Annotated in this window: 48 protein-coding genes and 2 pseudogenes (1 of these 50 running past the window's edge); 8 read left to right on the forward strand and 42 right to left on the reverse strand. The window is 71.0% G+C overall.

Annotation, left to right across the window (positions count from 1 at the left end; genetic code table 11):
* Positions 1–120: 120 nt before the first annotated feature.
* From V6V89_RS16665 to V6V89_RS16690, 6 genes are all read right to left on the reverse strand, one after another.
* Positions 121–345, reverse strand: a complete 225-nt coding sequence (locus V6V89_RS16665; protein ID WP_334620038.1) for a hypothetical protein — start codon at positions 343–345, stop codon at positions 121–123.
* 73 nt (positions 346–418) lie between these two features.
* Positions 419–2,431, reverse strand: coding sequence for a M6 family metalloprotease domain-containing protein (locus V6V89_RS16670; RefSeq protein WP_334620039.1), 2,013 nt, complete (start codon positions 2,429–2,431; stop codon positions 419–421).
* A gap of 16 nt (positions 2,432–2,447) precedes the next feature.
* Positions 2,448–3,446, reverse strand: coding sequence for a proline racemase family protein (locus tag V6V89_RS16675; RefSeq protein ID WP_334620040.1), 999 nt, complete (start codon positions 3,444–3,446; stop codon positions 2,448–2,450).
* Entirely contained in the window at positions 3,436–4,740 is a 1,305-nt protein-coding gene (locus tag V6V89_RS16680; RefSeq protein WP_334620041.1) for an FAD/NAD(P)-dependent oxidoreductase, read from the reverse strand. Before V6V89_RS16680 ends, V6V89_RS16675 begins: the two co-directional genes overlap by 11 nt.
* 213 nt (positions 4,741–4,953) lie before the next feature.
* On the reverse strand, positions 4,954–7,212 hold the full coding sequence (locus V6V89_RS16685; RefSeq protein ID WP_334620042.1) for an MMPL family transporter: 2,259 nt from the start codon (positions 7,210–7,212) through the stop codon (positions 4,954–4,956).
* A gap of 144 nt (positions 7,213–7,356) precedes the next feature.
* The gene (locus V6V89_RS16690) at positions 7,357–8,454 is read right to left on the reverse strand and encodes an NAD(P)/FAD-dependent oxidoreductase (RefSeq protein WP_334620043.1); all 1,098 of its coding nucleotides are present in this window, start codon (positions 8,452–8,454) and stop codon (positions 7,357–7,359) included.
* Positions 8,455–8,501: 47 nt separating this feature from the next.
* Here V6V89_RS16690 and V6V89_RS16695 point away from each other — a divergent pair, with 47 nt between their 5' ends.
* Entirely contained in the window at positions 8,502–9,710 is a 1,209-nt protein-coding gene (locus V6V89_RS16695) for a PucR family transcriptional regulator (RefSeq protein WP_334620044.1), read from the forward strand.
* Here V6V89_RS16695 and V6V89_RS16700 read toward each other — a convergent pair.
* Both V6V89_RS16700 and V6V89_RS16705 read right to left on the reverse strand, forming a co-directional pair.
* On the reverse strand, positions 9,703–10,545 hold the full coding sequence (locus V6V89_RS16700) for a hypothetical protein (protein ID WP_334620045.1): 843 nt from the start codon (positions 10,543–10,545) through the stop codon (positions 9,703–9,705). The genes V6V89_RS16695 and V6V89_RS16700 overlap by 8 nt on opposite strands.
* 60 nt (positions 10,546–10,605) lie before the next feature.
* Complete coding sequence (locus tag V6V89_RS16705; protein ID WP_334620046.1) at positions 10,606–10,935, reverse strand: hypothetical protein; 330 nt, start codon at positions 10,933–10,935, stop codon at positions 10,606–10,608.
* A gap of 55 nt (positions 10,936–10,990) precedes the next feature.
* Here V6V89_RS16705 and V6V89_RS16710 point away from each other — a divergent pair, with 55 nt between their 5' ends.
* Positions 10,991–11,848: a hypothetical protein gene (locus tag V6V89_RS16710; RefSeq protein ID WP_334620047.1), complete on the forward strand. Its 858-nt coding sequence runs from the start codon at positions 10,991–10,993 to the stop codon at positions 11,846–11,848.
* On the opposite strand, the gene V6V89_RS16715 is transcribed toward V6V89_RS16710, so the two are convergent.
* The 24 genes from V6V89_RS16715 to V6V89_RS16830 all read right to left on the reverse strand — a co-directional run bounded on the left by V6V89_RS16715 (position 11,845) and on the right by V6V89_RS16830 (position 41,031).
* Positions 11,845–12,747 carry a DUF559 domain-containing protein gene (locus V6V89_RS16715; RefSeq protein ID WP_334620048.1) on the reverse strand — a complete coding sequence of 301 codons (903 nt, stop codon included), beginning with the start codon at positions 12,745–12,747 and terminating at the stop codon, positions 11,845–11,847. The genes V6V89_RS16710 and V6V89_RS16715 overlap by 4 nt on opposite strands.
* Positions 12,748–12,864: 117 nt before the next feature.
* Positions 12,865–13,665 (reverse strand): sulfotransferase family protein, encoded by an 801-nt coding sequence (locus tag V6V89_RS16720; protein ID WP_334620049.1) that lies wholly within the window; start codon positions 13,663–13,665, stop codon positions 12,865–12,867.
* A 23-nt stretch (positions 13,666–13,688) separates the two neighbouring features.
* The gene (locus V6V89_RS16725) at positions 13,689–15,143 is read right to left on the reverse strand and encodes a flippase (RefSeq protein WP_334620050.1); all 1,455 of its coding nucleotides are present in this window, start codon (positions 15,141–15,143) and stop codon (positions 13,689–13,691) included.
* Between the two features lie 102 nt (positions 15,144–15,245).
* Positions 15,246–16,199, reverse strand: coding sequence for a Wzz/FepE/Etk N-terminal domain-containing protein (locus tag V6V89_RS16730; protein WP_334620051.1), 954 nt, complete (start codon positions 16,197–16,199; stop codon positions 15,246–15,248).
* Complete coding sequence (locus V6V89_RS16735) at positions 16,199–17,608, reverse strand: O-antigen ligase family protein (RefSeq protein ID WP_334620052.1); 1,410 nt, start codon at positions 17,606–17,608, stop codon at positions 16,199–16,201. The genes V6V89_RS16730 and V6V89_RS16735 overlap by 1 nt, the downstream gene beginning before the upstream one ends.
* 90 nt (positions 17,609–17,698) lie before the next feature.
* Complete coding sequence (locus V6V89_RS16740) at positions 17,699–18,922, reverse strand: glycosyltransferase family 4 protein (protein ID WP_334620053.1); 1,224 nt, start codon at positions 18,920–18,922, stop codon at positions 17,699–17,701.
* Positions 18,923–18,994: 72 nt separating this feature from the next.
* Positions 18,995–20,065, reverse strand: a complete 1,071-nt coding sequence (locus tag V6V89_RS16745; RefSeq protein WP_334620054.1) for a polyprenyl synthetase family protein — start codon at positions 20,063–20,065, stop codon at positions 18,995–18,997.
* Between the two features lie 154 nt (positions 20,066–20,219).
* Positions 20,220–21,599: an alkaline phosphatase family protein gene (locus tag V6V89_RS16750; RefSeq protein ID WP_334620055.1), complete on the reverse strand. Its 1,380-nt coding sequence runs from the start codon at positions 21,597–21,599 to the stop codon at positions 20,220–20,222.
* The gene (gene eboE / locus V6V89_RS16755) at positions 21,596–22,684 is read right to left on the reverse strand and encodes a metabolite traffic protein EboE (protein WP_334620056.1); all 1,089 of its coding nucleotides are present in this window, start codon (positions 22,682–22,684) and stop codon (positions 21,596–21,598) included. Before eboE ends, V6V89_RS16750 begins: the two co-directional genes overlap by 4 nt.
* On the reverse strand, positions 22,684–23,535 hold the full coding sequence (locus V6V89_RS16760; RefSeq protein ID WP_334620057.1) for a TatD family hydrolase: 852 nt from the start codon (positions 23,533–23,535) through the stop codon (positions 22,684–22,686). Before V6V89_RS16760 ends, eboE begins: the two co-directional genes overlap by 1 nt.
* On the reverse strand, positions 23,535–24,059 hold the full coding sequence (locus V6V89_RS16765; RefSeq protein ID WP_442935158.1) for an EboA domain-containing protein: 525 nt from the start codon (positions 24,057–24,059) through the stop codon (positions 23,535–23,537). The genes V6V89_RS16760 and V6V89_RS16765 overlap by 1 nt, the downstream gene beginning before the upstream one ends.
* A gap of 49 nt (positions 24,060–24,108) precedes the next feature.
* Complete coding sequence (locus V6V89_RS16770) at positions 24,109–25,008, reverse strand: sugar phosphate isomerase/epimerase family protein (protein WP_334620059.1); 900 nt, start codon at positions 25,006–25,008, stop codon at positions 24,109–24,111.
* Positions 25,005–25,961, reverse strand: a complete 957-nt coding sequence (locus V6V89_RS16775) for an SCO3242 family prenyltransferase (RefSeq protein ID WP_334620060.1) — start codon at positions 25,959–25,961, stop codon at positions 25,005–25,007. The genes V6V89_RS16770 and V6V89_RS16775 overlap by 4 nt, the downstream gene beginning before the upstream one ends.
* On the reverse strand, positions 25,954–27,111 hold the full coding sequence (locus V6V89_RS16780; RefSeq protein ID WP_334620061.1) for an inositol-3-phosphate synthase: 1,158 nt from the start codon (positions 27,109–27,111) through the stop codon (positions 25,954–25,956). Before V6V89_RS16780 ends, V6V89_RS16775 begins: the two co-directional genes overlap by 8 nt.
* 188 nt (positions 27,112–27,299) lie before the next feature.
* Complete coding sequence (locus V6V89_RS16785) at positions 27,300–30,593, reverse strand: ThuA domain-containing protein (protein WP_334620062.1); 3,294 nt, start codon at positions 30,591–30,593, stop codon at positions 27,300–27,302.
* 194 nt (positions 30,594–30,787) lie between these two features.
* Positions 30,788–31,981: a Gfo/Idh/MocA family protein gene (locus V6V89_RS16790; protein ID WP_334620063.1), complete on the reverse strand. Its 1,194-nt coding sequence runs from the start codon at positions 31,979–31,981 to the stop codon at positions 30,788–30,790.
* Position 31,982: 1 nt separating this feature from the next.
* Positions 31,983–33,038 (reverse strand): substrate-binding domain-containing protein, encoded by a 1,056-nt coding sequence (locus V6V89_RS16795; RefSeq protein ID WP_334620064.1) that lies wholly within the window; start codon positions 33,036–33,038, stop codon positions 31,983–31,985.
* Between the two features lie 78 nt (positions 33,039–33,116).
* Positions 33,117–34,157, reverse strand: a complete 1,041-nt coding sequence (locus V6V89_RS16800; protein ID WP_334620065.1) for an ABC transporter permease — start codon at positions 34,155–34,157, stop codon at positions 33,117–33,119.
* A 263-nt stretch (positions 34,158–34,420) separates the two neighbouring features.
* Complete coding sequence (locus V6V89_RS16805; protein ID WP_334620066.1) at positions 34,421–35,947, reverse strand: sugar ABC transporter ATP-binding protein; 1,527 nt, start codon at positions 35,945–35,947, stop codon at positions 34,421–34,423.
* A complete protein-coding gene (locus V6V89_RS16810) occupies positions 35,944–37,122 on the reverse strand; it encodes an ROK family protein (RefSeq protein WP_334620067.1) in 1,179 nt (392 codons plus the stop codon). Before V6V89_RS16810 ends, V6V89_RS16805 begins: the two co-directional genes overlap by 4 nt.
* A 144-nt stretch (positions 37,123–37,266) precedes the next feature.
* The gene (locus tag V6V89_RS16815) at positions 37,267–38,349 is read right to left on the reverse strand and encodes a sugar phosphate isomerase/epimerase family protein (protein WP_334620068.1); all 1,083 of its coding nucleotides are present in this window, start codon (positions 38,347–38,349) and stop codon (positions 37,267–37,269) included.
* Between the two features lie 219 nt (positions 38,350–38,568).
* Positions 38,569–39,351 (reverse strand): ABC transporter permease, encoded by a 783-nt coding sequence (locus V6V89_RS16820; protein WP_334620069.1) that lies wholly within the window; start codon positions 39,349–39,351, stop codon positions 38,569–38,571.
* The gene (locus V6V89_RS16825; protein WP_334620070.1) at positions 39,351–40,100 is read right to left on the reverse strand and encodes an ABC transporter permease; all 750 of its coding nucleotides are present in this window, start codon (positions 40,098–40,100) and stop codon (positions 39,351–39,353) included. Before V6V89_RS16825 ends, V6V89_RS16820 begins: the two co-directional genes overlap by 1 nt.
* Before the next feature lies 1 nt (position 40,101).
* Positions 40,102–41,031, reverse strand: coding sequence for an ABC transporter ATP-binding protein (locus V6V89_RS16830; protein WP_334620071.1), 930 nt, complete (start codon positions 41,029–41,031; stop codon positions 40,102–40,104).
* Between the two features lie 110 nt (positions 41,032–41,141).
* Here V6V89_RS16830 and V6V89_RS16835 point away from each other — a divergent pair, with 110 nt between their 5' ends.
* On the forward strand, positions 41,142–42,323 hold the full coding sequence (locus tag V6V89_RS16835; protein WP_334620072.1) for an ROK family transcriptional regulator: 1,182 nt from the start codon (positions 41,142–41,144) through the stop codon (positions 42,321–42,323).
* 121 nt (positions 42,324–42,444) lie between these two features.
* Here V6V89_RS16835 and V6V89_RS16840 read toward each other — a convergent pair whose 3' ends face one another.
* Positions 42,445–42,954, reverse strand: coding sequence for a hypothetical protein (locus V6V89_RS16840; protein WP_334620073.1), 510 nt, complete (start codon positions 42,952–42,954; stop codon positions 42,445–42,447).
* Positions 42,954–44,813 carry a DNA primase gene (gene dnaG / locus V6V89_RS16845; RefSeq protein ID WP_334620074.1) on the reverse strand — a complete coding sequence of 620 codons (1,860 nt, stop codon included), beginning with the start codon at positions 44,811–44,813 and terminating at the stop codon, positions 42,954–42,956. Before dnaG ends, V6V89_RS16840 begins: the two co-directional genes overlap by 1 nt.
* Positions 44,814–44,947: 134 nt before the next feature.
* Here dnaG and V6V89_RS16850 point away from each other — a divergent pair, with 134 nt between their 5' ends.
* The 4 genes and pseudogenes from V6V89_RS16850 to V6V89_RS16865 form a co-directional block, all read left to right on the forward strand.
* The gene (locus tag V6V89_RS16850; RefSeq protein ID WP_334620075.1) at positions 44,948–45,538 is read left to right on the forward strand and encodes a DUF4956 domain-containing protein; all 591 of its coding nucleotides are present in this window, start codon (positions 44,948–44,950) and stop codon (positions 45,536–45,538) included.
* Positions 45,535–46,323 (forward strand): polyphosphate polymerase domain-containing protein, encoded by a 789-nt coding sequence (locus V6V89_RS16855; RefSeq protein ID WP_334620076.1) that lies wholly within the window; start codon positions 45,535–45,537, stop codon positions 46,321–46,323. The genes V6V89_RS16850 and V6V89_RS16855 overlap by 4 nt, the downstream gene beginning before the upstream one ends.
* Positions 46,324–46,462: 139 nt before the next feature.
* Positions 46,463–47,911 (forward strand): annotated as a pseudogene (locus V6V89_RS16860) (CotH kinase family protein); the annotation flags it as partial.
* A 33-nt stretch (positions 47,912–47,944) separates the two neighbouring features.
* Positions 47,945–48,322 (forward strand): annotated as a pseudogene (locus V6V89_RS16865) (cellulose binding domain-containing protein); the annotation flags it as partial.
* 7 nt (positions 48,323–48,329) lie between these two features.
* On the opposite strand, the gene V6V89_RS16870 reads toward V6V89_RS16865, so the two are convergent.
* The 3 genes from V6V89_RS16870 to V6V89_RS16880 form a co-directional block, all read right to left on the reverse strand.
* Entirely contained in the window at positions 48,330–48,848 is a 519-nt protein-coding gene (locus tag V6V89_RS16870; RefSeq protein WP_334620077.1) for a DUF1707 and FHA domain-containing protein, read from the reverse strand.
* A gap of 40 nt (positions 48,849–48,888) precedes the next feature.
* Positions 48,889–51,072 carry a DUF6055 domain-containing protein gene (locus tag V6V89_RS16875; RefSeq protein WP_334620078.1) on the reverse strand — a complete coding sequence of 728 codons (2,184 nt, stop codon included), beginning with the start codon at positions 51,070–51,072 and terminating at the stop codon, positions 48,889–48,891.
* A 116-nt stretch (positions 51,073–51,188) separates the two neighbouring features.
* On the reverse strand, positions 51,189–51,479 hold the full coding sequence (locus V6V89_RS16880; protein ID WP_334620079.1) for a metal-sensitive transcriptional regulator: 291 nt from the start codon (positions 51,477–51,479) through the stop codon (positions 51,189–51,191).
* 87 nt (positions 51,480–51,566) lie between these two features.
* On the opposite strand from V6V89_RS16880, the gene V6V89_RS16885 reads away from it, so the two are divergent.
* The gene (locus V6V89_RS16885; protein WP_334620080.1) at positions 51,567–51,776 is read left to right on the forward strand and encodes a heavy-metal-associated domain-containing protein; all 210 of its coding nucleotides are present in this window, start codon (positions 51,567–51,569) and stop codon (positions 51,774–51,776) included.
* Positions 51,777–51,954: 178 nt separating this feature from the next.
* On the opposite strand, the gene V6V89_RS16890 is transcribed toward V6V89_RS16885, so the two are convergent.
* From V6V89_RS16890 to V6V89_RS16910, 5 genes are all read right to left on the reverse strand, one after another.
* Positions 51,955–54,129, reverse strand: a complete 2,175-nt coding sequence (locus V6V89_RS16890) for an AMP-binding protein (RefSeq protein WP_334620081.1) — start codon at positions 54,127–54,129, stop codon at positions 51,955–51,957.
* Positions 54,126–55,016 carry a beta-ketoacyl synthase N-terminal-like domain-containing protein gene (locus tag V6V89_RS16895; protein WP_334620082.1) on the reverse strand — a complete coding sequence of 297 codons (891 nt, stop codon included), beginning with the start codon at positions 55,014–55,016 and terminating at the stop codon, positions 54,126–54,128. Before V6V89_RS16895 ends, V6V89_RS16890 begins: the two co-directional genes overlap by 4 nt.
* Positions 55,009–56,214, reverse strand: a complete 1,206-nt coding sequence (locus V6V89_RS16900) for a beta-ketoacyl-[acyl-carrier-protein] synthase family protein (protein ID WP_334620083.1) — start codon at positions 56,212–56,214, stop codon at positions 55,009–55,011. The genes V6V89_RS16895 and V6V89_RS16900 overlap by 8 nt, the downstream gene beginning before the upstream one ends.
* Positions 56,204–56,455, reverse strand: coding sequence for an acyl carrier protein (locus tag V6V89_RS16905; protein ID WP_334620084.1), 252 nt, complete (start codon positions 56,453–56,455; stop codon positions 56,204–56,206). The genes V6V89_RS16900 and V6V89_RS16905 overlap by 11 nt, the downstream gene beginning before the upstream one ends.
* A 928-nt stretch (positions 56,456–57,383) precedes the next feature.
* Positions 57,384–57,671, reverse strand: partial view of a hypothetical protein gene (locus V6V89_RS16910; RefSeq protein WP_334620085.1) — the end only. 498 nt of this gene lie beyond the right edge of the window; 288 of the gene's 786 nt are visible here — the last part of the coding sequence; its start codon lies beyond the right edge, outside the window; it ends in the stop codon at positions 57,384–57,386.

Below are 57,671 nucleotides of genomic sequence, written 5' to 3' on the forward strand. Positions count from 1 at the left end.
GCGGCGTGGGCTGGTGACGGTTCGCACCGTCCGCCGATGATGCAGCGGGCCAACCAGATCCCGGCGTTCGACTCGGTTCGGGTCAACGTCCAGTAGGGACAGGCGGCACAGGCTGAGCGCCTACAGGTCGTCGAACGGGTGCGCGTACGCGAACGCGCCGCGGATCGACGGCCGGTAGGCGCTCAGCGTTCGTGCCTGGAAGTACGCTCCCCACTCGGCCGTCGGCGGCGTGACTCCGTACTCCGCCGCCGGCCTGAACCCGAAGCGCGGGTAGTACTCGGTGTGGCCGAGAAGCACCACGAGCGGCTCTTCCAGGGCCTCGGCGGCACCGAGCACGGCGTGCATCAGCGCCGAGCCGGCGCTTCCGCCACGAGCGAGAGCGCCGGCAGCCAGGCGTCGGGCGGGACGCCGGGTATTTTCAGCCCTTCTCGACCCGGCACTGCCGGGTCATCGTCTTGGTCGGGTCGCTCTCCGACGTGGCGGTGAGCTTGACGAAGCCGGTACCCGCGGCTTCGGCGGTCGCCCCGACGGATACGTGGACCTTCGTGCTCTGGCCGAACCGGGCGGTGGTGATTTCGTGCGGCAGCCAGGCCCGGTACCCAACGCCGGCCACCTGCGCCGACAGCCGGTACACGTCAGCCTTGGCGTATGTGGACACGTCGGTCGGGTGCGGCACCTCGCCCATCCCCCAGAACTGGCCGGTGTTGGTCAGCTCGAACGTGCACGTCGCGCCGTTGCGGGTCGGGCGACCGGCGGTCACCTCGCCCGCCGACAGCTTGAGGCCGCGCGTCTGCGGGTCGCCGCTGCGGTCGAGCGGCCGGATCGCCACCGTGTACCGCAGGATGCCGTTCGCCTCGCGGGCCGCGTTGAGCACGTAGAAGTGCAGCCCGTTCGCCTCGTCGACGTACTCGTAGTCGCTGCCCGAATCGGTGCCGGAGTGGAACAGGGCGTCGGAGAGCTGCCGGTAGTCGCCCATGGTGATCATCACCGGCGTGCCGTCCGGCTTGCGGTAGTCGACCATGTCGATGTCTTCCGGGTGCGAGTCGACGACCCACACGAACGGCGGGCTGTCCGCGTTCTTCGTCTTGCTGAGCAGCACGCCCCGGTCCGGCGTGAACGAATCCGCCCCCATCCGGTCGACCACCTCGACCGTGTAGTTGTCGTAGTTGCCGCCGTCGCACAGCGGATCGGCCGCCACGGTGCAGGTCGGCGAGTGGTCCTGGTCCATCGCGACGTTGACGCCCGCCAAACCCTGCCCCGCGTACGCGGACCGCGCGGTCACCGTGGCGACGACGAGCCCGGAACTGGCCAGCGCCTCCCGCGACACCTTGAGCACCTGGTCAGGTGCGACCAGTCCGATCTTCATCTTGTCGCGCAGCATGTGTTGTGCGCCCAGCGAGCCGCCCTCGACCGCCGGGATCTTCCACCGGGTGTGCGGGCCACCGGGCCCGTTGAACGTGCCGCGCGACAGCATCCCCCAGATCCCCGAGTACGCCCGGCGCACCGGCACGGCGTACGGGTTGTTGTAGTTGTCGCCGATGCCCAGCAGGTGGCTCAGCTCGTGCGCGTACACGCTCATGCCCGAGCTTTCGGCCTGCGTGGACGAGTTGCCGCTGGCGTTGGGCCAGATGCTGGCCGCCGACTGCCACGACGTCCACTCCACGTACCTGGTGCGGGACCAGTTGTTCATCGCCGGGTCGGGCGGTCCCCACGGGTCGGGCACGTCTTCCTTGGCGTTGAACCTCATCATCCCGAACTCTTGCCAGGTCGACGACTCGTCCTGGCCCGCGCCGAGGTAGAAGATCTGCTCGTACTGGTCGATGACGTCCTGCCCGACGGCGGCGCGCCACGCGGCGAGCGCGTCGGTGCGGATGTTTCGGTTGCAGGTCTCGCCGGTCGGGCACATGCCGGGGTTCATGTCGTTGGTGATTCCATAGTGGTACGACTTGTTCGGCAGCGTGTACGGGCCGAACCCGGTCAGTTCGACGCCGTACCGGCCACCGGAGTCCTCCATCCAGTAGTCGTGGAGGGTGCGGCCGTGGTTGAGCGCGTTCGGGGTGTTGAGCAGATCGGTGTAGTGCTTTGCGACCTGGTCGTTGGGGATGTTCGCGGCGCTGGGCTGGGGGTTGCCGAAGATGGTCGATCCCGCCGGCTGGGTCACCACGAACGGCTGGTCGGGATAGTCCACCAACACCAGCGCGATCTTGAAGTTGCGCACCGAGCCGCGCACCGTCGGGTCGTTCCAATTACGCCCCGGTACCGCCGTGTAGTCGTCCCAGGTCATGTCGTCGGGGTTCTGCCACTCCTGCGGGTCCACCGGCTTGAAGGCGCCCGCGTAGCTGGCCGCCTCGGCCGGAGTTACCGCGACGGCGGCGGGCCCTAACAGGCCCACCGCCGCTGTCGCCACCACCGTCAGTCTTCGCAGCCGCATGACTACACCTCTCTGGTTAGAGCAGGAAACCTTCCGGGAAGGGGTCTTCCGGGTCCAGTAGGTACTGCGCGGTCGCGGTGATCCAGGCTCGGCCGGTCACCGTCGGCACGACGGCCGGCCGGCCGTCCACTGTGGTCTCGGCGATGAGCCGGCCGGTGAACCGGGTGCCGAGGACGGATTCGTTGACGAAGGGGGTGTCGAGGCCGAGCCGGCCGCGCGCGTGCAACTGCGCCATCCGCGCCGACGTACCCGTGCCGCACGGCGACCGGTCAACCCAGCCGGGGTGTATGACGACCGCGTTGCGCGAGTCGGCGCCGTCCTGCCCGGGTGCGACCACCTGGACATGTCGGCATCCAGAAATCGCCGGGTTGCCCGGGTGCCCCGGCAGCGCCTGCTCGTTGATCGCATCCATGATCCGCAGCCCGCGCCGGATCAGCTCCGGCACCGTCGACGGCGTGACCGGCAGGTCGAGCTCCGAAGCCTCCACGATGGCGTAGAAGTTGCCGCCGAATGCCATGTCGTACCGCACGGTCCCGCCGGCGTCGACCTTCTGGTCGGCGGCCAGCAGGAAGGAGTCGACGTTGCGGATGGTGACCGAGCGCGCCCGGCCGCCGTCGACCGCCACCTCGGCGGTCACCAGACCAGCCGGGGTATCCAGCGCGATAGTGGTGATCGGCTCGACCACCGGCACCATGCCGGTCTCGACCAGCACGGTGGCGACGCCGATCGTGCCGTGCCCGCACATCGGCAGGCATCCGGACACCTCGACGAAGAGCACGCCGTAGTCGGCGTCCGGTCGGGTGGGCGGTTGCAGGATCGCGCCGGACATCGCCGAGTGCCCGCGCGGCTCGAACATCAACAGCCGGCGCAGTCCGTCGCGGTCCCGCTCGAAGAGCTGCTTGCGTTCGAGCATTGTCGCGCCCGGCAGCACGCCGACACCGCCGGTAACCACCCGGGTCGGCATCCCCTCCGTGTGCGAGTCCACCGCGTGCAGGACAAGCCGGCTACGCAACATCACCACCACCTTCCGCGAGCGTGCCCAGCGGTATCGGGAAAACGAACGGGCGCCACGCGAACGCCACCGGGTCCGGCGCCTGTCCGGTCTCGGCCCGCAGCAGGGCGAGCGCCGTCCGGCCGCACATCCGGCCCTGGCACATCCCCATGCCGACCCGCGTCAGCAGCTTCAGCGCCCGCACGTCGTCGATGCCGTACCGCAGCACGTCGGCGCGCGCCCGCCCCACCGTGACCCGCTCGCAGCGGCACAGGACGGTGTCGTCCGGCGGCACCGCGTCCGGTGCTGGGTACACGGTGTGCAGGGCGTCGGCGAACCGGAGCCGGCGGGCGCGGCGGCGCCGGTGCGGTGCGCTCGCGGCGGTGAGCGCCCGGTCGTCGATCAGTCCGATGTGGTGGGCCGCCGTGAGGCCCGCGATGGCGCCTTCGGCCATGGCGAGCGCGGCACCGCCGACGCCGGTCGCCTCGCCAGCCACCAGTACGGCCGGCACGCTGGAGCGCTGCGCGTCGTCGACGGTCACCACGAGGCTGCCGTCGCGCGGGTCGACGCGGGTGTCGCAGCCCAGCGCGACCGCCAGCTCGACCGACGGGGTGAAGCCGTGCCCCACGCACACCGCGTCGGCCTCGACCCAGCGGTCCATGGGAGTCACCAGCGCGCGCAGTCCGTCTCCGCGCCGTTCGACCCTCGTGACCCGCTGTCCCTGCCACAGCGCGGTGCCGCGCAGGTACCTGGCGGCCTCGACCAGCCGGCCGGGCGAGCCCGCGATCGCAAGGGGATGCCGGAACCAGCGCGACAGGCGGGACGCCTCGACGACCGCGACCACCTCGGCGCCGACCGCGCGGAGGCTGGCCGCGACGGCCAGCAGGAAAGGTCCGGTGCCGGCTACCAACACCCGCCGTCCTATGGGGACACCACGCTCCTTGGCCAGCGCCTGCGCGCCGCCCGCGGTGACCACGCCCGGCAGGTCCCAGCCGGGAAACGGCACCACCCGGTCGTACCCGCCGGTCGCGAGCACCACCGCTCCTGGCCGCAGGACCCGGTCACCGACGCGCAGCGACAGGTCGGGCCCCGCGGACCAGACCTCGTGCCGCTGGAGGAAGGTGATGCGCTGGTGGGCACCCGCCCGGTCGACGAGCGGGTGCCCGACGGCAGCTCGAAGGTACTGGCCACCTGGCTGGGCGTCGAGGTCGACGACCGCGACCGCGGCACCGGCGTCCGCGGCGCTGATCGCCGCCGCGAGACCCCCGGGCCCGGCGCCGACCACCACGACGTCCGGCTCCGGGAGCCGGGCTTCCACCAAATCAGCAGGCGGCGGCACGCAGGTTCGAGGGTTCTGCGGGTCGGCGCACGCGAAGCACACACCCATCCCGCAGAACCACGGCCCTGGAGCCGGCGCCGCCTGGACTGCCCGCCCACCTCCCCGACCACGGCCCGACGAAGTCGGTGCGCGGCGCGAGGGAAGGCGGCGCCTTTCAGGACCAAGGGCCAACCAGCTCCTCATGGCGCCACGCTAGGGAGCGCGCAGCGCCGCGTCTTCCGACGACTGTCGAAACGGGGCCGCCGCGACACCGACATCCGGTCGCCCCTCGACGTGCAGTTGCGGCAGGGAGCGGTCCAGTCGCGCCGGCAGCCACCAGTTGGCCCGGCCGAGCAGGTGCATGACCGCGGGCACGAGCAGCATCCGGACGACGGTCGCGTCGATGAGGATCGCCACGGCCATGCCGAACCCGAGCACCTTCACCGCGACGTCCGAGATGGGCACGAACGCCGCGAACACCGCGATCATGATGGCGGCGGCCGCCGTGATGACCCGGCCGGTGCCCGCGAGCCCGGCCAGCACCGCGCGCCCGTTGTCACCGGTCTTCACCCACGTCTCGCGCATCCGGCTGAGGAGGAAGACCTCGTAGTCCATCGAGAGCCCGAACAGGATCGCGAACATGATCACCGGGATGAAGCCGGCCATCGGCGTCGGAGTGTCGATGCCGATCAGCTGGCCCGCCCAGCCGCCCTCCAGCACGAAGGCCGTCACGCCGTACGCCGCCGCGACCGAGAGCAGGTTCATCAGCGCCGCGGTCAGCGGGATGAGCAGGCTGCGGAACGACACCAACAGCAGCAGCATCGACAGCAGCACGACACCGCCGATGAGCAGCGGGAGCCGCTTGGCGATGTTGACGTTGGAGTCGATCGCCGAGGCGGTCACCCCGCCCACGTGCGCCCGCGCCCCGGTGTCCGGGATGACGTCGTCGCGGATCGCGCGCACCAGGTTTTCGGTGGCGGTCTCCTGCGGGCCGGCGGTCGGCACGACCATCAGCATCGCCGTGTCGCCCGCGGGGTTGAGCCGCGGCGGCGTCACGGCGGCGACGCCGGGCGTGGCGGCCAGGTCGCCGGCGAGGCGGGACAGTAGCGGCCCGGCATCCACACCGGACACGTCGGTCACGACCAGCAGCGGTCCGTTGGCGCCCGGCCCGAACCCGTCGGCCACCATCTCGTACGCGCGGCGGTTGGAGGTTCCCTCGGCGTCGTTGCCGGCGTCGGGGAATCCGATGTGGACATTGAGGAACGGCGCCGCCAGCAGGAGCAGCAGCGCGGTGCCGGTCAGCGCCGCCAGCACGCGGTGCCGTTCCACGAGCCGGCTCCACCACGTCCAGCCGCGCGCCGGCACCAGGTGCCCGTCGACGACCGTGGCCCCGGTGCGCCGACCGAGTGGCAGCCGCAGCCGGTCGACCCACCGGCCGAGGTAGCCCAGCAGCGCCGGGAACAGTGTCAGCGCAGCGGCCACCACCACGAACACGGCCACCATCGTCACCGCGGCGGCGCCGCTCATGAACGACAGACCCATCGCGAACAACCCGAGCATGCTCACCATGACGGTGGCGCCGGCGACCAGTACCGACCGGCCGGCGGTCTCCAGCGTGGCGACGGTCGCAGCCTCCGGCTCCAGCCCGGCGGCGCGCCACTCCCGGAATCGGGTCACCATCAACAGCGCGTAGTCGATCCCCAGCGCGATGCCGAGCATCGAGCCCAGCACGGGCGACCAGTCGGGTACGTCCATCAGCCGGGCGACGGCGCCGACGAGCGCGCCGCTCACCGCGAGCCCGGCGAGGGCCACGCCGATCGGAAGCCCCGCCGCCACCACCGAGCCGAACGTGATGAGCAGGATGACGGCAGCCGCCAGCAGGCCGATGCCCTCCGAGCCGACCTCACTGGCATCGGCGAGCTGGATCGCCTGTCCGCCGAGCGCGACGTCGAGGCCCGGCCGGGCGGCCTCGTCGGCGGCCGCCAGCAGGCGCTCGGTATCCGGGACGGGCATGTCGGCCGGGTTCGCGACGTCGAGGTTCAGGCGGGCGAGCAGCGTACGGCCGTCGGCGGACACCGCGCCGGGAGTCGCGTACGGGTCCTCGACGGCGGCCACGTGCGGCAGCCCGGTCAGCTCGCCGAGGAGCGCGGTCACCTCGCCGCGTACGCCGGGATCGGTGACCGGGCCGTCGGCGCGCACCACCACGTCGACGGTGTCGCCCGCGCGGGCCGGGAAGCGCTCGGCCAGCAGGTCCTGGGCAGCCTTCGAGTCGGAGCCCGGCGCGGAGTAGTCGGCGGCGAAGTCGCCACCGAAAGCGGCGGACACGCCGAAGGCGATAGCGAACGCGGCCAGCCACGCCAGCAGTACCCGCCCGCGCAGGCGGTATGCGAGCCCGGCGAGGCGGCCCAGTGGGCCTGGTCGGGCCCGGACCTCCCGCTGGGGATCGTCCAGTCGGGGCATGGTTACGGTCATCGGGTTCTCCCTGTTCAAACGGCGACGACCCGATGCTTCCGGCCCGCGCGCGGTGCGTCGTCGGGCGGCGAGCGCGATCGGGTACGCCGGGAGGCGTGACCGCGGATGCCGGGTGTACGCGTCCCGGCGTAGGACAGGTAAGCGTCAGAAGCGCGCCGGGTCGAACGGCGCCAGGTCGAGGGCTGGCGGTTCCCCGGCGATCGACTGTGCGATCAGGTGACCGGTCGCTGGGGCGAGGCCGATCCCAGCGCCCTCGTGCCCGTGCGCGTGCAGCAGGCCAGGCACCCGCGGATCGGGGCCGATCACGGGCAGGTGGTCCGGTGCGAAGGGACGGTAGCCGCAGTACACCCGGATCGCTCGCACGGTAGCGAGCGCGGGAAACAGCGTGACCGCGCCCCGGGCGAGCGCGCTGACCGCGTCGTGGCTGAGCGCCGGGTCAAAGCCGACGAGTTCCCGGGTCGCCCCGATCAGCACGGTGCCGGCCGGAGTGCCCTCGACGACCGTGGACGTCTGCAGGCTGGCCGCGTCCGAGGCGACGTTGTCGAGGTACTCGGCGGAGTACACCTTGTGCCGGATCAGCCGCCCGACCGGCTCGGTCACGAGCACGAACCCGCGGCGAGGCGCCACCGGCAGCGTCGCGCCGAACGAGCCTGCCCAGGCGCCGGCGGCGTTGACGACCCACCGTGCCGCGACGGGACCGGATGGCGTGTCGACCCCATCGGGACCCACCGCCAGGGCGGGCGTACGGAGCAGTACGCGAGCGCCCAGATCCCGCGCGGCGGCCAGCATGGCGGCGGCGGCCCTGGCCGGCTGCACCTGCATGTCCTGCGGGTAGTAAACCCCGCCCGCGACGTCGGGTGAGATGGCCGGCTCGCGTTCGCGGACGGCGGCGGCGTCCAGGTCCTCGGTGAGCACCCCGGCGGCGGCCTGCGCGCGGGCGGCGGCCGACAAGGCCGCGAGCCCCGCGCCGTTCCGCGTGACGATGAGGCCGCCCTTGGCCTCCAGCTCGATGTCGCCGAGCGCCGGCGCCCACTCGCACCAGAGCCGCAGGCTCAGCAGCGCGAGGTCGAGCTCGGGGCCGGGCGGCTTGTCGGAGACCAGCAGGTTGCCCTCGCCGGACCCGGTGGTGCCGGCGACCAGCCCGCCCCGCTCCAGCACGACGACCGACAGGCCGCGCCGGGCACAGGCGAGCGCGCAGGCGGCGCCGACGATCCCCGCGCCCACCACCGCCACGTCGACCATGCCCGCAACGCTTGCGCGGCGGGCCGGGATCCGTCAAGGGTAGGACGATGCATGGGGAGCTCCAGCGCACCGTCGACGCCGTCGCCGCCCGGGTGGGGCGACCGGCGCTGATCGAAGACCGCCGGCAACGCGTGGTCGCCTACAGCGAGCACGCCGAACCGATGGACGCCGTCCGGCGGGGCTCGATCCTGCGCCGGCACACCACGCCGGAGGTGATGACCTGGTTCCGGCGGGCAGGCATCCTGGAGGCCCGCAAGCCGGTGCGCACGCCCGCCTGCCCCGAGCTCGACCTGCTGCCCCGGATCTGTCTGCCGGTGCGCCACGACGACCTGCTGCTCGGCTTCGTGTGGTTCATCGACGCGGACGGGTCGATGACCGACGACGAGGTCGACGCGGCGCTCGACGCGATGTCCGACCTGTCGCTGGCGCTGTACCGGGAGAACCTTCTCGGCGAGCTGACCGCCGAGCGCGAGTCGGAGGCCGCCCGCTCGCTGCTCGTCGACCAGGGCGGCGAGCGCGCCGCGCACGCGCTTTTGGAAGAGGGCGTGATCAGCGCGGACGGTCCGACCACCGCCCTTGTCGGCCACCTCGTCACCGCGCCGGGCGAGGCGCCCGACGAGGTCGCGCGCATCGCGCTGGAGCAGGCTCTGGTACTGACGCGGCGCTGGCTCGGTCCGAAAGGCGCGCTCCACTTCCCCCGCCACGACCATGGGGTACTGGTGTTGTGCGGCTCGCGGAACGCCGGGCGGCCCTCGCCGGAGGCGACCGCGGCCCATCTCGACGAGGCGCTGCGCGCCGCCACCCGTGGCCTGCCCTCGGTGGTGCGCACCGCCGTGGGTGTGGGCACGACGTACCCGGCGCTGGCCGACGCGGCGCGCACCTACGACGAGGCGCTGCACGCCAGCCGGGTCGCCGCGCGCCTGCCCGCCCTCGGCCGGGTGGTGACGTGGTCCAGTCTCGGCATCTACCGCGTACTGTCCAGAATGGACAGCACGACGTCCGTCCACCCTGGACTTGAGCGGCTCATGCCCGACGAGGCCAGCCAGGTGCTCCTTTCGACCCTGGAGACATATCTGGACCTCGCCGGCAACGCGCACGCCACCGCCGAGCGCCTGCGATTGCACCGCACCACGCTGTACTACCGCCTCCAGCGCGTCGAGCAGCTCGCCGGCACCGACCTGCGCGACGGCGGCGAGCGCCTGTGCCTGCACCTCGCGCTCAAGCTGGCCCGGCTCACGGGCGCCTGGCCTAGGTGAGCGCGGGGCGCGGGATCGGCACCGTGTCGATCGCTGGGATGGCCACGGTGTCGGCGCTCCACGCGACGGCGGGGCGCGGCGTACGGCTCGGCAGGCGCCACGACCGTTGCGCCTTCGCCCGCTCACGCAGCTCCACCTGACGCACGCGCAGCGCCGCCTCGGCCGCCTCTTCGCTCAGGCTGCGCTGGGCCGCCATCGCCACCTCGGTCGCCTGCCACGCCGAACGCTCCACACTCGAGAGTGTGGCGCAGGCGCGGCGCAGCCGTTCCCGCCGCAGCAGGCAGAACTTGGTGTCCTGCTGGAAGGGGTGCGCGTACGGATCCCAGCCCTCGCGGTGCGCCAGGATGTCGCCGTACTCCACGGCCGTCAGGTCGCCCCGGCGGAGTGCGAGCGTCGCCATCCGCTCCAGGTACCGCCGGCGCGCCGCCCGCTCGCCCGGCATGGACGGTGTATCCGGCGTCGTGAATGCCTCGGCCCGCATGGCCCGCTGCGCCGCCGTGACCGCCTCGTCGTACGCCCGCCAGGTCGCTTCCTGTGTGCGGAGCACAGCGGCCCACGCAGCTCTCCGGCGCTCCGCCATCACAGCGGCGCGATCGGCGGCGACGGCCACCTCGTCGGCGTACCGGCGCAGCTCGGCCTTGGTGGTTTTCGGGACGCGCCGCGCGGCGGCCGCCCGCTGCGCTCGGCGCACCTTTCGCTCCCGGCGCTGCTCGCGCGTCGGGATGGACATCAGGACGAACGGCAGCGCCGCCACGGAAATGAGCAGCAGCCAGATGAAAACAGCGCCGCGGAAGTCGGACTCGAAGATGTGGACAGCCGTCTGGAAGGGGTCCATGAGATACACCTCACCCAAGGTGGAGGGGTCGAGAGGGATGACGAGAGGGCGAGTGGGCCGTCAGCGCGGCGGCGCGCGCACGCCGACCAGTGACCGGTCGGCACTGTGTGCGGCGGCGATGCCCCTGTCAGGCGTGACGGCCGGCCCGCTCTCGGTGGCCGGCTCCGCCGGCGCCTCCGGCTCCTCGACGAGCGACACGGCCGTCTGGCCGGCCCCGTCGGTCGTATGCGCCGCCGTGTAGGCATGCGGGGACGCGGGTGCGGCGCTCTCCGCCACGGGCTGCCAGGTCCAGGCGCCCACGACGATCGCCAGGATCGCGATCCCGCGCAGCAGCCGCAGCCACCGGCGCAGACCTCGCGGGCCTCGCAGGGTGGGCGCGGCGGCGAACATTCACCTACGTTATCGCAACCGGGAACCGCCCGCTCGGAGCCACCGTCTCATGGTCATGACCATCGCTCGCACCGTCCGCGCCACCACCGCAGCCGCGCTGCTGGCGCTCGCCGCGGCCTGCGCACAGAATTCCGGTGGCGCTGCCCCGGAGCCAGCCGCGGATCAGCTCGACCCCAATGACGTCGCGCTCCGCGTGGAATACACCGGCGGTTTCCTGACTCCCGCGATGCTCGCCGGCCGGCTTCCCATCGTGACCGTGTACGGCGACGGCCGCGTCATCAGCCAGGGCCCACAGATCGCCATCTATCCCGGCCCGGCGCTGCCCAACGTCGAGGTACGCCGTGTCGAGGCGGCCACCGTGACGCAGCTCATCGACAAGGCGGTCGCGGCCGGCGTCGGCAAGACCGCCGACTTCGGCCAGCCGGGCGTCGCCGACGCGCCGACGACCCGGTTCATCGTGCTGACCGACGGCGGGCACGTAACCACCGAGGTGTACGCGCTGGCCGAGGCCGGCGAGTCCAACGACCTCACCGAGCAGCAGAACACCGCCCGCGCCAAGTTCCGCGACCTGTTCACCGAGCTGACCAGCGTGCCCGAAAAGTCCGGCACGGCCCAGCCGTACGAGCCGACCGCGCTCGCGGCGTACGCCTCACCGTGGGTAGCTCCCGACGCGGCGCTCGGCGAGCAGCCCGAGGTTGCCTGGCCCGGCCCGGCACTGCCCGGCGTGTCGCTCGGCGAGCAGCTCAGCACCGGCTGCGTGACCGTGACCGGCGACGGAGTGCAGAAAACGCTGGCGGCGGCCGCCAAGGCAAACGCGGCGACCCCGTGGACGTCAGCCGGCAAGCGCTGGACCGTCATCCTCCGCCCCCTGCTCCCCGACGAGTCCGACTGCGCCAAGGTAGCCACCCGCTAACGAGTCTCCAAGATCGCCCGGATCTCCCGTCGTACCGCCGCGGTGTCGTTGCGCAGCCTCTGGTGGGAGAACCGGACGACCAGGATGCCGGCGGTCGCGAGGAGCGCGTCGCGCCGGAGGTCCGCGTCGCGCTGCGCTGGTGAGCCGTGCGAGGCTGCACCGTCCAGCTCAAAGTCGACCCGCTGCGCCTCGGCGTACACGTCGAGGTAGTACGTGCGACCGCCCACCTGGACACGGACCTGCCGCTGAAATGGCGGCAGGTCCGAGCCGGTGAACACGTGGTCGTGCCCCCATACCTCCAGCACGCTTCGACAGCCCGACACCAGCCGATCAAGCAGCCCATGGCAAGCCGCGCGATCGGCGAATCTGGGAGCGAGCGCCAGCGCCTCCGCCAGCCGTTCCGGCGTCGTAAGCCGGTCGTTCACGGCACGGATCATCGATGCACACCTGTCCGCCTCCGGCAGCAGCGGCCACGCATCCACAAGAGACCGCTCCAGCCGAGTGACCGGCAGGCCCTCACGCGCCACCACATGCGGCGGCCCGATCTTGAAACCCGCGCGGCGGTGGACGACGACCAGCCGGCCGGGTCGCAGCCGGACATCGACCGGCACGGTCACGTGTATCGGCTCAGCCGGCTCGCTCTCGTGGAGCCGCCACACGTCCAACGCCGTGGTGTGGCTGAGCGCTCCCCGCCCGTCGATGTACCGCAGCGCGGCCTCCCGTCGGGTCCGCGTCTCATCCGCGAGCGCGGTGTCGGCGTACACGCCAGGCAGCAGCCGACGAAGCTCTCCGGCGCGGCGCGCGGACTCTAACGTCCAGGGCGGCACAACCTGGCACGCTTCGGTGCGCGTCACCACGCCGCGGTAGCACTCCAGCAACGCCCGCAGCTCAGCATTCACCTCGCCGAGCCTCGCCGCTCTAGCGGCGCGACGGGAGGGGGTGTGGATAACCCTCCAAGGTCAAAGTCCCAGGACACACCAGAAACACGGCGTGTCAAACCGAAAACGGGACTTTGATCAAGCGGGCCAGGGGTCTGGCCAGCCTAGGAGCTCGGCCAACCTTGCGTTGTGGGGGACGAAGTAGGCGCGCAGTGAGTCGCGGACCTCGCGGGGTGGGGCGCCCCACTCGACGCGGCGGGTGTGTTGGGCGAAGCGGGGCGGCAGGTACGGCTCCAGGTCGAGGAAGCGCAGGATCTCGGCGTACGTCGTGGCGGGGTCGGCGTAGAAGTCTTCGCTACGCACGACGTGGATGCGGGACCGGGGCACGTGCCGGAACCAGCGTTCCAGCTGCTCCGCGTACCGCCCCCGGGCCGCGTACGAGAACCGGCGCAGCACGGCGTGCGCGGCGCGGCTGTCAGGCCCGGCGCGCAGCGCCCACGCCAGCCGGTCATGCTCGGCGGCCAGCGCGTCACCGAACGACAGCGGCTCGGCCCCGTAGGAACGCGTGTGCAGGTAGTGGGAGTAGGCGCGCTCGACCGGGTCGCGCAGCAACGCGATGAACCGGGCCTGCGGCAGCGTCACCGCGGCACGCTCGGCGGCCCGCGGGTGGAAAAGGTAGTACGGGCTGGCTTCGAACGACTGACGCCCGGCCATCGACGCCGGGAAGTGCCCGCGGTACCACCGCTCGCCGCGCCCGTAGTGGATGCTGAAGAACTGGATCTCTTTGCCGCTGGCGGGGCGCACCTGCGGGTGCTCGGCGAGGTAGTGGTGCAGCGAGGTGGTGCCGCAGCGCTGGCCGCCGATGATCAGGAAGTCGGGCAGCGCGCCGGGCGCGACGGCTCGCGCCCAGGCCCGGGTGCTGCGCACCGCCCGGCGCATGCCATCCAAAGTGGTCCGTCGGCTCACGCGGCGGCCCGCGCAGCTCGCACGGATCGGAGCACCATGGTGTCCTCCTTGGACAGGCCGAGAGCGAGCACCACGCCGGCATAGACGGCGATAATCGTAGTGAGCCCTCCGGCCAGCTGGAAAGAGCCAGGCAGGAGCCAGCGTGCGGCCAGCGCCGCGGCGAACGCCGCCGCTCCGGCGAGCAGGCCCTTGACCATGCCCTCGCTGACCGGCAGCGCGCGCACCAGCACCCACACCTGGGTGACCCGCGCCAGATTGACGGCGATCAGCGAGGCGCTCCACGCGACGGCGGCGCCGATGACGCCGTACGCGGGGATGAGCCACAGGTTGAGCGCCACGTTGAGCACGAGCGCTCCGACGTTGTCGACCATGTTGAGCCAGACCTTGCCGGACATGTTGAGCAGGGTGCCGCAGGGCCCGGTGGCGGCGTTGACAAGCTGTCCGACGGCGAGCACGACGGTGACGGTCGCGCCGGTGGCGAACGTGCCGCCGAAGAAGCGCAACAGGTCGGCCGGGAACACGATCAGTGCCACGAACGCGGGCAACGACAGCCGCACCACCCACCCGGTGGCCGCCGCGTAGATCCGGCGCACCTCCGGCAGCTTGCCCTGGCGGTACAGGTATGCGATGTAGGGGCCGAACGCCGCGTTGATGGGCGCGAGCACGAAGATGGCGAGGGTCACGAGCCGGGTGGCGACGTTGTAGACGCCGATGTCGCCGTTGCCGAATGCGCCGAGCAGCAGGGTGTCGAGCCAGATCAGGCCGGTCGAGGCGAGTGACGAGGCCCAGCTGACGGTGGAGAAGCGAAACAGCTCGCCCGGCCGGTACGCGGCAGGGGCGGGAGACACCCGCCGCATCAGTCGCGCCAAGGCACCGAGCGCGAGCAGGGCCGCCGACCAGGAGGCGATCACCACGGCCCACAGCGCTCCGGTGAGGCCGAAGCCGGCGGCCAGCGCCAGCCCGGTGAGGGCGAGGCGGGAGGCGGGTTCGTAGACCTGCCCGATGACGGTGAACGGGCGCTGGGTGCGCCAGCCGCGGGTGGCGGCCAGGGCGGCTTCGCACACGGTCGACGCGGGCAGCGCCACCGCCACCAGTCGCAGCCCGGTGACCAGCGACGGGTCGTGCAGGGCGTCTGCGAGCACCGGGGCGAGCGCGAAGAGGCCGACGGCGATCACGGCCGCCCCCGCGAGGCTTATGGTGAGGCCGAGCCGCACGGTGCCGCGTACCCCGGCCGGGTCGTCGTCGGCGAGGTGCACCGCGACGAACCGGGTCAGCCCGGCCCGGAACCCGGAGAGCGACAGCAACCCGAGCAGCGCCAGCACCGCATAGCACTGGGCGTACCGGCCGACGTCGCCACTGCCCAGCACCCGGGCCAGCAGCAGCATGACGGCGAACAGCGCCGCCTGCCCGCAGATGGCGCCGGCGAGGTTGAGCACGCCGCCACGGGCCATGCCGCGCACATGGCGATCGGCGGAAGCCGTCTCGGTACTCAAACCCGGCTCACAGTGCCACCGGGTTCGTTCGGTCCAGGCGCCGCCGCGCCACCTCCTCGCTCACGCCTGTGCCGGGACCAGTGGGGGGCGGCGGGACGCGAACTCGAGGACGATCGCGAGGAGCACCGCCAGCAGGAGCCCGGCGCCGGCCGCGGGCAGCACGCTCATCGCGAGGGCGCGTACCCGGGACACCTGGCTGACCTCGCCGACGCTGGTGACCTGCGTCGGGTCGGCTGCCTGCGCCTGCGCCCGCGCACCCTGAAGGCCCTGCCGTGCCTGCGACAGCGCGCTGGTCGCCGCGTCCCGCTGGGCCAGCAACGCCTGGTAGTCGGGCAGCTTCGGCCCCAGCTCGTCGAGGCGCTTCTGTGCGGCGTCGATCGCCGACTTCGCCGCGGTGGCGCCGCGGGTGTTGCCGACCGCCTCCATGGAGAGCTTCTGCTGCTTGAGATCGGCCATCTCGGTGAGCGTGGCCTGGTACAGCTTGTCGGGCTGGGAGACCTTGTTGGCCTTCTCCCAGTCGGCGATCGCCTTGGTCGCCTCGGTCACGTCGGCGCTCGCCGCGCGCGCCTGCTCGGTGGCGATGTTGACCTGTGACGAGAAGAGAAAGTCCAACGCCCGCTTGGCCGTCGCGGTCAGCACAGGGTCCACAGTGGAGCGCTTGGTCGCCGTGTAGGTCAACGTGAGCTGGCTGCTCGCGCCCACCTGAGTGACAGCCAGCCCGTCCCGCAGCGTGCCGGTGGCCACGCCGGTCTCGGCGGCCACCTCGTCGAGCACCCGGGGCGACGTGGCGGCGGCCTTGAAGGCGGCCACGAACTGGCTGGCTCCCTGGGTGCCCGTGTACTGCTGCGCGGCCGCACCGCCGACGAGCGCGGGCGCGGCCACGTAACAGGTCGCGGTATAGCGCTGCGGCGACAGGAAGACGAACGCCCCGACGGCTACCGCCGCGAGCAGGGGCACGCCCAGCAGCACCCACAGCCGCCGGCGGGCCACCCGAAGGTAATCAACGATCTCCACTATCTATCGCTCCCCAAAACGACACCGCGCGCCACGGCCGATGCGGCCGCCGCGAACGCCACGAAATACCAGAGGGTGACCACATTGGATATGACGTTCGACGCGGCGCTCACCGCGACGAACGCGACCGCGCACCCGGCGAACCCGACCGCGATCCCGCGCGCCAGCGTGCCCGGCGGCGCCCGCCGCAGCGCCAGCGCCGCGGTGTGCAGGCACATCAACAGCATCGCCAGGTACGCCAGCAGCCCGAGCACGCCCGTCTCGACGTATGCCCGCAGGATGTCGTTGTGCGGCTTCTTGGCTTCCTCTGTCGCGCGCTGGGTCATGTTGGGCCCGATGCCGGTGACCGGATTCTGGTTCGCCAGCGAGACGATCTCCGACCAGTACGCCATCCGCCAGGCCAGCGTGTTGCCCGTCGGGTCGCCGCCCACATCGCGCACGGCGGACAGCTGCGCGAACCGCTCCCCCACGGCCGGCACGAGCGCGATGGCCGCGACCGCCGCCACGCACAGCACCGCCAGCAGCCGCGCGCTGCGGTGCAGCAGGGCCACGACGAGCAGCCCGAGGGCGGTGCCGATGATGGCGCCGCGCGTGTTGGTCAGCACCAGAAAGCCCAGCGACACCACGAGCAGCGCGCCCAGCGCCACCCGCGCCCGCCCGCCGAGGAACCGGTACACGCCGAAGCCGAACACCACCAGGAACATCAGGTACCGGCCGAACGTCGTGGACTGGCTGAACGGCCCGCTGATCCGGACGAAGCTGCCCTTCACCTCCGACGGCGGCGAGCCCAGCAGCGACGCCACGATCGTGTATCCGAGCGCCAGCGCCAGCGACGCGTACACCGCGAGCAGCACCCGCCGCACCGCGCGGTCGTCGGGCAGGAGCTGCTCTAGTACCAGGAACATCGCCACGACGGTCAGCACCCGCAGCACGTCGAGCGCGCTGCTGAGCGGCCGCGCCGAACCGAGCGCGCTGACCGCGCCGGTCGCGCCGACCAGCAGCAGCGCGACGCCGAGCGGCGAGGAGTTCAGCCGTCCCCGGGCCCGGGCCTGCGCCGCGAGCCACAGCCCGGCCGTGACCAGGAACAGCACGCCGACCAGCGTCGACGGGTCGAGGACCCGCACCGAACCGCCGTCGCCGCCCGTGCCGGCGGTCGGCCCACTCAGCTTGAACAGGTCGACGCACGACCTGACCGCGAGCATCAGCAGGACATATGCCCCGAATCGGGTCACAGCCAGCACGGCCACCAGCACGCCGGCGGCCACCGCGAGCGGCAGCACGACGCGCAACCGCTGGCCGCCGTCCATGGCAAGACCAGCGACGACCGCGGTCGCGGCAGCCAGTAACGCCGCAGTTACGGTCAGCGCCGTCCCGGCCGGTCGAGGCCGGCCCTGCACGAGTACGGTCACGTCCCTTTGCCTAGCCTGTGATTTCCTCGCTCTGCTGGTAAGTCGCGGCCGCCCAGTCGGCCGGCCCAGTAGAGTCGGCTCAATGTAGCGTCATCGGCGAGCCAGGTCGAGGTAGAGGCGCTCCAGTTCCCGGGCGGCAGCGTCCCAGCTGTATTCACCCAGCACCCGCTCGGCGAGTTCCTTCGCGCCGCGCCGCTCGGCGGCCGGGTCGGCCAGCGCCCGCTCCAGCGCGCGCACGAGGTCGTCCTCGTCGCCATCGCGAAACAGCCGCCGCCCGTGCCCGTCGCGCTCCAGCACCTCGACGTGCGGCGAGATGTCACTCGCCACGGTCGGCACGCCATACGACGCCGCCTCCAGCAGCGTCAGCGGCAGGCCCTCGACGCGCGACGGCTGCACGAACACGGCCGCGTGCGAGTAGAGCTCAGCGAGCAGGTCGCCGTACGCGAAACCGGTGAAGACCACGCGGGGGTCGCCCGCCGCGGTCGCCTTCAGCTCCGCGACGAATTCATCGGTGTACGAGGATCCGCCCACCACGGCCAACCGATGGTCACCCGGCAATCGGCGAAACGCACGGATCAGCATGTCAGCGGCCTTCTCCGGCACCAACCGCCCGACCAGCAGCGCGTACCGCCCCGGCGTCAGGCCGAACCGCTCGACGATCTGATCCGGCGGCACGTGCACCGGCGGGTTGACCCCGTTGGGCTGGTACCGCGTGAGCCGGCCGAACCGGTCGGCGTAGTGGGCGGCGAGCCCTCGCGACACCGCGACCCGGGCGTCCGGCACGTACCCGCTCAACCAGTACGCGGTGCCGAGCACCGCCTTGGCGACCCGGCTCCACTTGGCCCGGTGGTTGTCGAGCCCATGCACGGTCAGCACCACCTTGGCGCGAGACAGCGCGCGGGGCAGCGGTGCGACCAGGCCGGGCCCTAGCCCGTGGTAGTGCACGATGTCGGGGCGCGACCGGATCGCGGCCAGCGAAGAGGCGGCGCTGTGCACGATCGCGTCAAGGTGCTTGCTCGCCACCGTGCGTACCCGTCGCAGGTGCACGCCCCGGTACAGCGGCTCTGCGACCTCGCCGTAGCTGTCACGGCAGTACACGGTGACCCGGTGGCCGAAGGCGGCGAGGCGGCTCGCCACCTCCTCGACATGCCGCTCCACCCCGCCGTACGTGGCGGGCATACCCTTCTGACCAATCATCGCGACGTGCAGCGGACGCCAGCCGGTGCGCTGCGGCGTCCGCTGTCGCGGCACGACAACTTGGGCTTGTTGATCGACGTGGTCAACTACCGTATCGACCTGGTCGTTCGCGGCCATAGACGTCCTCCCCGAGGCGCGACAGTAGATGATCTCCTGGTCGCGACACCAGACCTATGGACAACTTTCCTATTACGAGTTTCGATCAACCGTTTGAGTAGCGAGAGCTGCCAAGGCTTCCTGAGCATCGGTAGAAAGGGGTGCGCACTCCAGAGCAGACAGTGCGGCTTCGGCCCGTACACGGATCATCTGCTCTATGCGATCGAGCGCGCCCGTGTCGACGATGATCGCACGCAGCTCCTCCGCCCCACTCGCGTCCAGGCTCGGGTTGCCGAAGAGGTCGCGCAGCCGGGCGACCTGCGCACGGTCGGCGCGGCTGCGCGCGAGCGCCATCATCACGGTCGGCTTGCCCTCCCGGAGGTCGTCCAGGACGGACTTGCCGGTGACCGCCGGGTCGCCGAAGACGCCGAGTACGTCGTCGCGCAGCTGGAACGCGTCACCGAGCGGGTCGCCGAACTCGGCGTACGCGGCGAGCAGGGCGGGCTCCGCGCCCGCCAGCCCGCCACCGATCTGTAGCGGCCGGGTCACCGTGTACCGCGCCGCCTTCATCCGGATCACGGTGAGCGCGCTGGCCACCGAGCCGTCGCCGACGCCGGAGACCAGGTCCAGGTACTGCCCGGCGATCACCTCGGTGCGCATGTGCGCGAAAACGGCGTACCCGGACCGCAGCTGGCCGGCGGGCAGGCCACACTCCTGGAACATCTGGTCGGCCCACGCCGCGCACAGGTCGCCGCAGAGCAGCGCCGTGTTGCGGCCGAAGAGGGCAGGGTCGCCGCGCCACGCCGACCGGGTGTGCAGCTCGGCGAAGACCCGGTGCACAGAGGGCTCGCCGCGCCGGCGGTCGCTGCCGTCGATGATGTCGTCGTGGATCAGCGCGAACGCGTGAAACAGCTCCAGCGCGGCGGCCGCGGCGACCACGCCGTCGCTGTCCGGTGCCCCCGCACCCCGCCAGCCCCAGTAGCAGAACATCGGCCGCAGCCGCTTGCCACCGGCCAGTACGAACCGGCGAAGCGTGGCCAGCACACCGCGCGGCGCACCATCTGGCCACTGTGGATCCTGCCGGTCGATGAAGCCCGCGAGCACCGCGTCGAACCGCTCACGCAGCTCCCGCACGTCTGTTTCCCGGGCCGCTTCGATGGTCATGCGCCGCCTCCCGCAGCCGCCACAAAGCGGAAGGAGCGCAGCGACTGGAGCGACTGGCGGCTACAGGGAGGCACAAAAGGCGCATGACCCGCGCGAGCGGAGCGAGCGCCAGTTAGCAGGGTCATGCGCCGCCTCCCGCAGCCGCCACAAACAGTCATATCCCCGCCAGGCCCAGCAGGAACTCCTTTACCTCGGTGGCCGCTAGGGCGTCGCGGGCGGCGGCCGGGTCGGAGCAGAGCAGCACCGGCGCGTCGTCGGGATCGTCGGGCAGCCGGCCGTGCGAGCCGCGCACCGCCCGCGCGCCGGCGTCGAGCCCGACCACGTTCATCAGGTACCGCATGCCCAGCTTCTTGCGAGCCAGGGCGACCGCCGCGCGCTTCTTCGCGGCGCCCGGCGCGGCCGGGTCGAACAACAGCTCCGCCGGGTCGTACCCGGGCTTGCGGTGGATCTCGACGAGCCGGGCAAAGTCCGGTGCCCTACCGTCGTCGAGCCAGTAGTAGTAGGTGAACCAGGCGTCCGGCTCGGCCACCAGCACCAGCTCGCCGGAGCGCGGGTGGTCCAGCCCATGTGCGGCCTTGCCCTGCTCGTCGAGCACGTCGGCCACCCCGGGAAGCGCCGCGCACAGCTTCGCTACCTGCGGCACGTCGGCGGGGTCCTTCACGTACAGGTGCGCGATCTGGTGATCGGCGACCGCGAACGCGCGGGACGTCCTCGGGTCCAGGTACTCCATACCGTCCTGTGTGTATACCCGCAGCAGCGCTTCGGCGCGCAGCATCCGGTTGACGTCGACCGGGCGGCGCGCCGGCGTGATGCCGTACTCGGACAGCACGACCACCGTGGCGCCCCGTCGGGCGGCCGCGTCGAGCAGAGGTGCCAGCACCTTGTCGAGCTCGCGGGCCGCCGTGACCGCTTGCGGTGCCGCGGGACCGAAGCGTTGCAGGTCGTAGTCGAGGTGCGGCACGTACACGAGGGTCAGGTCGGGGTCGTGCACCTCCATGACTCGCTCGGCGGCTCGGCAGATCCACCGCGACGACGGCAGACCGGCACCCGGGCCCCAGTACGTGAAGAGCGGGAACGGTCCGAGCACATCGGTCAGCTCGTCGTGCAGCTCGGGCGGGTACGTGTAGCAGTCCGGCTCCTTGCGCCCGTCCGCGTAGTAGATGGGCCTGGGCGTGACCGTCCAGTCGACGTCGGCGCCCATGGCGTACCACCAGCAGATGTTGGCTACCGTGTAGCCCGGCTCCGCCCGGCGCGCGGCTTCCCACACCTTCTCGCCGCCGACGAGCGCGTTGTGCTGCCGCCACAGCAGCACCTCGCCCAGCTCGCGGAAGTACCAGCCGTTGCCGACGATGCCGTGCTCGGCGGGCAGCGCCCCGGTCAGGAACGTGGACTGCACGGTGCAGGTGACCGCCGGCAGCACCGTACCGAGCGGTGCTTGAAAACCCTTACTGGCAACCGACCGCAGCCTCGGCATGTGCCGCAGCAGTTTCGGCGTGAGCCCCACGACGTCGACGACGACCAGTTTCGTTGTCATGAGGCGACCTCCGTCCGTAGTTCGTTACGTGCGAACGCGAGCTCGGATGCGATGCCCGCGGCGACGTCCGCCTCCGTGCGCGGGCGAGCCCCCTCGGGTAGCACGCCCCAGGTGTAGGTCTCCACGTCGAAGTGGTCGCAGGCGTCCCGGCGGATCAGTTCCCGCAGCGCCGCGCGTAGTACCGGCACGGTGGAGGTGAGCGGCGCGGCCAGGTCGGTGTGCAGCGGCACGTGGTAGTGCACCCGCCAAGGGCCGGGCAGCCGCGCGTCGAGCGCCTCGTCGAGGTCGTCCGCCGCCGCCCCGGCCGGGGAGCGCGTCTGGTGCAGGAAGCGCGGTTCCGCGTACCGCCGGAGCACGCCCGCCGCGCCGACCGGATCGGCGGCCTCCAGCGCGGCGGACACCTGCACCTTCACCACCGGCAGCCCGGCGGCGGCCAGCCGGTCGAGCGCCTCGGCCGGGTCTTCCCACGCGCACGCGAGATGCGCGAGGTCGAGGCAGACGCCCAGCCAATCGGTGTCCACACCGGACAGCGCTTCGGCCGCCTGTGCCGTGGTCTCCACGACGCAGCCGGGCTCCGGCTCGAACCCGACGCGGATGGGGCGGTCGAGAGTGGCCAGCGTGGCGGCCAGCTCGTCGAGGTGCCGTGCGGCGACCGCCGCACGGTGCGGGTCCCACGGCGAGCGCCACGCCAGCGGGAGCGTGGAGATCGAGCCGCGCTCGGCGCCGTCGGGCAGCAGGTCGACCAGTACCCGGGCCAGGTCGAGCGTGTAGTTCAGGCGCTCCCTGGTCGTCCAGTCCGGACGGTACACGGCGTGCTTGACGACCGGTGCCTGGAAAGCCTCGTACGGGAACCCGTTGAGCGTCACCACTTCCAGTCCTCGGGCGTCCAGCTCCCGCCGTAGTCGCCGCCGGGCCGCCGGCTCCCCCGCCAGCTCGCGGGCGACCGGAGCGGCCAGCCACAGCCCGAGACCCAGCACGTCTGCGTCGAGGTGCCGACGGATCGCGACGGCGTACGCGTCGAACTGCCGCACTATGCCGTCGAGGTCTTCGGCGGGGTGGACGTTTGTGCAGTAGCTGAGATGCATCAGCTGCCTCCGCGCAGGATCGAGTTGCCCGCGAACGTCGCCTCGGCACCGTCCAGATCCGACAGTTGCAGCCGGCCGGACTGGCCGTAGAACTCGACTGGGTTGCGCCACAGCACCCGGTCGACGTCATCGTCGCTGAACCCCGCCGCCAGCATCGCCTCGCCGGTCGCGAGGGTCAGCAGTGGGTCGGAGCGCCCCCAGTCGGCGGCCGAGTTGACGAGCATCCGGTCCAGCCCGTACTCGCGCAGGATCTCCACCATCCGGGGCGGCGACATCTTGGTGTCCGGGTAGATGGAGAAGCCGAGCCAGCAGCCCGTGTCCCGGACCACCTTGACGGTCACCTCGTTGAGGTGGTCGATCACGACCCGGCCGGGCGCGATGCCGGACTCGTCGACGACGGCGAGGCTGCGTTCGGTGCCGCGCGCCTTGTCGCGGTGGGGGGTGTGCACCAGCGCCGGAAGCTCGTGCTCGACCGCGAGCGCCAGCTGGGCGGCGAAGGCGTCGTCCTCCTCGGGCGTCATCGAGTCGTACCCGATCTCCCCGACGGCCACCACGCCGTCCTTTTCCAGGTACCGGGGAAGCAGGTCGAGCACGCCTCGGCAGCGCGGATCGTTGGCCTCTTTGGGGTTCAGCGCGATCGTCGCGTGATGCCGGATGCCGAACTGGCTGGCGCGGAACGGTTCCCACCCGATCAGCCCGTCGAAGTAGTCGGCGAACGAGCCGGGGTTCGTGCGCGGCTGCCCGAGCCAGAAGGCCGGCTCGACCACCGCGCGTACCCCTGCCACCGCCATCCGTTCGTAGTCGTCCGTGGTCCTTGAGGTCATGTGGATGTGCGGGTCGAAGATGCGCATCAGCCCTCCCTCAGGCTCTCCAGTACGGCGAGCGCGTCGGCCGGTACATCCCTGCCGGCGGCGCGGCGCTCCTCGGCGAAGCTCGCGAGCATGCCGGCCAGTTCGGCGTCGGCGCGTACGTCGAGACCGTCCACGACAGACAGCGGCACGCCCATGAACACGCACTTGAGCACCGCCTGCCGCCATGCTGGCGCATCCAGGTGTGCGGAGCACGGGCCCAGGGCGGCGGCGACCAGCCGGGTGTCGTTGGTGCGGATCGCGTCCTGCAACAGCGGCACGGCGTCGCCGCCGATCGCCAGCAACGGCAGCGCCTTGAGCACCGCCTGCTTCTCCGCGGCGTCCCCGTACCGATACACCTCACGCACCTCGGCGGCGGTCCGCTCGGGCGGCAGCGCGCCCAGCAGTACTGCCCGCGCGGCCTCGTCGGCGCTCCAGCCGGGCGCGTCGGCCAGCGGCTCCCGCCCGCACTTGCGGCCGGCGGCGGGAAACAGCCGCCCGATGGCGCCGGGCTCGGTCCGGATCATCGCGACCGCCTCGTCCAGCCACGGCCGCTCCCCGAGCACCGCGCGCAGCTCAGCCAGCGTCTTCACGGCTCTTCCCCTCTCCGACAGTGGCGAGCAGAGCTGCGCGCGACGGGTCGCCGGCCGCCGCGCGCAGGAACTCGATCGATTGGGCGGCCACGGTGGGCGCGGCGTGCGAGTGCCGGGGTAGTTCCACGGCGACAAGGCCCCGGTACCCGACCTCCGACAGGGCGCGCAGGATGGGCGGGAAGTCGATCTCGCCGGTGCCGAACTCCAGGTGCTCGTGGACGCCCCGCCGCATGTCGTCGATCTGGACATTGACCAGGTACTCAGCGACCGTCGTCACGCAGTCGGGCTCCGGCAGCGGTTCGAGGCAGCGGCAGTGTCCGATGTCGAGGGTGATGCCGAAGCCGGGCGGGCTGCCCAGGTCGGCGTACAGGCGGCGCCAGCCCGCGATGTCGGCCACCAGCATCCCGGGCTCGGGCTCGAAGCCGAGCGTCACCCCGGCCGTCGCGGCGGCGTCCACGATGCAGACGGTGCCGCGTACGAGGCGGTCCCACGCGTCCGGAACGCCGGGCGGTGTCACGCCGGACCAGAACGACACGGCCTCGGCGCCCAGGTCGGCGCCGACCCGCACGGCCCGGCTCAGAAAGTCCAGCCGGAGCGCCGGGTCGTCGTCGAGCAGCGTGGGCGCGTGCTTGCGCCACGGGTCGAGCAGGTAGCGCGCGCCGGTCTCGATGACGACCGCCAGGCCGAGCCGGTCGAGCAGCGCGGCCACCTCGGCGGTGCGGCGCGGCAGGTCGGGCGCGAACGGGTCGAGGTGGTCGTGGTCGAGCGTGAGCGCGACGCCCTCGTAACCGAGGTCGGCGATGACCCGCAGCGCGTCGGGCAGCCGATGGTTGGCGAACCCGTTGGTCCCGTACCCGAATCGCAGTGTGCGGGGTGCTCTCATGTCGGTGAGACCTTTCGCGCGAGGTGGCGGGCGAGCGGAGCGGCCGCGGCGACGGCGAGGCCGGCGGCCGGCGCACCCGCTCGCGCGGCGAGGGCGCCCTGCAGCGGTGGCAGCCCGGTGATTCCGGCGCCCACGGCCGCGCGCACCCGCGCCGCCGTCGGCTCCGCGGCCACCCGCGCCTGCGCGCTGCCGTAGCGGGCCGCGTACCAGGCAGCCAGCGCAATGCCTATGGCCCTCGTCGCGCTCGGGCGGCTCGCGCGCCTGATAGCCGCCCTGCAGACGGCCAGCCGCTGCGCTCCCTCCGCTTGGTGGCCGTCTGCGGACGGCGGCGCGCTCACTGATACAGCGCCGCGCCGACTGGCGGCGGCGAGCGCGACCGCGGCGGTGCCGGCCAGCGTGGCGGCGGGCAGGGCCCGGTCGGCGCCGGAGACCTCGCGGCGGGAGAGCGCGGTCACCGTGTACGTGTGCGCTGCCACCGTGAGCGCGGCGGGTACCGCCCGCCCGACCCGGCCGGGCGTCGCGCCGAGGAGCACGTCGAGCCCCCGGCACGCGGCCATCAGCGCCGGGCCGGCGGGAGTGTTCTTCGCGGCGAGGTCGTATGCCCACACGGTGCCCGCGAGTGGCAGCGCGACCGTGAGCGCCCGTTTCCCGCCCGCGAGCGCGGCCAGCCCGACGCCGGCCGCCGTCAGGCCCGCCGCGACGCCGGCCGCCTGGGCCGGCGTGACCCGGCCGGAGGGGATCGGCCGCTCGGGGCGCTCAACCGCGTCCAGCTCGCGGTCGGCCCAGTCGTTGGCGGCCATGCCGGCCCAGTAGAGGCAGACCGAGGCCGCGGCGAGGCCCGCCGTGCGTGGGCGGAGCGTACCGGCGGCCGCCGCGCCCGCGACCACGTCGCCGGGGACGGAGAGCGCGGCCGGCGCCCGGACCAGGTCGACGAGCGCGCGCCAGCTAGGCATCGCCGAGCCCTCGCGCGAACGCCGCGAGCGCGGCCCATTGTTCGACAAGTCCGTGCGGCACCTTCCCGCCAAGGGCGCCCGAATCGATTGGGTCCTTGAAGAAGAACGCCAGCTCGGTGAGGGGTCCGGAGCGTCCGGCGCGGTGCGCCGCCGCTGTCAGGCGTGCCAGGTCGAGTACCAGGGGCGCGGCGAGCGCCGAGTCGCAGCCGTGCCAGGAGAATTCCATCCGCATCGCGGTGCCCAGGAACCCGGTGAACGTGACGAGGTCCCACGCGGTCTTGAAGTCGCCGATGTCGTCCACGTACTCGATCCGGGTGTGCCCCTGCGGCTCGTACCCGAGTGTCTCCGCCAGGACGCGCTGCTTGCTGCTGGCCTTGGCGGCGTTCGGGCCCGGGTCGGCGAGGTTGGCGCCGTCGCCGCCGCCCAGCAGGTTGGTGCCCGACCAGGTGCGGACCCGCAGGTTGCGCATGGCGAACATCGGCGCGAGCACCGACTTGACCAGCGTCTCGCCGGTCTTGCCGTCGTGCCCGGCGTGTGGCAGGCCGCGCCGGCGGGCCAGCTCGGCCAGGGCGGGCAGCCGAGCGCCGGTGGACGGCGTGAAGTCCACATGCGAGCAGCCGGCGGTGAAGGCCGCGTACGCGTAGAGGGAGCTGGGTGGCAGCACGGGAGCGGAACGGCCGAGCTGGTCCTCCAGGGCATCGAGGTCGGCGTGAGCGGGGTGTGGCTGTACCAGAGGCTCTGTCGACGCCACATTGACCACGACGACGCGCTCCAGGCGGTGGCGGTCCCGGAAGTCGGTGATGTCGGCCGCGACGAGCGCTGCCGCCTCCCGTTGGGTGGCGGCGGTGGGCGCGGGCCGGATCTCCGCGTCTGCGGCGGCCAACTCCCCGGCGACCGCCGCGACCAGCCGCGCGGGCACCACGCCCGCGGCGGCCAGCGCGTCGGCCTTCTTGGCCAGCGGGGTGTCCGCGACGTCGTGACCGCCGAAGACGAGGTCGCCCAGTGGCGGCAGGGACGCGACCTGGAGCTGGGGCAGCTCGGTGACGCACCCGGTGGGCTCGGCAAGGCCGGCGCGTATCGCCGCAGCTCCCGCGATGCTCGTCGCCGCAACCGAACCGCGCGCGCCGACCAGCCATACACCCGTCGCCATGTCGCCTCCCCCTGCATTGATACCAGCGTTTTGTACTGTTTGTGTCAGTATCAGGCCCCGTCCACCCGCCAGCCGGGATGGCACCACCGCGACCGCGCCGGAGTCGGCGGCACCGGCACCGCCGCGGGACCCGACCGGCGGGCGGACGGAGCAACGGGAGGCGATGGCCATCGCCCCCCGCGCTTGCGTTACGGCGCCGCCGCCCCGAACTCGACCCAGTTGAGGTTCACCAGGCTCGTGGTCGGACCTCCGGACACCGGCTGGAACACCAGATAGAGCTGTTGCGTACCGGCAGCGGCGCTGAGCGACACCGTCGTGCTCGCCCAGGAGTTGGTGCCGCTGGTGGCGTTGAGCGTCGCCGTGCCGACCAGCGCGCCGGTGGCCGAGCCAGACCGCAGTTCGACCGTGGCCCGCGGCGTGCCCACCGTGGCGGTCGCGCCGCTGGCGTACCGGAAGGTCACCGCGCCGACGCCGGCCAGGTTGACCGGGTTGAACGCGATGTGGTCACCGGCGTCGACACCAGTCACGTGCTGACCGCCGCCGGTGTCACCCGTGTTGGCGACCGTGACGCCCTGCTGCACCTGCGCGAACTCGGCCTGCTGGCGCCGGGTCTGTAGCACGGCCTGGTCGACCGTGGTGAGCGCGGGCTGCCCGTTCGCACCAAGGTCGGTGTAGGTCGCGCTGACCGCGCCGTACAGGTAGCCGCCCGCGTGGTCGCCGCCGTCGGCCGGGGTCACGAACGAGCCGGAGCACGCGTACTGGTCGCTCATGCCGTGACCGTGGGTGTCGTGGCCGAGAACGAAGGACACCTTGACCCGCGAGCAGTCGATCGGCCCGTCCTCCGGATCGGTCACCGTCACCGTCCACGGGACGGTGTCGCCCCAGTTGAAGAACGTGCCCGCCACCGGCGAGGTGACCGTGACCGACGGCGCGGTGTTGCCGACCGTGATCTCCCGGGTCAGCACCGCCGTCTTGCCGCTGGAGTCGGTCACCGTCAGCTTCGCGGTGTAGACGCCGTTGGCGGTGTACGTGTGGGACGGATTTGGGTCGGCCGAGTCGACCGTGCCGTTGCCGTCGAGGTCCCAGGCGAACGAGATCGAGTCACCCGGGTCCGGGTCGTAGGTGCCTTCGCTTCCGAACTGCACGGTCAGCGGCGCCTGGCCGGAGGTGGGCGTGGCGCTGAGCTTCGCCACCGGCGACCGGGTGCCCTTCACGTACCGGATCATGGCGAGCTGGGCGTCCGGGTTGGCCCGGAAGAAGCCGTCGCCGTACTCAAGGAAGTAGATGTTGCCGTCCGGCCCGAACTCCATCTCCATCAGGTTGTCGAAGACGAACCCGGGCAGGAACTGCTCGACGCCCACCAGCTTGCCGCTGCCGTTGGTGCGCATCACGAACATCTTGTCCCGCGTGAACTCGCCGAAGAACACCGCGTCCTGGTAGTACTCCGGGAACTTGGTCTGCGAGTCCAGTTCGGGGTCGTACTTGTAGATCGGGCCGCCGTGCGGGCCCACGCCGCCGGTGCCCACGACCGGCCACTTGAAGTCGCACGTCCCGGCCGGGGTCTGCAGGTAGGCCTGCGGGCACGGGGTGAGCGCGTTGTACGTGTACCAGAACTGCGGCTGCTCGACCGGCGGCAGCACGCCGCGGCCGGTGTTGCGCGGCGAATTGTTGACCGGCGCGGCGCAGTTGAACGGCGCGCCGGAGGTGCGGGTGACGAAGTCGAAGTCGACGTACGGCAGGGTCGGTGAGTAGCAGTACGGCCAGCCGTAGTTGCCCGCCTTGTTGGTGGCGAACCACCGGCCGGTTCCCTCCGGGCCGCGAGCCGGGTTGGGCACGCGGGAGTCCGGCGAGTAGTCGCCCAGGTACACCATGCCCTTGCTGTCCACGTCGAACCGGAACGGGTTCCGCAGGCCCATCAGGAAGATCTCGGGCCTGGTCTTGTTGTCCGTGTCCTCGGATTCGGGGAAGAGGTTGCCGGCCGGGATCGAGTACGAGCCGTCGTCCTTGACCTTGATGCGGAGCAGCTTGCCGCGCAGGTCGTTGGTGTTGGCCGAGGAGCGCTGCGCGTCGTAGCCGGGTCCCTGCGTCGGCGACTCGTTGATCGGCACGTAGCCGTCGGAGCCACCGGCGTTCGTGTCGTCGCCGGTGACCAGGTACAGCAGGCCCTTGCCGTCAAACTTGATCTTGCCGGCGACGTGGCAGCAGATGCCCCGGTCGACGTCGACCCGCAGGATCTGCTGCTCGGATGCCAGGTCCAGGTGCGGCGTCGGCGTCTGTTCGAACTTGAACCGGGAGAGCTGGTTGTAACCCTTGTACTGATCCCAGACGGTCGGGTCGGTGCTGGTGGCCGGCGCGTCGGTGGTCGGCGTAGAAAGGCGCGGCGAGTAGTACACGTAGACCCACTTGTTCTGCGCGAAGTTCGGGTCGATCGTGAGCGTCTGCAGGCCGTCCTCGTCGTGCTGGTACACCGGAATCGTGTTGATCACCGGGCTGGCGCCGGTCGCCGGGTCGTACAGCCGGATCTCGCCGCCACGGGTGTTGTGCAGCACCCGGCCGTCCGGCAGCACCGACAGCGACATCGGCTCGCCCGGCTCGTCGTTGAGCGTGACCTTCTCGTAGTTGGCGATGACCGTGGCTCCACAGTCACCCTCGACCACGCCGGCCGCCCATTGGATGCCGCCGAGCAGGTGCTTGCGGAACGCGCCGTTGCCGTACGAGGCGGTGGAGTGGCCAAGGCCCGTGTACCACGAACGGCCACCCTGATAGTCCTTGCACCAGGCGATCGGGTGGTCGTACCCCATCGTGCCGCCGGTGAAGCTCTTCTCGCTCACCGTCGCCAGCACGTGCGAGGCGCCCCGGACGTTGGTCGTGTAGTTGTACCACTCCTCGCTCAGGGTCACCTCGCGCGCGAGCGGCTCGGTCGACGGGTGCGCGCGGTCGGCGACGTCGATGAGCCCGGACGACACCGGCGCCGCGCTCGCCACCTTGGTGCCGACGACCGTGTTGTAGAACGTCCAGTCCGGTTCGGTCTCCGCCGCGGCGTGCACGCCCACATATCCGCCACCGCCCCGGAAGTACCGCTCGAACGCCGCCTCCTGGGCGCCCGACAGTACGTCGCCGGTGGTGTTGAGGAAGACGACCGCCCGGTAGTTGGCCAGGTTCTCGTCGGTGAACGCGGTCGAGTTCTGGGTCACGTCGATGGTGAACCCGTTGGCGTTGCCGAGCGTCCGGATCGCGTTGACGCCCTTGTCGATGGAGTCCCGGCGCACGCCGGCTGTCTTGGTGAACACGAGCACCTGGTACGTCTCGGGTGCCCGCACGGAGGAGCGCAGGGCGGCCGGGCCGTTCTCCTGCGTCACCAGGGTCTCGTCGCTGGGGGTACTGGGTGCCGGCGCGGCCGACACTGGTGCGGTGGCGGCCAGGGGTGTCGTAAGGATGGCGGCGGCGAGTACGGATACCCACCGTCTGATTGGTGAAGCCATGTAACCCTCCGGGGTTTGAAGCGCTGTGCCCAACCCCCTGGCGCGGTGCCATGTCCGCCAAGGTCTTCTGGTGTTCGGGTAACCTCGGGACCCGCCCGATCCTGGACGCGGGGCGCAACCGCGTCCAGGCCCTCGCGGGCGGGGCCCGAGGAACTCCGGGTGGGCGCGCGCCACCGCGCCCACGTACCTGTTCTCTAGGCGGCGACCTGCTCCAGGGCGGGCGCCACCGATGTCCACGCCGAATCGCTCTCCGCCGAGCGGGTTACGGCGTCGAGTACCAACTGGACCCCGAGCGCGTCAACGAACGACGGGGTCGGGTCGACACCGGTGCCGACCGCCTCAAGGAAGTCGCGCATCTCGTGCGTGAAGGTGTGCTCGTAGCCGATCGCGTGGCCGGGCGGCCACCACGCCTCCATGTACGGGTGCTCGGGCTCGGTCACCAAGATGCGCCGGAAGCCCTGCTCCTGTATCGGCTGCGTGGAGTCGTAGAACTCCAGCTCGTTCATCCGCTCGAAGTCGAACGCCACCGAGCCGAGCGAGCCGTTCAGCTCGACGCGGAGCCCGTTCTTACGGCCGGTGGCGAACCTCGTCGCCTCGTACGTGGCGACCGCCCCGCCCTCCAGCCGCGCCAGGAAGAGCGCCGCGTCGTCCACTGTGACCGGTCCGGTCCCCGACCCGTCCGCTTCGGCCGCCAGGCCCGCTGCCGCCGACGGCAGCGGCCGCTCCTTGACGAACGTCTCGGTCAGCGCACTCACGCCGGTGATCCGCTGGCCGGTCACGAACTGGGTCAGGTCGACGATGTGCGCGCCAATGTCGCCGAGCGCGCCCGAACCGGCCTTCTCCTTCTGCAACCGCCACACGAGCGGAAACTGCGGGTCGACGATCCAGTCCTGGAGGTAGACCGCGCGGACGTGCCGGATCACGCCGAGCCGCCCGGACTCGACGAGCTGGCGCATGACCGCGGCCGCGGGCGTACGGCGATAGTTGAACCCGCACATCGAGCGCACCCCCGCCGCACGAGCCCGCTCGGCCGCGGCGACCATCGCCCGTGCCTCGTCGACGCTGTTGGCGAGCGGCTTCTCGCATAGCACGTGCTTGCCCGCCGCCAGCGCCGCGATGGCGATCTCGGCGTGGCTGTCGCCCGGCGTGCACACGTCGATGACGTCGATGTCGTCGCGGGCGACCAGCTCACGCCAGTCGGTGGTGTGTTCCTCCCATCCAAGCCGGACCGCGGCGGCCGCCACCTTCGACTCGTCGCGACCGCACACCGCCACCATGCGGGCGCGCACCGGCAGGTCGTACACGCGGTTCACGGTGCGCCACGCCTGCGAGTGCGCCGCGCCCATGAACGCGTAACCGATCATGCCGATCCGTAACTCTCTACTCATGTCAGAATCCAAGCTTCAGGTAGTTGCCCGCGTTCTCCTTGGTGATTGTCTCGGAGGCGAGGGTGATCTCCTTCGGCACCTGGAGCTCGACCAGGTCGGACATGCCGCGCCCCTGGGCGATGAGGCGGGCCAGCGAGATCGCCGAGGAGGCCATCGACGGGCTGTAGGTAACTGTCGCCTTCAGCACGCTGTTATCGGCCTGGATCGCCTCGATCGCGGCTTTGGAGCCGGCGCCGCCGACCATGATGAACTCCTTGCGGTTGGCCTGGCTGATCGCCGCCAGCACGCCGATGCCCTGGTCGTCGTCGTGGTTCCACACCGCGTCCATCTTGGGCAGTGCCTGGAGCAGGCTTGCCGCCTCCTGCTGGCCCGTGTCGGCGGTGAACCGCGCGGCCCGCCGGTTGGCCACTCGGAAGCCGGCCTGTGCCAGGGTGTCCGCGAAGCCCTTCGAACGCTCCTGCGTCAGCTCCAGTTCGTCCATGCCGGCGATCTCGCCGATCACCGGGGCGCTGACGCTCTTCGCTTTCAGCTGCTCGATGATGTAGGTCGCCGCGGAGACGCCCATGCCGTAGTTGTCGCCCTTGATCTGCAGCCGGTACGCCTTCGCGTCCGGGAACGCCCGGTCCAGGTTCACGACCGGGATGCCAGCCTGCATGGCCTCCAGGCCGAACGAGTTCAGCTCCTTGCCGTCGTGCGGGAGCAGCACGATGACGTCGGGCTTCTGCGCGATGAGCGTCTGGAGGGCGGCGCGCTGGGCCGCCGCGTCCGCGCCGGCTTCGACGGTCTTGAACTCCACATCGGAGTACGTGCCGGCCTGCGCCTTGGCGTTGTTGGTGATGGCGGCGATCCAGCCGTGGTCTGCGGCCGGTGCGGAGAAGCCGATGGAGACCTGCTTGCCCGGTGCCGCGTTGGCGTTGTTGTCGCCCGTGTTCACCTGCGCGTTGTTGCCGTCGTCGCCCGAGTCGTTGCTCGTGCAGCCGGTGAGCACGGCTCCCGCTCCGAGCGCGGCTCCGCCTATCAGGAGCCGGCGGCGGGACAGATCGGGTAGGTGTCGCATGGCGACCTCCGGGGTGTCAAGGGTGCAAGGGGCCCGGCTACCGTCCGGTATGGACGGTCGCCGATGGGGTAGGTGCGTTTATGCGCGGTTGAAAAGCTGGGAGAACGACTTGTACCGGAACTGCTGGACCAAGACGGCGGCGACGATGATGCCGCCCTTGACCATGTTCTGGACCTCGGTGGACAGGTTGTTGATGGCGAACAGGTTCGTGATGGTGGCAAACACGATCACGCCCAGGAGCGAGCCGATGATCGTGCCGCGGCCGCCGCTGAGCAGCGTGCCGCCGATGATCGCCGCAGCGATCGCGTCAAGTTCGTACAGATTGGCCATGGCCGCCTGCGCCGAGTTGGCCTGCGAGGTGAGCATGATGGCCGCGATGCCGCAGCACAGGCCCGACAGCGCGTAGAGCAGCAGCGTGTGCCGCTTGACGTTGATGCCGGCGAGCCGGGCCGCCTCGGCGTTGCCGCCGATGGCGACCGTGCGCCGGCCGAACGTGGTGCGGTTGAGCAGCACCCAGCCGGCGGCGACGACCGCGGCCAGGATGTAGACCAGCAGGGGGATGCCGAGCAGGTCGTTGAGCGCGATGTCGTTGATGAAGGTATTCGTCGACACCTGGGTCTGCTTGCCGGAGATCTGGGCGGCGAGCCCACGTGCGGCCACCAATATTGCGAGCGTGGCGATGAAGGCGACCAGCCGGCCGTACGCGATGAGGATGCCGTTGACGACGCCGACGCCAATGCCGACCGCCAGCGCGCAGAAGATCATGCCGCCGGCGCCGTAGCTCTGCGTCGCCAGCGTGGTCGACCAGACCCCGGCGAGGGCGACGATCGCGCCCACCGACAGGTCGATGCCGCCGCCGATGATCACGAAGGTCATGCCCACCGTCACGACGCCGATCACCGACGCCAGCTCGAGGATGGTGAAGATGTTGTTGCGTACCCAGGTGGAGTCGCCGTAGAGGTCCGGCCGGGTCGCGATGCCGATGATGATCAGCAGGATCAGCACGCCGAAGAGAGCCAGGTTGCGCCGCAGCGGCTCGCTGGCGTCGTCGCGCCACCAGCTCCGCTTCTCGGCTGGCTTTTCGTTGGCGGGCGGGGCCGCCGTCTGCGTCGTCGTCACTGCGCCTACCTTTCGTTCGCGACTGCGGGGCTCGCGTGCGGGCCTTCGCGCAACGCTGCGGGCCGTCGAAGCTCACTCCTCGCGCTCACCGCGCCTACCTTTCGTTCGCGACTGCGGGGCTCGCGTGCGGGCCTTCGCGCAACGCTGCGGGCCGTCGAAGCTCACTCCTCGCGCTCACCGCGCCTACCTTTCGTTCGCGACTGCGGGGCTCGCGTGCGGGCCTTCGCGCAACGCTGCGGGCCGTCGAAGCTCACTCCTCGCGCTCACAATGTGACCTCTTCCGCCTGGAGCGAGCCCGCCATCACCAGGTCGAGCACGGTGTCTTCGTCGAGTTCTCCGGCGGGGGCCTCGCGGACCACCCGCCCTTCCCGCATGACCAGCACCCGGCTTGCGAGACCGAGCACCTCGGGCACCTCGCTGGAGACCAGCAGGACGCCGACGCCGCGCGCGGCGAGGTCACGGATCACCTGGTACAGCTCCGCCCGGGCACCCACGTCGACGCCGCGGGTCGGCTCGTCGAGCAGCAGCAGCTTGGTGTCGCCGAGCAGCCACCGGCCGACCACGACCTTCTGCTGGTTGCCGCCTGACAGCGTGCGCACCGGCCGGCGCACGTCGCGCGGGCGCAGTTCGAGCGCGTCGGCCATCCGGCTCGCCTCGCTGATCTCCTTGCCGGCGTTGGTGAAGCCGCCCCGGGCGTACCCCGTGAACGTGGCCAGCGTGACGTTGCGGTAGATGGGCTCGCCGAGCAGCAGCGCCTGGCTCTTACGCTCCTCGGGCGCCATGCCCAGCCCCGCGCGTACCGCCGCGCCCACGCTGCCCGGCCGCAGCGCCCGGCCGCCGACCGTCACGGTGCCCGACTCTGCCCGGCGCGCGCCGAAGATGGTCTCCAGCAGCTCCGAGCGGCCCGAGCCGACGAGGCCGGCGATGCCCACGATCTCACCACTGTGGACGGTGAGGGAGATGTCGGCGAACTCCCCGGTGCGACCCAGTCCGTCGACGCGGAGCAGCTCCTCCCCGCGCTCCCGTGTGGACGGCTCGGGGAAGACGTACTCGATCGTGCGCCCGGTCATCCGGCTTACCAGGTCGCGGGTGGGCGTGGTGCGCGCGGGCAGGTTGGCCGCCGTCGTCCGCCCGTCCTTGAGTACCGTCACCCGGTCGCCGATCTCCCGGATCTCTTCGAGCCGGTGGGAGATGTAGATGACCGCGATGCCGTGCGAGGTGAGGTCACGGATGATCCGGAAAAGGTTGCCCACCTCGTCGTGGGCAAGGACCGCACTCGGCTCGTCCATGATGATCAGCTTGGCGTCGTGCGAGAGCGCGCGGGCCATGCTGACCACCTGCTTGCCGGCTGCCGGCAACGACCGGACCATCCGGCGCGGCGGGATCTCGCCGTGCCCGAGGCGAGTCAGGATATCCCTGGTGTGCCGGGACATGTATCCACGCCGGACGAACCCGAACCGGCGCGGCTCATGCCCGAGAAAGGCGTTCTCCGCCACCGACAGGTCGTCGACCAGGTCGAGCTCCTGGTAGATGGTGGCGATGCCGGCCTTCATCGCTGCCTGCGGGTTTGCCGGGCGGAACTCCGCGCCGAGCCACTCGATCCGCCCTTCATCCGGGCGGTGCACTCCCGACAGCACCTTGATGAGCGTGGACTTGCCGGCCCCGTTCTGCCCGAGCAGGCAATGCACCTCTCCCGCGCGCACCTCCAGCTGCACCCCGTCGAGCGCCCGCACGCCGGGGAACAGCTTGACGACGTCCTCCAGCTTCAAGACGACTTCCGCGTCACTCATGACGCCTGCTCGAAGGCGAGGTCGCTGGCCAGAACCGCGGCGCCGGTCACGCCGGCCCTCGGGCCCAGCTCGGAGAGGACCACGGGGAGGTTGCCGGTGGCGAGCGGCAGGGACCGCCTGTACACCACGCTGCGGATCTCGGCGAGCAGGATGTGCCCGAGGTGTGCGAGCCCGCCGCCGATAACGATCATCGACGGGTTGGCGAAGCTGACCAACCCCGCCAGTACGCCACCGAGCCGGCGCCCCCCGTCGCGGATGAGCCGGATGCAGGTGACGTCGCCCTCGGAGGCCGCCTCGGCCACGTCGCGCGCGGTCAGCGCGCCCTTGGCCGCGAGCCGCTCGGCGAGCACGGACGACGTGCCGCCACGCGCCGCGAGGGCCGCGTCCTTGGCCAGCGCCGCGCCGCTGAACAGTGCCTCCAGGCAGCCGACGTTGCCGCACGAGCACATTGGACCGTGCGAGTCGACCTGGATGTGCCCGATGTCGCCGGCGCATCCGTCGGTGCCCCGGTAGACCTCGCCGGAAAGGTAGATCCCGCAACCGATGCCGGTGCCGATCTTGACGAAGAGGAAGTCGTCGACGGAGTGCGCGACGCCGCCGTGCCGCTCGCCGATCGCCATGATGTTGACGTCGTTGTCGACCACGGCCGGGCAGCCGTGCTCGCGGGTCAGCAGCTCGCGGACGGGAAACCTGTCCCAGCCAGGCATGATCGGCGGTGACACCGGCACCCCGTCACGGAAGCTCACCGGCCCCGGCACCCCGATGCCGATCGCGTCGAGCCGCTCATACACACCGTCGGCCTTGGCCTTGGCGAGCAGCTCGTTGATCCGGTGCAGGATGACCTTGGGACCGCTGCGGATGTCGGTGCTCTCGGTATACGCCGCGATGGGCTCCAGCCGACCGTTGCTCACCTCGACGTCGACCGAGCTGGCGCCCAGGTCGACGGCCGCGAAGCGCAGGTCCGGGTTCAGCTCCACAAGGGTCGAACGGCGGCCGCCCCGAGACGCCGCCATGCCAGCCTCGGCGATGTAGCCGGCGCCGACAAGGCGTTCAAGCTCGGAGAGCAACCGGGGGCGGGGAATCTCCAGGCGGTCCGCCAGCTCGGCACGGGAGACCGTGCCCTGATCGCGCAGGAGCCGCAGGAGGCGCAGGTGCAGAGGTTCGGCTATGCGCACGGATCCTCCTAGAAGCAACGTGCTCGAAACAATATGGGCCTTCCGCCTGCGCTGTCCATACCTTTGCTCGATCTGAGACCAAACTTTTCACAGCTTAAGCGAAAGTCCGCGCCGCCCATCCCATACGGGCGGCGCGGCCCCCTCTTAGCGATAGATGGTCAGGTCGGACATATTGGTGTAGCTCAGCGCGGCGAAGCTCATCGACTGCCCGGGGTTCGCCGCGCCGCCGGGAGCGGTGTCCTGCTCCCAGTTGGCGTGGTGGTACTCCTGCTCCCCGATTACCTCGAAGAACTGCTGGAAGTTGATGTCACCCTCGCCCAGCGGCGTCATCACGTATCCGTTGGGCTGCTCCGGCGCCTTGTCGCCGTCCTTCGCGTGGAAGAGCGGGAAGCGCTTGGTGCGCCTGGCCACCGTCAGGATCGGGTCGAAGATGTCGGTCCTCACCTGGCCGGCGGAGTTCGTGTATGTCTTGTGCTTGAACTTCGCCACGTGCGCCCAGTAGATGTCCATCTCGAAGAAGACATACTTCGGGTCGGTCCTGGCGAAGAAGTACTCCAGGCGCCGCACACCCGACGAGCGGGTGGGCCTGCCGTTCGCGTCCAGCGGGCCGGCGTCGAGCAGGAAGCTGTACGCGATGTCGTGGTTGTGCGTGTACAGCTTGATGCCGCGCTCCTTGGCCTGCCGTCCCAATTCGTTCCAGACGTCGGCCGCCGCGTCCCAATCGGACTGGTACGCGCTGTTGGTTGGGTCCGAGCCGGTGCCGATGTGCTTCATGCCCAGCTCTTCGGCGATGTCGAGCTGCTGCTGGAACGTCGCCGGGTTGATCTGGGTATGCGCGCCGTTCGCCACGAGCCCGTTGTCGTCCAGGATCTTCCTGATCTCGGCCGGCGTGATCTGGCGGCCGAGGATCGACGTGTGCTGGTTGTATCCGGCGAACTCGATCTCCTTGTACCCGACCTCGGCCAGGCGACCGAGCACCCGCTCGAACCCGTACGGGACGCCGCTGTCGTCGGGCGCCGCCGCGATCCGGTCGCGCACGCTGTACAGGATGATGCCGCGGTTCTGGTGTGGGATCAGGGGTTCGACGGTGAGCTTCTTGTCGCCGAGCGCCGGGGCGCCGGTCTGGAGCACGGGAAGGCCGGCGGCGCCAATCGCGGCTGCGGCTCCGGCTGAGGCGGTGAGCAGCCGCCGGCGGGTCAACGCGGGCTTGGACTGCGGCTCGTTCATGCTTCTCACCTTTCTCCGGCGGCCGAAGCCGCCTTCGTGGTCACGCGCCGCCGAAGCGCCAGACCTGAGGACACAGGAGATGAGAGGGGTACCGGGGGTGCCAGCCCGAAAGTAGATGTGTCGAAGGTGTTACGCCTGAGTGCAGACGCTAGCGGTCCTGGTGGGCGAAAGAAAGTCCCCAAGGCGTCAAACTTTTGGCGATCTCAGCGAAAGCTTCGTTTACTTCGCGAGCAGCTTGGCCATCCGGCGAGAAGCGATCCACAGCCCCAGCGCCAATACCGCCACCAGATAGGCCAGGTCGACCCACGGACGCCCACCCGCCGCCCCTGTCGTGATGCCGCGGATCAGATCGACCGCCCGGTACAGCGGGGACAGCTCGACCACCCACCGCAGCACCACCGGGTAGCTCTCCGCCGGCACGAACGTGCCCGAGAACAGGAACAGCGCGAACTGCGCCGAACCCACCACGTCGAAGTCTTGCCAGCCGCGCATGAACGTGGACAACGTCATGCCGAGCGCCCCGAACGCGAAGCCGGTCAGTACGGTCGCCGGGAAGGCGGCCAGCGCACGCAGCCCCGTAGTCAGGTCCATCGTCACCATGACGACCAGAAACGCCGCCGAGTACAGCGAGCCGCGGACCATGGCCCAGGCCAGCTCGCCGAGCGCGATCTCGAAGGGCTGCACGGGGGTGGCCAGCACCCCGTCGTACAGCCGCATGTGTTTCATCTTCCCGAAGAAGTTGAAGGTGGTCTCCGAGAGCGCGCCGGACATCGCGGACGACGCCAGCATCGCGGGTGCGACGAACGCGGCGTACTCGACCACCTCGCCGCCGGGCAGCGTGAGGTCGCCGACCAGCGCGCCCACGCCGATGCCGATCGACAGCAGGTAGAGCAGCGGCTCTAGGAAACCGGAGATCAGCACGATCCAGTACGCCGACTTGAGGGCGGCCACGTTGCGCTCGGCCACCGACAGCGCGCGGCGGCCCACCGCGATGGCGAGCATCAGACCACCAGCCTCTTGGCGAACCGCTGGCGTGCCAGTAGGTAGCCCACGACCGCCCACACCGACAGGTATGCCAGGTGACCGGTCACCGACCACTGCGGCGCCACGCCGAGCGTCGCTGCCCGGCTGAGGTCGACGCCGTGCCACAACGGCGACGCGTACGCCAGCCAGCGCAGCCCCACCGGCAACGACTCGACCGGGAAGAACACGCCCGCGAACAGCGACATCGGGATCACCACGAACCGGAACAGCAGCGCGAGGTAGCTGTCGCTGCTGACCGAGGCGCTGTATGCGAACGTGGGCGCCGCTATCGCGAAGGCGAGCAGCGCGCCGATCGGCAGGACGGCCAGCGCCCACGGCGAGTGCAGCACCCCGAACGCGAGCGCCACCAGCAGGAACGCCACGATGCTCGTGAGCGCGCGGAACGCCACGAAGAGCAGGTTGCCGCCGAGGATGTCGTCGAGGCGCACCGGCGTGGCCGCCTGCCCCTCGTAGGTGCGGGCCCAGCTGAAGCTGCTCAGCACCGGCCAGGTCGACTCGAAGACGGCCACCTGCATGGCGGTCGACGCGATCAGGCCGGGCACCATCCAGTCGAGGTACGGCGTGCCGTCGACGCCACCGTCTACATAGGCACCCACGCCGAGGCCGAAGCCGAGCATGGTGAGCAGCGGCAGCACGAACGACGACATCGCACTGCCCCGCCACACCCGCCGGTAGGTGACGAGGTGGAACTCGAAGACCGCGGCCATGTCAGTCGACCAGTGTCCGGCCGGTGAGGTGCAGGAACACGTCTTCGAGGGAGCTGCGCCGCTCCAGCACGCTCGCCGGCGTAAGGGCCCGCTCGTGCACGGCCGCGAGGGCCGCGTCGCCGTCCGCGACGTACAGCAGGATGCGGTCGGGCAGCACCTCGACACGCTCCCCGATGCCGGCCAGCTTGTCGGCGAACCCCTCCTGCGACTCGGCGGCGAAGCGCAGCTCGACCACCTCACGCGTGGAGTACCGCTCGATGAGCTCGCGCGGCGAGCCCTCGGCGACGATCCGGCCGCCGTCCATCACGACGAGCCGGTCACACAGCTGCTCGGCCTCGTCCATGTAGTGCGTGGTCAGCACCAGCGTCACGCCCTGCCGCTTGAGCCGGAACAGGCGTTCCCACACCAGGTGCCGGGCCTGCGGGTCGAGCCCGGTGGTCGGCTCGTCGAGCAGCACGATCTCGGGCTCGTTGACCAGCGCGCGGGCGATCGTCAACCGGCGCTTCATGCCGCCGGACAGCGGCTCGACCTTGCTGCCCGCCCGCTCGGTGAGCTGCACGAAGTCGAGCAGCTCGTCGGCGCGCTGCCGGGCCACCTTGCGCGGGATGCCGAAGTAGCGCGCGTAGGTGGTGAGGTTTTCCCGGACGGTCAGCTCGGGGTCGAGGTTGTCGAGCTGCGGGCACACGCCGAGCCGGGCGCGGATCGCCGGGCCGTCGCGGCGCGGATCCATGCCGAGGATGCGCAGCGTGCCGCCGGTCGGCGGCGAGACGCAGCCCACCAAGCGCATGGTCGAACTCTTGCCGGCGCCGTTCGGACCGAGAAAGCCGAAGGCCTCCCCCGGCTGGACGTCGACGTCGATGCCGTCGACGGCCGTGAAGGAGCCGAACCGTTTGACCAGCCCCCGTGCATGGATGAGTGGTTCCGTTGCCACGAGCGCACCCTAGCCGGCGGGTCCGACACGAACCCACCGACTTTCGAACTTTTGAATTGACAGAACAAAGTTCATCGTTACCGAGATGAACTTTAGGATATCTTGGCCGAATGGTTGGCGTATGGCCCGACAATCGGCACCAGGCGGCAGTGCTTCGCCTCCTGCGCGACGGCGGGCCGTCCTCGCGCGCCGAGCTCGTCGACGCGGTAGGACTCTCCCGATCCAAGCTAGGGCTGGAGATCGACCGCCTCGTCGAGCGCGGGCTGGTCGACGCCCTCGGCCCGGCGGCCAGTCGCGGCGGCCGCCGCTCGTCAGTGGTACGCATCGCCGCCACCACTCGCTTCCTGGGCATCGACATCGGCGCCAGCACGCTCGACCTGGCCGTGGTCGACGGTGAGATGCGGCTGATCTCCCGGCTCACCGAGCAGACCGACCTGCGGCGCGGCCCGGCGAAGGTGCTCGCACAGGCCCTCGAACTGGCTTCCAAGCTGCGCGCCGACACCGGCACCGCCCGCTTCGCCGGGGCGGGTGTCGGCGTCCCAGGCCCGGTCAGCTTTCGCGAGGGCGTGCCGGTGTCACCGCCGTTCATGCCAGGCTGGCACCGGTTTCCGGTACGCGAGACCCTCGCCACCGAGCTGGCCTGCCCGGTACTGGTCGACAACGACGTCAACATCATGGCGCTCGGCGAGATGCACGCCGGCATCGCGCACTCGTTCGAAGACTTCCTGTTCGTCAAGATCGGCGCCGGGATCGGCTGCGGCATCGTGGTCGGCGGCCAGGTGTACCGGGGCGCGACCGGCAGCGCCGGCGACATCGGCCACACCTCGGTCGACCCGCACGGCCCGGTGTGCGTGTGCGGCAACACCGGCTGCCTGGAGGCGTTCTTCGGCGGGGCGGCGCTCAGCCGGGACGCGCTCGCCGCCGCCCAGAGCGGCCGGTCGCCGCGGCTCGCCGAACGCCTGGCCGAGGCCGGCACGGTCACTCCGGTCGACGTCGCGCGGGCGGCCGCCGAGGGCGACCCGTACTCGATCGGGATGGTGCGCGACGGCGCGCGACGGGTCGGTCAGGTCCTCGCCGGCCTGGTCAGCTTCTTCAACCCCGGCCTGGTCGTGGTCGGCGGCGGCGTCGCGGGCATCGGCCACGCGCTGCTCGCCGAGATCCGCAGCGTCGTCTACCGCTCGTCGCCACCCCTAGCGACAGGCGACATGCCGATAGCCCTGTCGGAGATGGGCGACGAGGCCGGCCTGGTAGGCGCCGCCCGCCTGATCAGCGACCACATCCTCACCGCTTAGGCCCTGTCCTACAGGTCGCTGGAGCAACGTGTAGGACGCCTTGACCGCGCTCCATCGGACGACCTCGACCAGGGCTAATCATGGACGGTAAGACGCCGTCCGGTCGGGAAAGGTTGAGCGTTTATGGGGTGAAGACCTCGGCGGTGGCGCGGGCTGCCGCTACGAGGTCGGCCACCGCCTCGGGGGCGGGTGGGGTGTCGGAGTCGTAACGGGCCGTCCAGGTCAGGCCGTCGACGCCGCTCACCCGCCGCGCCACGACGCGGACGCCGCCGTCGGGCAGCGCGTGGTGTTCCGTGTACGCCACCGACCTGGTCACCCGGGCGCGCACCTGGTGCGGCAGGTCGCCCGGGTCGAGCAGCAGGTACGACAGCGGCAGCTTGTCGGCCACCACGGTGTACCCCTCCTGCTCCTCGACGACGGTGGCCGCCGTGACCGTGAGCTCACGCCCCGACCACGCCGCCTTGTGGATCTCGTGCCAGCCGAGGCGGTCGTGCCCCGGCAGCCACAACCCGCGGTTGGTCGCCACCACGACGCCGCCGCCCGACTCGGCCCACGCCAGGATCCGCTCGTCGCGGTCAAGCGCCGGCCGCCGGTCGGCCGGCAGCTTGGGCTTACGCCGGAACAGTGCCATCACAGGCCCCCCACCGCTTGCTCGCGCAGCGCTCTGGCGTGCTGCTCCAACGAGAACAGCTCGCCGGCGAGTGCCAGGTACTCGTCCTTGTTGGACACCGGGTTGACCCGTTGCACCTTGGACTTGAGGTCGCGGATGCGGGCGGCGACCGAGGCGAGCTGGAGCCGTGCCAGCGTCACCGAGACGTACCACGGGTCGGGCTCGCGGTCGACCCGCATCGGCTCCACGGCCAGCTCGCCGACCAGGGCCTTCGCGGCCAGGTCGGAGCACGCGTCGCGTACCCCTTCGATCCAGACCGCGCCGGCGACGGCGGACGCGGCTCCACCGGCCTCGGTGATCGCCTGCCGGATCGCCACGTGCACCGGGTGCCGGTACACCTCGGGGCCGAGTGCGTCGAACATGGGGCCGGCGAGCACGGGCGCCTGGATGGCCAGCTTCAACGCCTCGCGCTCGACCGCCGCTTGTGGACTGTCTACAGCCGACTCCGGAATGGGCGCCGAGCGTGCGGGCGGCTCGGCACGGCCCAGGGCGGCCGCCACGGCACGCTGTACCGGCTCGATCTCCATGCCGAGGTCGCCGGCGAGCTTTCGGACGTACTCGGGACGCTTTTCCCGGTCTTTGATCTTCGCGACCAGCGGCGCGGCCCGGCGCATCGCGTCGACCCTGCCCTCGACGGTGTCGAGGTCGTGCCGTGACAGCACCTGGCGCAGCGCGAAGTCGACGAGCGGCTCGCGGCGGGCGACCAGGTCACGCACGGCCATGTCGCCCTTGGCGAGGCGCAGGTCGCAGGGGTCCATGTTGTCGGGCGAGACCGCGATGAAGGTGCGGCCGACGAACCTCTGGTCTTCTTCGAAGGCCCGCAGCGCCGCCTTCTGCCCGGCCGCGTCGCCGTCGAACGTAAAGATGATCTCACCGGCGAAGCCGTCGGTGTCCATGAGCAGCCGGCGCAGCACGCCGATGTGGTCGGTGCCGAACGAGGTGCCGCAGGTGGCGACCGCCGTCGGCACGTCGGCCAGGTGGCAGGCCATCACGTCCGTGTACCCCTCGACGATGACCACGCGGCCCTGTTTGGCGATCTCGCGCTTGGCCAGGTCGACGCCGTAGAGCACGTGCGACTTCTTGTAGATCGGCGTCTCGGGCGTGTTGAGGTACTTGGGCCCGTCATCGTCGTCGAAGAGCTTGCGCGCTCCGAAGCCGATGACGTCGCCGGTCAGGTCCTTGATCGGCCACAGCAGCCGGCGGCGGAACCGGTCTATCAGAGACCCCGACCGTGCCTCCCGCGCCAGCCCGGCGGTGATCAGCTCCTGCGGCGTGAACCCCTTTTGCCGCAGGTGCTTGGCCAGGAGGTCCCAGGCGTCCGGTGCGAACCCGCAGCCGTACCGCTCGGCGGCCGCCTTGTCGAAGCCGCGCTGGGCGAGGAACTCGCGGGCCGGCCTGGCTCCCGCGGTGCCGAGCATGCCGCTGTAGAACTCCAGTGCGGCGACGTGCGCGGCGACCAGCCGCTGCCTCTGCCCCTGCTGCTGGCGCACGGGCGCCGGGCCCGCCTCGATGTACCGCAGCTGGATGCCGGCGCGGGCGGCGAGCCGCTCGACCGACTCGACGAACGTCAGGTGGTCGAGGTCGATGAGGAACTTGATCGCGTCACCGCCGGCGCCGCAGCCATGGCAGAAGTAGACATTTCGCCCGGGGGCGACGGTGAACGACGCGGTCTTCTCGTCGTGGAACGGGCAGAGACCCTTGAGGTTGCCCCCGCCGGCCGACTTGAGCGTGACGTGCTCGGAGATGACGTCGGCGATCGCCGTGCGTTCGCGGACCAGCGCGATGTCCTCGTCTCGGATGCGGCCAGCCATGCCGTACATCCTGCCTCGCGAACATGATCTTGGCGATCCGACCCTTCGCCACGGGACATCCATTGACCTACATCGAATTAACCAAGTATTCTTCCGGAATTGTTCCGGAAAGCATATGCCGTTTCTGGGGAGGACCACCGCCCATGGCGCAGCTCACCCTGTTCGTGTTCGACGTCGTAGCGGTAAGCGTCCTGGTCTTCGGGCTCTACTTTCCTCGCCACCGCCGACGTGACCTGGTCGTCGCCTACCTCGGCGTCAACGTCGGCGTCCTGGCCGTGGCCAGCGCGCTGAGCGTCAGCACCCTCGGCGCCGGCCTCGGTCTCGGCATGGCACTATTCGGCGTCCTGTCCATCATCCGGCTGCGCTCGACCGAATTGGACCAGCACGAGGTCGCCTACTACTTCTCCGCGTTGGCACTCGGACTGCTCGGCGCGCTCGAAACCAGCCCCCTCTGGCGCAACGTGGCGCTGATGGCGCTGATCGTCATCGTGATGTTCGTCGGCGACCACTCGCGGCTGTTCCGCCGGTACCGCCACCAGATCGTCGTGCTGGACTCGGCAATCACCGATCACGTGGCACTGGTCGCCCACCTCGAACAGATACTCGGCGGCCGGGTGCACGCCGCGACCGTCCAGCGCGTCGACCTGGTCAACGACACGATGGTGGTCGACGTGCGGTACGCCATCGCGCCGGTGCAGGTGGGCGTCGGACCGATGCTGGCGGCTCACCGATGAGCGCGCTGGCCACGGCGTCAAGCCTCTGGGATCTGGCACCCATCGGCCTCGACGACCTCCTGGAGCGCGCCGCGCTCCAGACCCGCGTCGACCGTAAGTACCTGCTGCCGCTGGCCGAGGTCGACGCGCTGCTCGCCGAACTGGAGGCGGGCACCGAGGTCCTGGACATCGACGGGGTACGGGTCTTCACCTACGAGACGGTGTACTTCGACACCCCCGATCTCACCAGCTACCTGCTGACCGCATACCGGCGACGCAGGCGCTTCAAGGTGCGCACCCGCACCTACGTGGACTCGGCCACGTGCTGGCTAGAGGTCAAGATCGCGGGCTCTCGGGGCAGCACCGTCAAGCACCGCGCCCCGCACCACCGCGACCACCAGGCCACAGTGGGCCCCGGCCGCGAGTTCGTCGACGGCGTTCTCGCGGGCTTCGTGGAGCAGGCCAGCTTCGTCCCCACGCTCGTCACGCGCTACCGCCGCTGCACGCTCTTCGTTCCCGCCACCGCCAGCCGGGTCACCATCGACACCGACCTGTCGTGGCACGACCGGCACCACCGCCTGCACCTGCCCGACCTCGCCGTGGTCGAGACCAAGACGAGCCGAGCGGCATCCACTGTCGACCGTCGACTCTGGCAGCGCGGGCATCGCCCGACACGCATCTCCAAGTACGCGACCGGTCTGGCCGCCCTCCGCACCGATCTACCGGACGCACCATGGCGGCGGGTCCTCCGCCGGCACTTCACCGCCGTCGACCGGATCGAACTGGCCGGCTGGCCAGTCTGCTGACTGGCCGGCATCTGACCCGCGTTCCGGCTATGGAAGGAGCCCTTCCGTGTTTCGTGCTGCCGCCACCGCCCTTGCGGTGGTCCTGGTCACCGTCCTGAGCCCGCCCCTGCGGGCCACCGCCGATCTTTCTGGCGACATCGTGTTCTCAGTTCCCAGCGGCACCTTCCAGGGTGAGGTGACCGTCGCGTTGAGCACCGCGGTCAGCGGCGCGCAGATCCGGTACACCACCAGCGGCCAGCTGCCGACCGCGAGCTCGCCGGTATACGGACAGCCGTTGCGGTTGACGGCGACCACGCAGCTGCGGGCGCAGGCGTTCGTCGGCGGCGCCGCGAGCGGCGAGCCCGGCACGGCCCTCTACATCGCACGGTCGTTCAACGCCAGCCATGACCTGCCTCTCGTCGTCGTCGACGCGTACGGGAAGGGCAAGCCGGGACGGGAGTACGTGGACGCGGCCACGATGGTGTTCAACGCGCCCGCTTCCCTCACCTCGGCACCCGCCATCGCCACGCGCGCCGGAGTGCGACTGCGCGGGCAGTCGTCGTCGACGTTCGAGAAGGCGCCGTACCGGCTGGAGTTCTGGGACAACGCGAACGAGGACGCCGACCACGCCGTGCTCGGCATGCCAGCCGACTCCGACTGGGTGCTGCGCGGGCCGTTCACCGACAAGGCGCTCATCCGGGACGCGTTCGTCTACGGGCTCGGGCGAGACATGGGCATTCCCGCGCCACGCTTCGCGTTCGTCGAGTTCTACCTCAACACCGACGCCAGCCCGCTAACCGCGAGCGACTACCAGGGCGTCTATCTCATCGTCGAAACCATCAAGAACTCCAAGGACCGGCTCGACCTCAAACAGCTCGAAGAGGAAGACACGACGCTGCCCAAGATCCAGGGCGGATACATCTTCAAGTTCGAGTGGATGGCCGCCGAGGAACCGATCCTGCCCTGTGCCGGGCCGGCCGCCACCTGCTGGAACTACCTGGAGGTCGAGGACCCGTCGCCGCTCAACACCCAGCAGCGCACGTGGCTCACCCAGCACCTGCAACAGTTCCACGACCTCATGCACAGTCCGGGTCACGCCGATCCGCAGACGGGGTATCGCGCGTGGATCGACGTAGGCTCGTTCGTCAATCAGCTCATCATCTACGAGGTGAGCCGGGAGATGGACGCGTACGTGCGCAGCGCGTACTTCCACAAGGACCGGGAGACGAAGATATTCGCCGGTCCACTGTGGGACTACGACCTGAGCTTCGGTGTCGGCGGGTTCTTCAACAACACGCAGACCGCCGGGTGGCAGTACCAGCAGACTCGGCAGCCGCAGGCCAACGACTGGTTCCAGATCCTGATGCGCGACCCGGCGTTCGTCGCGGACGTCAAGGCCCGCTGGCGAGAGCTCCGTCAAGGTGTACTGTCCAACGCCTCCCTCAACGCGCGGATCGACAGCCTGGCGGCACCGTTGACGAACGCCGCCCAGCGAAACTTCCAACGCTGGCCGAACCTCAGCTCACCACAGGTGGGCTTCTTCCAGACACCGACCGCGCCGACGTGGCAGGGCCAGGTGCAGGCCATGCGGACCTGGCTGACTCAGCGCGTGTCCTGGTTGGACAGTGCCGCGGGCCTCGGCGGTGGTACGACCCCGACTCCCGGGCCGACGACTCCCGGGCCCACGACGCCCCCGCCCACCACTGCTCCGCCTGCTCCAAGCGGATGCACCGCCACCTACTCGGTGACCAGCCAGTGGACGGGCGGCTTCCAGGGCGAGGTCCGCGTCGCCGCCGGGTCAGCGCCGATCAGCGGTTGGACGGTGACGTGGACCTTCGCGAACGGCCAGAGCGTCAGCCAGGCGTGGAGCGCGACGGTCACGACCAGTGGCACGGCGGTGACCGCTCGGAACGTGCCCTACAACGGCGCGCTGGGTGCCGGTGCCAGCACCACGTTCGGCTTCATCGGCTCGTGGACCGGCACCAACGGCGTCCCCACACTCACTTGTGCGTCCACATAGCAACTGATCACGCAACGATGCGCAAGCGTTGGGAGCCCAGGTCGACCACGTCGCCGGGGCGGACCGGGGAGGGCGCCTGGAGCTTCCAGCCGTTGATGCGGCTGCCGTTCGTGGAGCCCAGGTCGGACAGCGTCCACTGGCCGTCGGTGCCCATCAGCACCGCGTGCCGGCGGGACACGGTGCCGTCTGGGAGCCGCAGGTCGCACCCGTTGTCGCGGCCGATCACGTAGCTGCCGGGCGCCGGCGGGAGCCGCAGCTCCATCTCCGCCGCCACCGAAGCAACGGACGGCCTCGCAACCGAGCGGGAGGCGCGGTCGAGCCACATCCTGGCCCGCGCCAGCACGCCACGCGCCGGCAGGTCGCCGACGACCGCCTTCAGCTCGCTGCGGCGCCGCGCTTCGAGCGCCATGCGCAGCCGGGAAACGAACGTGATCTCGGAGAGCCGCCCATCTCGCGCCCCGTCACGCAGGGCCCGAACGGCGTCCTGCCGTTCGCGGTGCGAGATGCGCAGCCACTCCGAGGTCATCGCCACATTATCGGTGTATGCCGCTAACCCGTACAGCCCCTCAGCGGGCAGTGCAGGTCAGCGTGGGTACGGCGTTGGTGCCGCCGGATGACGCGATGAAGCCGAACGACGCGCTGGCACCGGCCGCGAGGGCACCGTTCCAGGACACGTTCTGCGCCAGCACGCTCGTGCCGCTGCTGGTCACCGTCGCGTTCCACGCCTGGCTGATGGCCTGGCCGTTCGCGTACGTCCAGCTCACCGTCCAGCCGTTGATCGGCGCGGTACCCGCACGCACGGCCACGTCAGCCTGGAACCCACCCTGCCACTGGCTGGTGATGGTGTAGGTCGCGCTACACCCCGCCCCGGCGGGCGGCGGGGTGGTCGTCGCGGGCGGCGTGGTCGCTGGCGGAGTCGTGGCCGGAGGGGTTGTGGGCGGCGGCGTGGTAGGCGGCGGGGTCGTGGGCTCGGTGCTCCCGGTGATCGCCAGTTCCTCCGTGGTGAAGGTGCCGTGCTCCGGGTTGATGTCGACCTCGGTCGAGCCGCTGCCGCAGGCCCGGTCGGGGTTGAACATCAGGTACGTACCGGACGAGCAGTTGCCGCCGGTGGGGCCGGCCGGCGGCTCGGCGTCGCCACCGATGATCGCGCTGCCACCGATGGTGACCCCACCGTGGACGATCGCGTTGTGCCGGACGATCGCGTTGCCGGTAACCGTGCCGCCGTTGACCCATGCGAGGTCTTCGATCCGGGCGTTGCCGCTCACCGTGCCGCTGAAGACCGCGGCGCGCGGCCCGACGTACGCGGTGGCGGCCACGTTGGCGTTGCCGGCGACCCAGCCGCCGCCGTTGGAGTGCCAGCGCCCGCCGTTGGTGGCCGCCGGCTTCTGGTACCCAGCCTGGTGGCCGTCCGGGATCGCGCCGGAGATGCGGAACTCGTACGGGTAGCGGCGGTTCTTCGGCCAGCCGTCGAGGAAGGCGTACTTCGGTACGGCGCTGGCCGGGGTGCCGGTGACGACCAGGTAGACCTCGGTCTCGCCGGCCTGGGTCTGGAAACTGACCTGCCCGCTGGTGCCCTGCGTGAGCGGCCCGTACCGCGGAGTGCTGCCGTTGCGCACCGCGACGAAGCCGAAAGTCCAGCCGGTGGCGCCGGTCTCGGCATGGCCCTTGAGGTGCAGGCGGATCAACGCGCCGCTGCTGTCCGGTACGAGCTTGATCTTGTTGTACCCGTAGTCCGACGGCGCCATCGCGTCCGAGATCCGGTAGTGACGGGCGCTGGCGTTGACCGCCTCGACCGGCACGCCGTTGTACGCGTTGAGGAAGCCGGCCCCGTACACGTTGTTGATGAACCCGATGAAGTCGGCGCGGTTGCTGTAGTCCCAGGTGACGTTGTGCTGGGCGTACTCGCCGATGCGACGGTTCAGCTCCGTCTGCGTGATGCCCGCGATCCGGCGGTACGTCTCCAGGGGGTGCTCGGTGTTGCGGGCCTCGTTCCAGATCCGGTTGAACATCGCGAGCCCGTCGCGGTCCTTGATGTACTGCAACAGCATCCACGCGCCGTAGTGGTGGCGGCTCGAGCTGTAGTACAGGTTTTCCGTTCGCAGCCATCGGGTCAGGTCGCCGGCGGCCGTGCGCGGATACACCTGCATGGCCATGAACTCGGCGCTGGCCTCCCAGAACGTGCCGGCCGACGGGTGTGTGAAGCCCATACCGGAGCGACCGAGGAAGGTGTAGTTCTGGAACACGTGCGCCAGCTCGTGCGCGAGGCCCCACGATCCGGGCTGCGCCGCACCGGGTGCGACGTTGATGACGCCGACCCGGCCATCCGTCGAGCCGCCGGTCGCCCAGGCGTCCAGCGCGGTCCGGTTCCAGGTGCGCGTGATGATCACGATGATCTTGTGCTCGGCAAGGAGCCCTGTCTCTGACGTGAACCGCATCGTGTTCACGTAGAAGGAGTACAGGTTCTCCAACTGGCTGAGGATGTTGTCCGGGTCGAAGCGGAACTCCGAGGGCGCACTCATGGGATTGGTACCCGACTTCTCGCCCCATAGCAGAATGAAGTTCACTGACTCCTTGGTGCGTTCTGGCGCCCACGGCACCTCACCGGTGCTCTGCCACCGCGCCGGGATGAAGACGGTCTTGGCGGCGGCGGACGCCTCGGGCATCAGGCGCGGCAGGCCGAAGGACACGCCGACCGCGAGCAACGCTGTCGCGATCAGCAGATATCGGCGCCACGATGGCCGGTTGGTCATGGCAATCCTCTGGTAGACGACGGGGTTGATCCTCGCCCGGAGAGGATGCACCGAACATGGTGAATGTCCGGTCTTCGGATGTCAAGACCATCGATGGAAGCGCTCCCGCGCACCCCTTAGCCGCGTTTCATCAAGCGCCCGACGGCGGCCATCATCTCCGTCGCCATCTCGTCGGAGCGGCCGTCGGCGGCGCCCTCGTGCATGCAATGGCGGGCGTGGCCATCGAGGAGACCGAGCGCGACCTTGTCGAGGGCGGCCTGGATGGCGGAGATCTGCGTCAGCACTTCGATGCAGTACCGGTCGTCGTCGACCATCCGCTCGATGCCGCGGACCTGGCCCTCGACCCTGCGCAGCCGCGCGAGCAGCTGGTCCTTGCTGGCGGTGTAACCGCGAACAGGTGTGGTCATTCCCTAAGGATAGCCAAACCCCCGGGGGGTATGCTAGGTTCCTGATACCCCAGCGGGGTAATTTGGCAGCAGGGGAAGGAGCAACCAGTGATCACCCAGACCTACCGCGTCAAGGGCATGACCTGTGGCCACTGCGTCAACTCGGTCAGCAGTGAGGTTGGCGCGCTTCCCGGCGTCGACAACGTCCAGGTCGACCTCACGTCCGGCACGGTCACCGTGGCGAGCACCGCGGCCCTCGACGAGCAGGCCGTCCGCGACGCCGTCGACGAGGCCGGATACGAGCTTGTCAGCGCCTGACACACGCGGAAGGCGCTGAAGGGCAGGTGGCTCAACAGCGTGACGCCGGCGAACGCGACCGCCGTGGAGAGGGCGCTCGTGATCCCGACCACCGCAAGCGCCCACCACCCGCTGCTCGGCCCGACGGCCGGCCCGTAGCCGCGTTACCGACGGGAGCCAACCGGTTACCCGCCTGTCCTCAATAATGCCGGCGCTCGCTCCGCTCCCGCGGGCGAAAGATCTTCTGAATCACCTCCGCGGTCCGCACCGGGTTGGTCGCGACGAAATAGTGATCACCGTCGACCGCGTGCGCCGTCGACACGAGGTCCGCGGGCAGGGTCGCGGCGATCGCGTCCAGCGTGCAGAGCGGGTCGTGGGTACCGGCCAGCACGTGTACCGCCGTGCCGAGCGACCCCTCCCAGCCCTGCGCCACCAGTGCGAGGTCGCGCCGGAACCGCGGCAGCACCAGCCGCCGCACCTCGTCCGGCGTGAGCGAGGTACGCGGCAGCAGCCCGGTCCTCAGCAGCTCGACGACCAGCGTCTCGTCGTCCAGCGCCAGGAACTCGCGCGGAACCCGCCCCGCCCACACCGGCAGCGCCGAGAGCACGACGTGCCCGTCATCCAGCCGCCCGCCCGCGAGCCCGGCCACCTCGGCGGCCAGCACCGCGCCCACGCTGTGCCCGAGCAGCACCGAACCGTCGGAGACGTACGGCGTGATCGCCTTCCACCAGGCCTCGGCCGCCTCGCCGAGCGTGACGCCGTTGCGGTACGACGCCTCGCCGGCCACCACACGCCAGCCGGGCAGGTGCCGAGCCAACCGGGTGAACGAGCCGGAGGAGCCGCCCGCGTACGGGATGCAGACGAGCGTGCGGCCCGGGTCGTTGCGCAGTACCCGCATCGTCACCGACGCCACCTCGCGCACTCCGGCGGCCCGCAGCTTGAACCGGGCCAGCTTGCCGGTCGACGTCACCGGGAGCCGGTCGACCACCTCGACCACCGCGGGTCGCTTGAAAGCCGGCACCTTGGTCCGGAAGGCGCGGTTCGCCGCCGCGCGCACCGCGTCGAATTCCGCGCCAGGGGCCGCCACCAGGTACGCCACGGCCTGTTCCAGGCCACGATCGTCGCGGGAACCGACGACCGCGCACTGGGCCACGCCCTCGACGCCGAGCACCGCGGCCTCGATCTCGAACGGAGACACCTTGTAGCCGCCCACGTTGATGAGATCATCGCGCCGGCAGATGAACTCGACCACACCGCCGGGCCCGCGCCGCACGATATCGCCCGTGTACGCGCCGCCGTCGGCGAACGTCCGGGTGGTCGCCTCGGGACGGTCGAGGTACCCGGCCGCGACCGAAGCGCCCGTGATGTGCAGCCGACCGGGCGAGCCGTTCGTCACCGGCTTGCCGTCGTCGTCGCGGACCGAGATCCGGACGCCCGGCACCGCCGTGCCCGTCGAACCGGGCTGCGTGCCACGGGTCGCCACGACGATGTGCAGCACCTCGGTCGCGCCGAGCCCGTTGATGATCGGAGTGCCGTACCGCTTGACGAACCACTCGCAGATCGGGGCGGGCAGGTGCTCGCCCGCGGAGACCGCGAGCCGCAGGCTTCCGAGATCCTTCCTCTCGTCGAGGAGCGCCGCGTACATGCGCGGCACCGAGCAGAGCACGGTCGGCCGGTGCGCGGCGACGGCGGCAGCCACCTTGAAAACGTCCGGCGGGCCGGTCATCAGCACGGCCCGTGCCCCGGCGGCCAGCGGAAACAGCAACGAGTTGCCGAACCCGTACCCGAACGAGAGCTTCGCCGTGGACAGTACGGTGTCGCTCGGGCCGAGCGAGAGCAGCTTGCCGAACCCACCCAGCACACTGTCGATGCCGGCCCGAGTGTGCAGCACGCCCTTGGGCCTGCCCGTACTGCCGGACGTGTACTGGATGAGCACCACGTCGCCGCCCTCCTGGGCGACCAGCGGCGGCGCGTCACCCGTCTCACCGGGTACCGCCCAGTCGTCGCCGCCCCGCGGCACGTCGAACGGGCCGGTCACCGGCAGCTTGGCCGCCGCACCAGCGTCTAGGTGCAGGAACGCGGCGTAGCAGTCCTTCGCGACGAACTCGATCTCCGGCACGGTCAGCATCGGGCTCACCGGCACCGGGATGCCCCCGTTCCACCACACCGCGAGGATCGCCACCACGGCGGGTACCGAGTCGTCCGCGACGACCAGTGCCCGCGAGCCCGGCCGGAACCCGGTGTCCGCCAAGCGGCTCGCGTACGCCCGGACCGCCCGGCCCAGGTCCGCGTAGGTCATCTGGCCGGCGCCGTCCACATAGGCCACCGACTCACCCGGAGCGCCCAGCAGACGCTCGACGATGTTGACGTTCACGATGACGAGACCTCCAGTACCACGGCGTTTGCACGCGTGTCTATGGCGAGCGCCAGGATGGTGACGGGACGGGTGGTTTCACCGCACAGCGCGACCGCACAGACCGCCGCGATGAGGCCGCCGGCCGCCCCGAAGTCGCCGAGCGTCCGCTCGACGTGCCACACCGGGTACGGCAGGCGCTTCGCCAGCGCCTCGGCGATCCCGGTGTCGGGCGTCGCGACGACGAGGCCCGCCGCGGCACCGAGCGCCGCCTCGTCCAGTGCGCCGCGGTGGCGAGTGCGGACGTACGCGCCATTCGTCTGATCACCCGCGGGTGCCAGGGCCAGGCAGGCCGCTCCCTCCGCCGATATGAATCCGCTCGGCGTGCGCCACGGGCTCACCGCCGCCGAGCCGCCGGCCAGTACACCGGTCGCGTCGCCGGTGGCGATGAGCCGGATCGCCTCGGCTATCGCCGAGAGCCCTGCCGTGGCGCCGCCGGTCAGGGTGAGGTTCGGCCCCACAAGGCCCAGCCGGATCGAGATCATGGCTGCCGGAATGTTGAACGCTGATGCGGGACCGAGCGCAGGGCTGGCCAGCCCCGGGTCCAGTGTGGACGCCTCGGTGCAGATCGTCGCGTACTCGGTCAGCCCCGCCGTCGAGCTTGCCCACGCCACTGCGGCGGCGTCGCGCGGCCCACCCGGGTCGGCCTCTGCCGCCGCGGCGAGCGCCAGCCGCGACTCGTGTGCCATGTTCCGGAGCCCGCGCGTGCCGATCCGCTCCGGCATCCGCGGGTCGACCAGGTCACCGCCGACCGGTGCCTCCCGAGCGATCAGCCAGCCGGCCAGTTCGTCGGTACCGCCAACACCAGACAGTCGCAGGCCCACACGCGCGACCGCGGCCCTAGCCATCGTCGCCCTTCCCGAGCAGTACCGTCGACACCCCGCCACCAAAGCCGTATGCCTGGCTGAGCACGACGTCCACCGTGGTCTTCCGGCCACCGGGCGGCACCAGGTCGACGCCGGCGCAGTCGGGGTCCGGCTCCAGCAGCGTCACGTTGCCCGGGATGCGGTTCTCTCCCAACGCCTTCACCGCGATGACCGCCTCCAGCGTGGCGGCACCACCCTCGGCGTGCCCGAGCTGACCCTTGACCGACGACAGCACCGGGCGGCGCTTGCCCGCCAGGGCCTTGGCGACCGCGCGCGCCTCCACACCGTCGTTCGCGGGCGTACCCGTGCCGTGCGCGCACACCCAGTCCACGTCGTCCGCGTTCAGGCCGGCGCGGGTGAGGCAGGTGTGGATCGTCGCGATCAGGCCCGAGCCGTCGGGATGCGGCTGCGTGACGCTGTACGCGTCGGCCGCCGACGCCGTGGCCAACACCCGGGCCAGCGGCTCGACACCGCGCGCCAGGGCGCGTTCGGGGCGCTCCAGCACCAGTACGCCGGCGCCCTCGCCGGGCATCGTGCCGCGCCTGCCCGCGTCGAACGGCCGGATCGTGTCCGGTGCCAGCGCGCGCATCGCCGTGAAGAACGCGAACACCTCCAGCGACAACTCGTCCACACCACCACAGATCGCCACGTCGACCTCGCCCGCCGCGACCGCCGCGCAGCCCGCCGCGATCGCTGTGTTGCCGGCCGAGCAGCCCGGCGCGAACAGCACCACCGGACCGTTGACGGCCACCATCTGGCAGAGCGTCGACAGCAGTTCGTCCGGATCCGCCCACGTACGGTCCGAGACCCCGAGCCGTCCAGGACCGATCGCGCGGTCCAGCACCGGCCGGGTACCCATCACCGTGCCGACGAAGACACCCAACTTCTCCCGCCGGGCCCGGGGCGCGATGCCCGCCTGGCCCAACGCTTCCAGAGCCGCCGCGCTCAGGTAGCGGGCCACCAGCGACTCGTGATGCGGCAGCGCCGCGTCCAGCGCGGCCACCGTCTGTGCCGGGATCTCCCCCGCCCGCTGGGTCGGGTACCCGGACACGTCGAAGCGGGTGACCGGACCGGTCAGCACCCGCCCACCGACAATGGCGTCCCACAGCGCGGTGACGCCCAGGCCGGCGACCGAAACCGCGCCGACACCGGACACCGCGACCGCTCCCCTACGGTCCAATGTGGAGACCCTTACCGCGCAGTACCGCGAGCGTGTCACCGATGTCACGAAGGCCGGCCGCCTCCTCGTCGGTGAGCTTCACGCCCAGCTGTCGTTCGATGCGCACCACCAGCTCAACCTTCTGGAGTGAGTCGATCCCGAGGTCCTCGTAGAACGACGCGCCCTCGGTGACCTCCTCAGGTCCGACCTCGAACACCTCTGCCGCCAGGTCGCGTAGCCGAGCAGCCGACACATTGGGCACCGCCCTCTCCTCACCTGTCCGCCGTGTCGCCGCCGGGGCCGACGGCCAGGCGAAGCACACACCTGATCAAGTCCGCGCCGTCGCACATGGGGTCCGTCATTTCGCTCTTGACACAGCGCTCGCGCCCCTCCAGTCCCCACCCCGCATCCCCCACGCCACCCGCACGGACTGCGCACCCTCCCACACGGACCGCACGCCGCCGGCGCGGACCGCACGCCCTCCCGCGCGGACCGCACACCCTCCCCGCGCGGACCGCACACCCTCCCCGCGCGGACCGCACACCCTCCCCGCGCGGACCGCACACCCTCCCCGCGCGGACCGCACACCCTCCCCGCGCGGACCGCACACCCTCCCCGCGCGGACCGCACACCCTCCCCGCGCGGACCGCGGGCCCTCCCGCGCGGACCGCACGCCCTCCCGCGCGGACCGCGGGCCCTCCCCGTCGATCAAGGGCGAATGCACGTGGTTCGATCTCTTTTCCACGTGCATTCGCCCTTGATCGACAGAATCTCCCTTGATCGGCGACCTTGCGCGGCGTCCTCAATCGCATCCCACCGCGCAGCCTGCGCCGGGCGACCAACGTGCGGCGTTGGAGCCGCGGTATTGGGGAAACCGCGCCGCTCCCGCACTTAACTCAATGCATTGATCAGGGAACATCGCATCGATCAAGGGCAAACGCACGCGGAAAAGAGATCAAAGTACGTGCATTCGTCCTTGATCGGCGGGAGAGAGCGCGCTCCGCGCAGAGCGGGCAGCGCGCAGAGCGGGCAGCGCACAGAGCGGGCAGCGCACAGAGCGGGCAGCGCACAGAGCGGGCAGCGCACAGAGCGGGCAGCGCACAGAGCGGGCAGCGCACAGAGCGGGCAGCGCACAGAGCGGGCAGCGCACAGAGCGGGCAGCGGGCAGGGCGGAGGGTAGGGGCGCGGGGCTAGTCGCCCAGCAGTGGGGGGAGGGTGGGGAGGGGGAGGTTGGGCAGCAGGGATGGGAGCGGGAGGAGGCCGGGCTGGGACGAGCGCTCCGGGGACGGCGACGGTGACGCGGGCGCGGGCGGGGCGGCGGGGTTGCCGGCGGTGCCGGGCGACACGGTCGGCGCCGGCTGGGTCGAGGGCGTGGGGGCCGGCGCCAGCACCGATGGGCTGGCGGCGCCGAGCTGCTTGCGGAGCGCGCCGATGTCGTCGCGAAGCCGGCGGGCGGCCGGCTCGTCGTCGACCTTCGC

Origin of the sequence: Micromonospora sp. CPCC 206061 (genome assembly GCF_036906915.1) — a bacterium.
In the GTDB taxonomy this organism is placed as follows: domain Bacteria; phylum Actinomycetota; class Actinomycetes; order Mycobacteriales; family Micromonosporaceae; genus Phytohabitans.

Coding starts and splice junctions, on each gene's coding strand:
- V6V89_RS16665 (WP_334620038.1), bottom strand. CDS start 345: ATGCACGCCGTGCTCGGTGCCGCCGAGGCCCTGGAAGAGCCGCTCGTG.
- V6V89_RS16670 (WP_334620039.1), bottom strand. CDS start 2,431: ATGCGGCTGCGAAGACTGACGGTGGTGGCGACAGCGGCGGTGGGCCTG.
- V6V89_RS16675 (WP_334620040.1), bottom strand. CDS start 3,446: ATGTTGCGTAGCCGGCTTGTCCTGCACGCGGTGGACTCGCACACGGAG.
- V6V89_RS16685 (WP_334620042.1), bottom strand. CDS start 7,212: ATGACCGTAACCATGCCCCGACTGGACGATCCCCAGCGGGAGGTCCGG.
- V6V89_RS16690 (WP_334620043.1), bottom strand. CDS start 8,454: ATGGTCGACGTGGCGGTGGTGGGCGCGGGGATCGTCGGCGCCGCCTGC.
- V6V89_RS16695 (WP_334620044.1), top strand. CDS start 8,502: ATGCATGGGGAGCTCCAGCGCACCGTCGACGCCGTCGCCGCCCGGGTG.
- V6V89_RS16700 (WP_334620045.1), bottom strand. CDS start 10,545: ATGGACCCCTTCCAGACGGCTGTCCACATCTTCGAGTCCGACTTCCGC.
- V6V89_RS16705 (WP_334620046.1), bottom strand. CDS start 10,935: ATGTTCGCCGCCGCGCCCACCCTGCGAGGCCCGCGAGGTCTGCGCCGG.
- V6V89_RS16710 (WP_334620047.1), top strand. CDS start 10,991: ATGACCATCGCTCGCACCGTCCGCGCCACCACCGCAGCCGCGCTGCTG.
- V6V89_RS16720 (WP_334620049.1), bottom strand. CDS start 13,665: ATGCGCCGGGCGGTGCGCAGCACCCGGGCCTGGGCGCGAGCCGTCGCG.
- V6V89_RS16725 (WP_334620050.1), bottom strand. CDS start 15,143: ATGGCCCGTGGCGGCGTGCTCAACCTCGCCGGCGCCATCTGCGGGCAG.
- V6V89_RS16740 (WP_334620053.1), bottom strand. CDS start 18,922: ATGGCCGCGAACGACCAGGTCGATACGGTAGTTGACCACGTCGATCAA.
- V6V89_RS16745 (WP_334620054.1), bottom strand. CDS start 20,065: ATGACCATCGAAGCGGCCCGGGAAACAGACGTGCGGGAGCTGCGTGAG.
- V6V89_RS16750 (WP_334620055.1), bottom strand. CDS start 21,599: ATGACAACGAAACTGGTCGTCGTCGACGTCGTGGGGCTCACGCCGAAA.
- eboE (WP_334620056.1), bottom strand. CDS start 22,684: ATGCATCTCAGCTACTGCACAAACGTCCACCCCGCCGAAGACCTCGAC.
- V6V89_RS16760 (WP_334620057.1), bottom strand. CDS start 23,535: ATGCGCATCTTCGACCCGCACATCCACATGACCTCAAGGACCACGGAC.
- V6V89_RS16765 (WP_442935158.1), bottom strand. CDS start 24,059: ATGATCCGGACCGAGCCCGGCGCCATCGGGCGGCTGTTTCCCGCCGCC.
- V6V89_RS16770 (WP_334620059.1), bottom strand. CDS start 25,008: ATGAGAGCACCCCGCACACTGCGATTCGGGTACGGGACCAACGGGTTC.
- V6V89_RS16775 (WP_334620060.1), bottom strand. CDS start 25,961: ATGCCTAGCTGGCGCGCGCTCGTCGACCTGGTCCGGGCGCCGGCCGCG.
- V6V89_RS16780 (WP_334620061.1), bottom strand. CDS start 27,111: ATGGCGACGGGTGTATGGCTGGTCGGCGCGCGCGGTTCGGTTGCGGCG.
- V6V89_RS16785 (WP_334620062.1), bottom strand. CDS start 30,593: ATGGCTTCACCAATCAGACGGTGGGTATCCGTACTCGCCGCCGCCATC.
- V6V89_RS16790 (WP_334620063.1), bottom strand. CDS start 31,981: ATGAGTAGAGAGTTACGGATCGGCATGATCGGTTACGCGTTCATGGGC.
- V6V89_RS16795 (WP_334620064.1), bottom strand. CDS start 33,038: ATGCGACACCTACCCGATCTGTCCCGCCGCCGGCTCCTGATAGGCGGA.
- V6V89_RS16805 (WP_334620066.1), bottom strand. CDS start 35,947: ATGAGTGACGCGGAAGTCGTCTTGAAGCTGGAGGACGTCGTCAAGCTG.
- V6V89_RS16815 (WP_334620068.1), bottom strand. CDS start 38,349: ATGAACGAGCCGCAGTCCAAGCCCGCGTTGACCCGCCGGCGGCTGCTC.
- V6V89_RS16820 (WP_334620069.1), bottom strand. CDS start 39,351: ATGCTCGCCATCGCGGTGGGCCGCCGCGCGCTGTCGGTGGCCGAGCGC.
- V6V89_RS16825 (WP_334620070.1), bottom strand. CDS start 40,100: ATGGCCGCGGTCTTCGAGTTCCACCTCGTCACCTACCGGCGGGTGTGG.
- V6V89_RS16835 (WP_334620072.1), top strand. CDS start 41,142: ATGGTTGGCGTATGGCCCGACAATCGGCACCAGGCGGCAGTGCTTCGC.
- V6V89_RS16840 (WP_334620073.1), bottom strand. CDS start 42,954: ATGGCACTGTTCCGGCGTAAGCCCAAGCTGCCGGCCGACCGGCGGCCG.
- dnaG (WP_334620074.1), bottom strand. CDS start 44,813: ATGTACGGCATGGCTGGCCGCATCCGAGACGAGGACATCGCGCTGGTC.
- V6V89_RS16850 (WP_334620075.1), top strand. CDS start 44,948: ATGGCGCAGCTCACCCTGTTCGTGTTCGACGTCGTAGCGGTAAGCGTC.
- V6V89_RS16855 (WP_334620076.1), top strand. CDS start 45,535: ATGAGCGCGCTGGCCACGGCGTCAAGCCTCTGGGATCTGGCACCCATC.
- V6V89_RS16870 (WP_334620077.1), bottom strand. CDS start 48,848: ATGACCTCGGAGTGGCTGCGCATCTCGCACCGCGAACGGCAGGACGCC.
- V6V89_RS16875 (WP_334620078.1), bottom strand. CDS start 51,072: ATGACCAACCGGCCATCGTGGCGCCGATATCTGCTGATCGCGACAGCG.
- V6V89_RS16880 (WP_334620079.1), bottom strand. CDS start 51,479: ATGACCACACCTGTTCGCGGTTACACCGCCAGCAAGGACCAGCTGCTC.
- V6V89_RS16895 (WP_334620082.1), bottom strand. CDS start 55,016: ATGGCTAGGGCCGCGGTCGCGCGTGTGGGCCTGCGACTGTCTGGTGTT.